The 41637-nt window shown below is 48.0% G+C and carries 31 protein-coding genes (1 of these 31 cut by a window edge); 9 read left to right on the plus strand and 22 right to left on the minus strand.

Annotated elements, in window-relative coordinates; genetic code table 11:
- On the minus strand, window positions 1-1427 hold the 5' portion of the coding sequence (asp1, locus tag FC47_RS04400) for an accessory Sec system glycosyltransferase Asp1 (protein WP_056968119.1). It extends 70 nt beyond the left edge of the window; only the first 1427 of its 1497 coding nucleotides appear in the window; the start codon lies at window positions 1425-1427; the stop codon falls past the left edge of the window.
- Window positions 1427-2968: an accessory Sec system glycosyltransferase Asp1 gene (gene asp1 / locus FC47_RS04405; RefSeq protein ID WP_056968121.1), complete on the minus strand. Its 1542-nt coding sequence runs from the start codon at window positions 2966-2968 to the stop codon at window positions 1427-1429. Before asp1 (FC47_RS04405) ends, asp1 (FC47_RS04400) begins: the two co-directional genes overlap by 1 nt.
- A 148-nt stretch (window positions 2969-3116) precedes the next feature.
- Here asp1 (FC47_RS04405) and FC47_RS04410 point away from each other — a divergent pair, with 148 nt between their 5' ends.
- Window positions 3117-3527 (plus strand): hypothetical protein, encoded by a 411-nt coding sequence (locus FC47_RS04410; RefSeq protein ID WP_056968123.1) that lies wholly within the window; start codon window positions 3117-3119, stop codon window positions 3525-3527.
- Between the two features lie 35 nt (window positions 3528-3562).
- On the opposite strand, the gene pyrE is transcribed toward FC47_RS04410, so the two are convergent.
- The 5 genes from pyrE to FC47_RS04435 all read right to left on the minus strand — a co-directional run bounded on the left by pyrE (window position 3563) and on the right by FC47_RS04435 (window position 8047).
- Window positions 3563-4201, minus strand: a complete 639-nt coding sequence (pyrE, locus tag FC47_RS04415) for an orotate phosphoribosyltransferase (RefSeq protein WP_006500915.1) — start codon at window positions 4199-4201, stop codon at window positions 3563-3565.
- Window positions 4202-4203: 2 nt separating this feature from the next.
- Complete coding sequence (pyrF, locus tag FC47_RS04420) at window positions 4204-4935, minus strand: orotidine-5'-phosphate decarboxylase (protein WP_056968125.1); 732 nt, start codon at window positions 4933-4935, stop codon at window positions 4204-4206.
- The gene (locus FC47_RS04425; protein ID WP_033934577.1) at window positions 4935-5849 is read right to left on the minus strand and encodes a dihydroorotate dehydrogenase; all 915 of its coding nucleotides are present in this window, start codon (window positions 5847-5849) and stop codon (window positions 4935-4937) included. The genes pyrF and FC47_RS04425 overlap by 1 nt, the downstream gene beginning before the upstream one ends.
- Before the next feature lie 132 nt (window positions 5850-5981).
- The gene (gene pyrR, locus FC47_RS04430; protein WP_006500912.1) at window positions 5982-6512 is read right to left on the minus strand and encodes a bifunctional pyr operon transcriptional regulator/uracil phosphoribosyltransferase PyrR; all 531 of its coding nucleotides are present in this window, start codon (window positions 6510-6512) and stop codon (window positions 5982-5984) included.
- A 245-nt stretch (window positions 6513-6757) separates the two neighbouring features.
- Window positions 6758-8047 carry an adenylosuccinate synthase gene (locus FC47_RS04435; RefSeq protein WP_056968127.1) on the minus strand — a complete coding sequence of 430 codons (1290 nt, stop codon included), beginning with the start codon at window positions 8045-8047 and terminating at the stop codon, window positions 6758-6760.
- A gap of 209 nt (window positions 8048-8256) precedes the next feature.
- On the opposite strand from FC47_RS04435, the gene FC47_RS04440 reads away from it, so the two are divergent.
- Complete coding sequence (locus FC47_RS04440; protein WP_006500910.1) at window positions 8257-9231, plus strand: GMP reductase; 975 nt, start codon at window positions 8257-8259, stop codon at window positions 9229-9231.
- A 151-nt stretch (window positions 9232-9382) separates the two neighbouring features.
- Here the strand turns inward: FC47_RS04440 and arcC are convergent, their stop codons facing one another.
- The gene (arcC, locus tag FC47_RS04445) at window positions 9383-10315 is read right to left on the minus strand and encodes a carbamate kinase (protein ID WP_006500909.1); all 933 of its coding nucleotides are present in this window, start codon (window positions 10313-10315) and stop codon (window positions 9383-9385) included.
- 49 nt (window positions 10316-10364) lie between these two features.
- Window positions 10365-11366 carry an ornithine carbamoyltransferase gene (argF, locus tag FC47_RS04450; RefSeq protein WP_006500908.1) on the minus strand — a complete coding sequence of 334 codons (1002 nt, stop codon included), beginning with the start codon at window positions 11364-11366 and terminating at the stop codon, window positions 10365-10367.
- 290 nt (window positions 11367-11656) lie between these two features.
- Here argF and FC47_RS04455 point away from each other — a divergent pair, with 290 nt between their 5' ends.
- Window positions 11657-12499 carry a DNA-binding domain-containing protein gene (locus tag FC47_RS04455; RefSeq protein ID WP_033934574.1) on the plus strand — a complete coding sequence of 281 codons (843 nt, stop codon included), beginning with the start codon at window positions 11657-11659 and terminating at the stop codon, window positions 12497-12499.
- A gap of 36 nt (window positions 12500-12535) precedes the next feature.
- On the opposite strand, the gene addA is transcribed toward FC47_RS04455, so the two are convergent.
- From addA to cls, 3 genes are all read right to left on the minus strand, one after another.
- Window positions 12536-16369, minus strand: a complete 3834-nt coding sequence (gene addA, locus FC47_RS04460) for a helicase-exonuclease AddAB subunit AddA (protein ID WP_056968129.1) — start codon at window positions 16367-16369, stop codon at window positions 12536-12538.
- Window positions 16362-20075: a PD-(D/E)XK nuclease family protein gene (locus FC47_RS04465; protein ID WP_056968131.1), complete on the minus strand. Its 3714-nt coding sequence runs from the start codon at window positions 20073-20075 to the stop codon at window positions 16362-16364. The genes addA and FC47_RS04465 overlap by 8 nt, the downstream gene beginning before the upstream one ends.
- 462 nt (window positions 20076-20537) lie before the next feature.
- The gene (gene cls, locus FC47_RS04470; protein WP_056968133.1) at window positions 20538-22007 is read right to left on the minus strand and encodes a cardiolipin synthase; all 1470 of its coding nucleotides are present in this window, start codon (window positions 22005-22007) and stop codon (window positions 20538-20540) included.
- A 141-nt stretch (window positions 22008-22148) separates the two neighbouring features.
- Here cls and FC47_RS11020 point away from each other — a divergent pair, with 141 nt between their 5' ends.
- Window positions 22149-22283, plus strand: coding sequence for a hypothetical protein (locus FC47_RS11020; RefSeq protein ID WP_006500903.1), 135 nt, complete (start codon window positions 22149-22151; stop codon window positions 22281-22283).
- 39 nt (window positions 22284-22322) lie between these two features.
- Here the strand turns inward: FC47_RS11020 and FC47_RS04475 are convergent, their stop codons facing one another.
- Together FC47_RS04475 and FC47_RS04480 are read right to left on the minus strand one after the other, a co-directional pair.
- Entirely contained in the window at window positions 22323-24446 is a 2124-nt protein-coding gene (locus FC47_RS04475) for an ATP-dependent Clp protease ATP-binding subunit (protein WP_056968135.1), read from the minus strand.
- A 105-nt stretch (window positions 24447-24551) separates the two neighbouring features.
- Window positions 24552-24776 carry a hypothetical protein gene (locus tag FC47_RS04480; protein ID WP_033934622.1) on the minus strand — a complete coding sequence of 75 codons (225 nt, stop codon included), beginning with the start codon at window positions 24774-24776 and terminating at the stop codon, window positions 24552-24554.
- A gap of 438 nt (window positions 24777-25214) precedes the next feature.
- Between FC47_RS04480 and FC47_RS04485 the strand changes: the two genes are divergently transcribed.
- From FC47_RS04485 to FC47_RS04505, 5 genes are all read left to right on the plus strand, one after another.
- A complete protein-coding gene (locus FC47_RS04485; RefSeq protein WP_006500899.1) occupies window positions 25215-26468 on the plus strand; it encodes an argininosuccinate synthase in 1254 nt (417 codons plus the stop codon).
- Window positions 26458-27840, plus strand: a complete 1383-nt coding sequence (gene argH / locus FC47_RS04490) for an argininosuccinate lyase (protein WP_006500898.1) — start codon at window positions 26458-26460, stop codon at window positions 27838-27840. The genes FC47_RS04485 and argH overlap by 11 nt, the downstream gene beginning before the upstream one ends.
- Before the next feature lie 404 nt (window positions 27841-28244).
- Complete coding sequence (locus FC47_RS04495) at window positions 28245-28913, plus strand: IS607 family transposase (protein ID WP_006500897.1); 669 nt, start codon at window positions 28245-28247, stop codon at window positions 28911-28913.
- The gene (locus tag FC47_RS04500; protein ID WP_080890504.1) at window positions 28855-30006 is read left to right on the plus strand and encodes an RNA-guided endonuclease InsQ/TnpB family protein; all 1152 of its coding nucleotides are present in this window, start codon (window positions 28855-28857) and stop codon (window positions 30004-30006) included. Before FC47_RS04495 ends, FC47_RS04500 begins: the two co-directional genes overlap by 59 nt.
- 193 nt (window positions 30007-30199) lie before the next feature.
- Window positions 30200-33115: an LTA synthase family protein gene (locus FC47_RS04505; protein WP_056968137.1), complete on the plus strand. Its 2916-nt coding sequence runs from the start codon at window positions 30200-30202 to the stop codon at window positions 33113-33115.
- Between the two features lie 112 nt (window positions 33116-33227).
- Here FC47_RS04505 and FC47_RS04510 read toward each other — a convergent pair whose 3' ends face one another.
- From FC47_RS04510 to yycF, 8 genes are all read right to left on the minus strand, one after another.
- The gene (locus FC47_RS04510) at window positions 33228-33650 is read right to left on the minus strand and encodes an Rrf2 family transcriptional regulator (protein WP_056968139.1); all 423 of its coding nucleotides are present in this window, start codon (window positions 33648-33650) and stop codon (window positions 33228-33230) included.
- Window positions 33651-33664: 14 nt separating this feature from the next.
- Window positions 33665-34144 carry a 23S rRNA (pseudouridine(1915)-N(3))-methyltransferase RlmH gene (rlmH, locus tag FC47_RS04515; RefSeq protein ID WP_056968141.1) on the minus strand — a complete coding sequence of 160 codons (480 nt, stop codon included), beginning with the start codon at window positions 34142-34144 and terminating at the stop codon, window positions 33665-33667.
- A 394-nt stretch (window positions 34145-34538) separates the two neighbouring features.
- Window positions 34539-35786 carry a S1C family serine protease gene (locus FC47_RS04520; protein WP_056968143.1) on the minus strand — a complete coding sequence of 416 codons (1248 nt, stop codon included), beginning with the start codon at window positions 35784-35786 and terminating at the stop codon, window positions 34539-34541.
- 63 nt (window positions 35787-35849) lie between these two features.
- Window positions 35850-36659: an MBL fold metallo-hydrolase gene (locus tag FC47_RS04525; protein ID WP_056968145.1), complete on the minus strand. Its 810-nt coding sequence runs from the start codon at window positions 36657-36659 to the stop codon at window positions 35850-35852.
- Between the two features lie 20 nt (window positions 36660-36679).
- Entirely contained in the window at window positions 36680-37507 is an 828-nt protein-coding gene (locus FC47_RS04530; RefSeq protein ID WP_006500890.1) for a two-component system regulatory protein YycI, read from the minus strand.
- A gap of 11 nt (window positions 37508-37518) precedes the next feature.
- Window positions 37519-38826, minus strand: coding sequence for a YycH family regulatory protein (locus tag FC47_RS04535; protein WP_006500889.1), 1308 nt, complete (start codon window positions 38824-38826; stop codon window positions 37519-37521).
- On the minus strand, window positions 38826-40679 hold the full coding sequence (gene walK / locus FC47_RS04540) for a cell wall metabolism sensor histidine kinase WalK (RefSeq protein WP_006500888.1): 1854 nt from the start codon (window positions 40677-40679) through the stop codon (window positions 38826-38828). Before walK ends, FC47_RS04535 begins: the two co-directional genes overlap by 1 nt.
- Window positions 40680-40694: 15 nt before the next feature.
- The gene (yycF, locus tag FC47_RS04545) at window positions 40695-41402 is read right to left on the minus strand and encodes a response regulator YycF (RefSeq protein ID WP_006500887.1); all 708 of its coding nucleotides are present in this window, start codon (window positions 41400-41402) and stop codon (window positions 40695-40697) included.
- Between the last annotated feature and the right edge of the window lie 235 nt (window positions 41403-41637).

Consider the following 41637-nt stretch of genomic DNA (forward strand, 5'->3'; position numbering starts at 1 on the left):
TCGCTCAGTTGCTGGAGCTTAGCCGGACTGCTTAAAAGCTCAACAACAGCCTTAACCATGCTGGCAGGATGATTCAGCGCGATCAATCGACCATTTTCATAATTTGCAATCATCTCGTCTGGACCATACGAAAAGTCGTAGCTGACGACTGGAACGCCATGCCCCAGCGCCTCCCCCATTGACAAAGGCTGCGCATCGATGCGACTGGTATTGAGCAGCAGCTGGGCTTGATCAAAAACAGCATCCAGCGGATATTGATAATCGGCAAACTCAACTGCATCATCAATCTGAAGGTCTTTGGCCAGCTGCTTGAAGTTAGCCGTATCATTAGGTGCACCATAGCCATAAAGCGTTAATTTCGCGTCAGGCACAGCAGCTTTGATTTTGGCAAACACTTGCAGCAATTGATCAGTCTGCTTGTCATAGCCCAAGCGGCCGACACTGATCAGCTGGTTAGGCGTTCGCGTAGCCATCTTAACGCGCTTGGCTGCCTTTTTAACCGGTGTGCCGTTAATCGTCAAAACACGTGCCGATTTGCCCAAGCGCTGACTCAAGACGCGTGCCTGGGCCTGCGTCATCACGATAATGCCATCCCAGCGTTGCAGATTTTCCGTCAGAGCGTTTTGCAAAAGGCTGTTCAAAGGCGCCTTCAATGGATCCTGGCCATCATTGACGTGACTCATCGGCAGCCACAGATAGCGATGGACCTTGGAATGCATGTGCAGAATCGGATCAATGGCAACAGCCGGCCGATCCGCGATAAAGACGTTGTTCTCGCCATGAGTACGATTCAATTCATCCAAAAAGAAGGCAAACATTTCATTTTCACTGGCAAACCAATGATCCTGACCATGCCAGTTTTTTAAAATATTCAGCGAATTGATTGGCGTGTTCTGGACCGATTTGACAAAGTAGCGTTCCAGATACAGCTGACCATCGGGGCGATAGTAGCGGGCATTGAACTCATGACCATCTTGACCAAAGAACTCATCAACAGCCTTAAAGCCACGAATGTCATAAGTATTGCGCAAAGTCAGGCTGCCAGTCTGATCGTACCAGTCGATGTGATGAATCTGACCAATCGTCCCACCGGCAAAATAGATCGTTGCTGCCAAGCGACCGCCATCTCTAACCTCGCGAAAGTTGTTGCCCGTGCCGATCTGATAGTCGACGGCCAGTTTCAGATCCTCGGTATGCATTGGCTGGCCCTGGTAGTCAGTGGTCTGGGCAAAAAAATCATAAAGGTTGGTCAGTTGGTCATTAGCAACGCCAAAACGCTGCATCGTGCGGTGAAGCACTGGATCAAAATCGCGCGTAACCAGCTGAGCCGGCGTCTGATGATCCTTAAACAGCTGCAGACGCTTTAATTCGGCATGTTCGACACTAGAGTTTTTCCCCAGCAGATACTGATTAACAAAGAAATCCATCAGTCAGCGACCTCCTTTGGCATATCATCAAGCAGCTCGTTCCATAGTTTCATGACATTGGCCGCCGAGTAACGAGCACTGTCCTGATAGGCGTGGGCACTAAACTCAGCCAGTCTGGTCTGGTTGGTCAGTAAGCTGATAATTGCCTGTGCCAAACCGTCAATATCGCCATTTTCCGTTAACAGGCCATCCCGTTGATCAATCACGACATCGGCCGGACCGTACTTGATATCATTGGCCACAATCGGCAGCCCATGCGACTGCGCCTCCACCAAAGACAGCGGCAGGCCTTCCGCACGGCTGGGCAAAATCAATAGCTGTGCCCGTTCATAGACTGCATTGACATCAGTCGTATAGCCGCAAAAGGTCACTGAATTTTCGATCTGTTCAGCACTGACCTGGGCTTTGAGCTTCTGGTCGAAATTATCATTGGCATATCCCCAAAGCTCCAGCTGGGCATCCGGAACCTGCTGCAGAATCTTAGGCCACGCCTGCAATAGATGATCCTGCTGTTTTTCTGGCGAGAGCCGCGCTACCATCACGACCAGATCGCGCTGCCGCTTGGCAAAATCAACATGCGGCGCTGCTAAAACCTCATCAGCCACGATTGGCCCTGGAATCCGATAGATCTTGACGCCCTGCTTGCCAAACCGTGCCTGGACGTCAGCCTGCTGCTGCGGCGTTAGAGCAATAATGCCATCCCAGTCTTTCAGATGATCCAATCCCCATTGATAGTTGTAGTTTAGCGTTGAGTGCAGCATGTCGTTGGGGTTATTGACATGATCATTATGCAGCTGCATGACGCGGAAAACGCGATGGTGCATATTTAAGACTGCCCAGCCCAACTCATAGACTCGATCCACGACCAAGCCCAGCGGACCGTCACTATTCAAGGCCGGGTCCACGGCCAACTGATCATAGAAAAAGCGCGTCAATTCGTCAAAATTGGCAAACTGCCAGTCCTGACCACGCCAGTTAAACAAATGATAGCTGGTTGCTTTTTGCTGGCGCCGATCCTTAAAGTTCACCTTCTGCAGCGCCAACTGGCCATCGGGACGCAGATAGTTTTCCACGGCAATCTGACCATTCCAGTCATACAGCTGTTCAACCGAAGCAAATCCCCGATTGTCATACCAGACTACTTTCAACAGCTTGCCGAAATGGTCAAAATACTGCAGATTGATGATGCTGCGATCGCGATCATTGCGACGGCGAACGTACATGACCCGTGTCTTCCCATCATAATAGTTATAGCTGATGCCGTCTGCCTTGCGTTTCCACTTTGGATTCAGATGCAGATCCTGAAGCTTGACGATCCGATGCGGCACCAGGCAGGCATTTTGAAAATAGTCGAATAGATTGATAAAATCCTGATCCTTAATCCCAGCTGCTTCCACGACCAGATGCAGCTCGTTGGAATACTGCCGCGTCACGATCTTGGCTGGCTGATTGAATTTTTTAAACAGATTGAGTCGCTTGATTTGGGCGTGCTCAATTCCTGATTGATTGCGCTGAAGGTTATCATTTAAAAATAACAGCATTTTTTCACCCTTTTCTTTGCTCGCACTTACTGCTTAAGTTTAACATTTGAATATGAAGAAAGCATGATTGAACTGTTGACATTATTAGGTCCGCATTCTCAGTTATGTTATGATTAATGGATAAACGTACAAAGGGAGGCCTGGACGGATGCAGAATCCATTTGGCAATAACAATCAAAATAATCAGGATTTTTTTAATAATCTGCCAATACCGCCAAACTATGCCAAGATCAAAAATGATGAGGGCGAAATGCGCATTGCCAAGGTAGGCTTTTCTTGGACCGTCTTTTTGTTTGGCCCGTTTCCAGCTTTGTTTCGCAATGACTGGTACAACTTCTTTTTAATGATCGTCTTGGATCTGGACTATGTTTTGGTCGGCCTGTTTTTCAAATGGAACTGGATGCTTGATTTCCCATGGCCAACACTGTTCTTCTGCTTCTTTTACAACATGATGTACTTTAGACATCTGTTCACCAAAGGATTCTATCCAGCCGATGAGCGTTCAAAAGAGCTTTTGACCCAATCCGGCTATTGGAAAGAAAAATATCGGCAAAAATAAAAAACGATAGCGAATCTGGCTATCGTTTTTTATTTTTAATGACGAGCTGACCAAGCGGCGGGATCCTTGCGCCATTCATGCAGATCCTTCATTTGATTGCGGTCGATTAAATCAGTCTTTTCAGCAGTCTCAATCAAAGTCGTGTAGTTGGTTACCGAGTAGTATGGAATGCCAAACTGCTGGAAGTTGTCATCGGCGGCCGGCAGTTCATAGGTGAAGACGGAAACCACGCCTACCACATCGGCGCCTTCTTTTTCAACGGCTTTAACGGCCTTTAAGACGCTGCCGCCAGTCGAGATCAGATCATCAATCACAACCACGCGCTGCCCCTCATAAAGAACGCCTTCCGTCTGCTTGCCCTGACCATGATCCTTAGGCTTGGAACGCACGTAGATCATCGGCAGACCCATTTCTTCGGCAACCCAGGCCGCGTGTGGAATCCCGGCCGTGGCGGTCCCAGCAATTACGTCGACGTCTTCGAAATGTTCGTTGATCAGCTGGACCATGCCTTCATAGATATTGCGGCGAACAGCTGGATAAGAGATCGTCAGGCGATTGTCAGTATAGATTGGCGAGTGCAGTCCGCTGGCCCAGGTGAATGGCTTGTCGGGGCTTAAGGTGATTGCTTGAATGTCTAAAAGATCTTTAGCAACGATTTCGGCTTGTGTTGACATGTTTAGTTTTCCCCTTCCATAAATGCTTGACGAATCATTTGGTAGGCACTGACTGGATCTTCTGCCAGCGTAATCGGCCGGCCAACCACGATCCCATTGCTGCCCAGCTCGCGAGCCTGCTGTGGCGTAACGACCCGTTTTTGATCATCATGAACCTGCAGATTTGGCCGAATCCCTGGGGTAACGCACAGAAAATCGGGACCGGTAACTTCGCGAATCGCCTTGACTTCTTGAGCTGAGCAGACGACCCCGTCCAGACCGTTTTTTTCCGAAAGCTGCGCGTAGTTCTGTACGGCTTCGATCAAGCTGAAGTCAACGTGCTGTTCCTCATGCAGAATCCGATCGTCAATCGAAGTCAGTTCCGTAATAGCCAGCAATTTAGGCATTGGACAGCCGGCCGCTTTGGCACCTTCTGCCAGCCCCGTCTTAGCTGCCTGCAGCATCTCACTGCCGCCAGCCGCGTGCGTCGTCACAAAGGAAACGCCCATCTTGCCGATTGCCGTCATTGCCCGCTTAACGGTGTTGGGAATGTCGTAGAGCTTTAAATCCAAGAAGATCTTAAAGCCGCGCTGCTTGGCTTCTCTAACAATGCCGGGACCAAACGCGTAGTACAGCTCCATCCCGATTTTGACGATCGGCGTGTGATCCGTGTCGTTGGCGAGTTCATCAAAAAGCTTCAATGCGGCCTGTTTCGTATCAACGTCAATGGCCACCATTGGTTCAAATCGTTCCATTAAAATCGTACCTCATTCAGATCTGTCAGTTTTTCAATACCATAATAATCCATCACCGTCGGCAGCTGGTCAATAATCTTAGGACAGGCCAGCGGATCATGGAAGCTGGCCGCGCCAACCTCAACCGCATTGGCACCAGCCATCATAAATTCCAAAACGTCTTCTGGAGTCTCGATCCCACCAACGCCAATAATCGGAATGTTGGAGAATTGGCGAACCTGGTGAATCATGCGCAGTGCAATTGGCTTTAAGGCCGCCCCAGAAAGCCCGCCCGTGACGTTGGCCAGTTTTGGCTTGCGCGTCTTCAGATCGATTGCCATGCCGGTTAAAGTGTTGATCATCGTCAAACCGGCCGCGCCACCATTGATTGCGGCTTTGGCCAGCGGAACGATGTCGGTAATGTTTGGCGTCAGCTTAACGTAGACCGGCACGTTAGAAACCGCTACGCACCGCCGCGTCAAGCGTTCCAACAATTCCGGATCGGTCCCCATTGCCAGACCGCCATGCTTGACGTTGGGGCATGAGACATTAAGTTCCATGGCACTGACGTAAGGCGAGGTTCCCAGTTTGGCCGCCACTGCTTCATATTCTTCCTCGCTAAAACCGGCCGCACTGGCGATCACTGGCAGTTCAGGATAGTTTTGCGCCAGCCATGGCAGCTTTTCTTGGACCACGTTGTCAACCCCGGCATTGTTCAGACCATAGGCATTCAGCCAGCCGGCAGATGTTTCACAGGCCCGTGGCGCAGGATTGCCTTTGCGTGGCTGACTGGTGGTTGACTTGATGACCAAGGAGCCTAATTTGTTTAAATCATAGTTGCGGGCAATCTCTTGACCATACCAGCAGGTTCCGCTGGCAGGAATTACCGGATTCTTCAAATGCAGGCCTGGAAGTGAAACTGATAAACGACTCATAATTTTCCCCTTTCGAAAAAAGCATCAGTTGCTCACTTCAGGAGAGCACTGATGCTTTTTAAGGTCGGTTAAAAACCTCACCGCACCGTTTGACCCTCTCTGGAGTTCATTAAATGGCAACGCTAAGTTAGACTATTCAATTGAGATATCTTCATGACCATCGTATTCTTCGACCGCCACGTGTACCGTTTCATTAGTTGACGTTGGAATGTTCTTGCCGACAAAATCAGGCCGAATCGGCAGCTCGCGGTGACCACGATCAACCAAGACCGCCAACGAGATGCGCTTAGGCCGGCCCATATCCATCAAGGCGTCTAAAGCAGCCCGCACCGTTCGTCCCGTGAATAAAACGTCGTCGACTAAGATAACGTGCTTATCGTTGATGTCGACGCCGAGGTCAGTAGTCTTGACTTCTGGCTCAACCTTATGATCTGGACGATGACGGTCATCACGATACAGCGTAATATCAAGCGTTCCTACTGGTACCTTGACCCCTTCCAACTGTTCCATGCGCTTGGCAAGACGTTGGGCCAGGTAGACACCGCGCGTTTTGATTCCAACAAAGACCAGGTTTTCGACACCCTTGTTTTGTTCGATAATTTCGTAGGTAATGCGGGTCAGTGCCCGTTGCATGCTTGAACCGTCAACGATTTCATGAGCCATGAAGTTCACTCCTTTATTTTATTTGCTGAAAGAAAAAACGTCTCTTCGCACCAAAACGAGGAGACGCAACATTTATCCGTTCCTTTTCAGCCTCACGGGACCAAGTTAAAGGTGCTCATACTTTATCTGTTAGTGTAACTGCCTCGATTAGCAGTGTCAACCGCCAGAACCAATTCTAATCAAACCATAATAAAAAGATCCAACCATCAAAGACGGCTGGATCTGATTGATTGATTTGCCAAGGTCTAACCCAGCCAAGGGTCATGCAGAATAATCGTCTGTTCACGGTCAGGGCCGACTGAAATCGTAGCCAGTGGCGTTTGTGACAGTTCACAGATCCGCTTCAAGTAGTTCTTGGCGTTTTCTGGCAACTCATCATAGCTCTTGATCTGCGTGATGTCGCCTTCCCAGCCCGGCAGCTCTTCATAAACCGGTTCGCAGCGATCCAGTTCAGCCAAGCTGGCAGGGTAGTAGTCGATTTCTTGACCATCTAAACGGTAGGCCTTGCAGATCTTGACCGTCTTTAAGCCAGACAAGACGTCAAGCAGGTTCAGACTCAGGTAGGTCATGCCATCAACACGACGGGCATGACGCATGGCAACCGAGTCAAACCAGCCAACCCGCCGTGGACGACCGGTTACGACCCCGTATTCATGACCAACTTCGCGAATGTGGGCGCCAATCTCATCGTGCAGCTCGGTTGGGAAAGGACCAGCCCCAACCCGCGTGCAGTAGGCTTTGCAGATGCCAACGACCGTATCGATCTGGTTAGGTCCAACGCCCGCCCCAGTTGGCGCACCGGCAGCTCCAGAATTAGAAGAGGTAACGTATGGGTAGGTACCATCGTCGATATCCAGCATCGTACCTTGCGCACCTTCAAATAGTACTTTTTTGCCGGCATCCAATTCATCGTTAACCAACAGCGAAGTGTCGGTAACGTATTTCTTCAGTTCTTGACCGTACTCGTAATATTCATTAAAGATGTCATCGAATTCGAGCGGTTCAACATGATAGATCTTCGTAAACAGCTCGTTTTTAGCAGCCAGGTTAGCCCGCAGCTTTTCAGCAAAGACATCGCGTTCCAGCAGATCGCACATCCGAATCCCAGTCCGCGCAACCTTGTCCATGTAGGTTGGGCCAATCCCCTTTTGGGTCGTGCCAACCTTCTTGTCACCCTTGGCTTCTTCTTGGCACTTGTCAAGCAGCAGGTGGTAAGGCAGGGTAACGTGGGCGCGGTTAGAGATTCTAAGACCATCCGTGCTGATGCCATTATCGTTTAAGTAATGGATTTCTTCGAGCAGCGCCTTAGGATTTACCACAACCCCATTACCGATCACGGAAAGCTTCTTAGCGCCGAAAATCCCTGATGGAATCAAGCGCAGAGCAAATTTCTTGCCGTCAAAGCTAATGGAATGGCCGGCATTGTTGCCCCCCTGCGAACGAACGACGACATCGGCTTCCTGACTGAGATAGTCGGTCATTTTGCCCTTGCCTTCGTCGCCCCATTGACTGCCGACGATTACTACTGATGCCATTAATTAGTCACCTCATCCAAAATTTCTTTATGAGCACGTACTTACTTAATGATATTATACGATTTACCAAAAATTTGCAAGATATTAACCGAACGTTTTCAAAAAGACCGATTAAAAATGTGCGTTTTATACTTGACGCCATGAATTTGTTTGTGCATAATAGCTAAGGTTTAACGTATTACATTTTTACCAAAAAGGAGCCTTGACTCATGGAAACTTTTGATTACGATGACATTCAACTGGTGCCTAACAAGTGCATCATCAAGAGTCGCAGCGAAGCCGATACCAGCGTTAAGTTTGGTCCCAAGACTTTCAAGATTCCCGTTGTTCCTGCCAACATGGAAAGCGTAATTGACGAGGATCTGGCAATCTGGCTGGCCCAAAACGACTACTACTATGTAATGCATCGTTTCCAGCCCGAAGACCGTGCCGACTTTGTTAAGCGCATGCATGATCGCGGCTTGTTTGCCTCCATTTCGGTTGGAATCAAAGATAGTGAATACGATTTTATCGATCGATTAAAATCCGAACATTTAGTCCCAGAATACATTACGATTGATGTTGCTCACGGACACTCAGATTATGTAATTAAAATGATTCGCTATATTAAGCAACAATTACCTGAATCATTCTTAACTGCCGGCAACGTTGCCACTCCGGAAGCCGTTCGTGAACTGGAAAACGCCGGTGCCGATGCTACCAAAGTCGGCGTCGGCCCTGGTAAAGCCTGCATCACTAAGCTCAAAACCGGCTTTGGCACTGGTGGCTGGCAGCTGGCCGCACTGCGTCTGTGCAGTAAGGCCGCCAGCAAGCCGCTGATTGCCGATGGTGGGATTCGTCACAACGGCGACATTGCCAAATCAGTCCGTTTCGGTGCCTCAATGGTTATGATTGGCTCACTCTTGGCCGGCCATCAAGAATCACCTGGTCATCTGATCACCATCGACGGCAAGCGCTACAAGCAGTACTGGGGATCTGCTTCCGAAGTGCAAAAAGGCGCCTACCGCAATGTTGAAGGCAAGCAGATGCTGGTGCCATTCCGTGGTTCGATTAAAGACACGCTGCTGGAAATGCAAGAAGATCTGCAGTCGTCCATCTCATATGCCGGGGGCCGCGACCTTAAGTCAATTACCAAGGTTGACTATGTGGTCGTTAAAAACTCCATCTTAAACGGCGACTATTAATCAAAAGGATCAGTCCAGACAAGGCTGATCCTTTTTTATTTATATTGGCAGCACTAAAAAAGTCGCCCCGCGTTTTGCGAGACGACTCTTTTTGCTATTGGTATTAATGCTTGGGAGACTTACGTCAGTGGATTTAAGGAGTTATTTTGAACTAGCCATCAACGATAACCGTGCCCAGCTTGCCAGCCAAGGCATCCTTCAAACCGCTCAGTGAAGTGATGATAGCTTCACGGTCTGGGTGATCCTTAACAAATGACATGCAGGCTTCGATCTTAGGCAGCATACTGCCGGCAGCGAATTCCTTTTCGTCGATGTACTTCTTGGCTTCGGAAATCGTTAATTTCTTCAGCGTCTTTTGATCTGGTTGGTTGTAGTGAACATAGACATAGTCAACCGCCGTCAGAATGATCAGCTTGTCGGCATCGATGTTGTCGGCCAGCAGTGCACTCGTCCGATCCTTGTCGATAACGGCTGGCACGCCTTGCAGACCATCATCAGTAAAGATAACGGGAACCCCGCCCCCGCCACCTGCGATTACCAGGTCGCCGGCTTCGATCAGCTTGTTGATACTGTCGATTTCCAAGATCCGCTTTGGCAGTGGTGATGGAACAACTTGACGATAGCCACGGCCAGCATCTTCAACAAACGTGTAGCCTTTTTCCTTTTCGATTGCTTCGGCTTGTTCCTTAGTGTAGAAATCACCAACTGGCTTCGTTGGATTCTCAAAAGCCTGGTCCTTTGGGTCAACAGCAACTTGCGTAACCATCGTAACCACGTTCTTGTTCATCCAGCGACGGTGCAGTTCGTTTTGCAGACTCTGCTGCAGGTGGTAGCCGATGTAGCCTTGGCTCATCGCACCACATTCTGGGAATGGGAAGGCAGGTGCCTTGCCATTTTCAGCGGCGTAGTTCATACCCAGATTGATCGCCCCAACCTGTGGACCATTCCCATGACTGATAACTACTTGATTGCCTGAAGATACCAGGCTGATCAAAGACCAAGCCGTGTTCTTAACCAATTCAAGCTGTTCTTCAGGTGTCTTGCCTAAAGCATTGCCCCCTAATGCAACTACTACTTTAGCCATATGCAGTTCCCCCTTGGTAATAGAATCAATTAATGATGTGGATGTTTAATTATTCACCAAGAGTGGCAACCATAACGGCTTTGATGGTGTGCATCCGGTTTTCAGCTTCGCGGAAGACAACGGAGTGCTTGCTTTCAAAGACTTCGTCAGTAACTTCCATTTCCTTAAGGCCAAACTTCTTTTCGATTTCACGACCAACTTCAGTGTCCAGGTTGTGGAATGCAGGCAGACAGTGTTCGAAGATAACGTTAGGGTTTTCAGTAGCCTTCATAACGTCCATCGTTACTTGGTAAGGCTTCAGCAGCTTGATCCGCTTTTCCCACATGTCGTCGGATTCACCCATGGATACCCAAACGTCAGCGTAGATAACGTCCATGCCCTTGACACCTTCCTTGATGTCGTTGGTTACGACGATCTTGGCACCAGTTTCCTTGGCAATTTCGTTAGCCTTGTCCAGCGTTTCCTTAGTTGGTTCAAGTTCCTTAGGCGTTACAACGTGGTATTCCATACCCATAACAGCGGCACCCAGCATCAGAGCGTTGGATACGTTGTCTTGACCGTCACCAACAAAGGCAAACTTGATGTCTTGGTAGTTCTTCTTCAGAACTTCCTTAGCAGTCAGGAAGTCGGCCAGAACTTGGGTTGGGTGGTCTTCATCAGTCAGACCGTTCCAAACTGGCACACCAGAGTACTTAGCCAGAATTTCAACGTTGCGTTGGGAGAAGCCACGGTATTCAATACCATCGAACATCCCACCCAATACGCGAGCCGTGTCCTTAACGGATTCCTTGTGGCCAATGTGAGAGCCGGATGGGCCAAGGTAGGTTACGTGAGCACCTTCGTCTTTGGCACCAACTTCAAATGAACAACGGGTACGAGTAGAACTCTTTTCAAAAATCAGAGCAATGTTCTTGCCTTCCAGACGCTTGCCTTCATTGCCCGTGTACTTAGCCTTCTTCAAATCTTCGGCCAGGTTCAGCATGTATTCCATTTCACGGGTGTTAAAGTCAGCCAGGGTTAAGAAACTGCGGTTACGTAAGTTAAATGACATTTTTAAGTTCCTCCTTCTTAATTACAGTCTCTATCATAGAAACCGTTTTCAGTAATCTTCACATTGATTCAAAATACTTCAAAAGAAAAATTTATTTTTTAGGTTATCTTAATCTTGATATATCAAGGAATGTAAACGCTATCTTAGAAATATGCATTAAATCGGTGCATAAAACATCACCGCTCAAAAAGGGATGTTGCTGGTTAAATAAAAATGTTAAAATTCAAGAAGCATCAAAAAGTTTCCAAAAACTTCAATTTGAGAATGTTTATGCTTTAGGAGGTATTTTTATGAATTTTTACATTGCTGACGATGATCCTGATACCATTGATCTGCTTAGCGATTTGATTGAGAACGACTTTAACAATTCAATCGTTGGGGTCGCCGATAATCCTCAGCAGGCCTATGATGACCTTTTAAGGCTGCGCGTCGACATCATGCTGGTCGACTATGGCATGCCAGTAATGTCAGGAATTCAGCTGATTGAAAAGCTTAAAGCCGCCAACAGTCAGCCGCATTTTATCATGATGTCTTCAGTAAGTGATGCTAGGACGCGGACGGCTGCCTACCAGGCTGGCATTGACTTCTTCTTAGAAAAGCCAATCAACCTGGCCGAAACCAAGCATATTATTCGACTCATTGCCGGCTATACGCTGATGACCGACAAGCTCAACCGCATCTTTGAGCTGGTTGGCAGCAGTGCCCCCTATCATCTGCCACAGTCTCAGCAGCGGCAGCAGGTTGACCGCATCAAATCGATTCTGCGCTTTTTGGGCATCACGGCAGAAACCGGCTGCCAAGACATCATTCGCATTATTTCATTAATGGTGGATCAAAAACTGGGCTTCAGCGACATTGATTTTGCCAGCGTGCTGCATTTTGACGCACACACCAAAAAAATCGTCTTTCAAAGAATTCGCCGGGCTTTAAAAGTCGGCCTCAACAATCTTGCCAATATGTTTTTGGACTATCCGGAAAACGAGATCTTAATGGAATATGCCAACAACCTTTTCGGCTACAAAAACGTACATAATGAAGTACTCAAGCTTAAAGGCGTTCAAAACAATGGCGGTCAGATCTCGCTGCAGCACTTTTTTGACGGTCTGCTGCAGGAAAGCATCATTGAAAAATAGCCAAAATGGGACTCGACAGCTGCCGAGCCCCATTTTTTAGATCTCTTTTAATTCACGCGTAGCCACCAAATACAGCCACCGGTGCGCAACCTTTTGCCGTTCGACATTCTGCAGTGCGCCGGCGTACAAGTTCAGCTGCCCGCTGTAACGATCAACGATACGCTGCTCAGAACGTTCCTTAAGCGCGGCCGTTGATTGATCAACATGATCGGTCTTATAGTCAAATAGTTCCAAGCCATCATCACCGACAAAATAGCCATCAACAATCCCGTGAATCAATACGGGAGCATCCTCTTTTTCATCTGCCAGATTCTTAAAGAGCTGGGCGGCATTGATCAGCATGGAAAAAGGAGCCTCACGCCGCAGACTGGCCGCGTGCGCCAAAATCCGCCGACCAAGCTCAGTTTGATAAAAGGCCACGATGCCGTCAATATCAATGGCATCAGCCAGTTTATCCGTGCTTAGCAGCTGATCCATTCTTAGTTGAGCGATCGTTTGGCTGACCAGTTTGGCATCTACCTGACCACTGCTCAGATCAAGTTTTTGAAAGACCAGGTGCGTTGCCGTTCCGATTTCAGATGCCGAGGGCTGATGTTTTTGAGTCGTCATAAACTTAGGCTGGGCAAAATCATCGCTGCGATACCAACCGCTTGTCTTGACCTGCTGCTGATCAAACGTCAGTCGGCCCATTTCACGATCATCAGGGTCCTGGACGGCAAACAGCTGCTTGATGTCGCTGACCGCTTGATAGGCCGTCGTCAACACTGCTTCAGGATGCGGATATTCCATTTCCACGACCTGCTTAAAGGCCTGCTGCTGGTTAGGCGTCAGCTGGGTTGCCGGCGCGGTCGTCTCCTTAGCCTGTTCGCCACGCTGCGCCGCCAGATCATCAAGCTGTTTTTGAACCTGCGTCTGGTTATAGCGCTGGGCAAAAAAATCACCTGCGCTGGTCTGCCAGGCGGCTTCATCATCGTTGGCTTCCATCCCCAGATCAGCCAGGTCAAAATCAGCTGTCCGCACCATTCCCATGCCGATCCAATCCAAAAACGAATGGGCATTGAGCCGAGCCTGGGAACCAATGACGGCAGTACTGCTCTGCAGGGCTTTTTGCCAAGTCTTGGCGGTCTGCTTCAATCCTGAGCGGCCAGGGCCTTCTTTGTTTTCATTGACTGAGCCTGTAATGATCAAACGCTGCTGAGCTCGCGTCAAGGCAACGTACAAGACCCGCAGATCCTCTGCTCGGCTGCTGGCTCTTTGGGCTTCAATAATCAGGTTGCGCTGCGGCAGGTCATAGAGAATCTGTGGCAATGCATCAGGTGCCTGATCCGCGGCCCGGCCAAGATACTTGATTCCCAAACCCGCGTTGGCATCAATAATCGCCTTGCCGTTTTCATCCTTAAAGCCATGCGCCGTGTCGATCAAAAAGACCACGGGAAATTCCAGCCCCTTGGCACCATGGATCGTCATGACGTTCACGGTATCGCTGGCAAGCTGTGCCGGAGCCTCGCCAAGATCCTGATTGCGTTTTTGCATGCGTTCGACAAACCGAATGAATTGATAAAGTCCTTTAAAGCTGCTTTCTTCATAGCCATGCGCTCGTTCATACAAGGCATGCAGATTGGCCTGCCGCTGCTGTCCCCCTGGCATGCCGGCCACATAGTCCAGATAGCCAGTTTCTTGATAGATCGTCCAAATCAATTCAACCAATGAACGTCGCTGGGCAATGTTATGAAACTCATGCAGCTGGTCCAAAAAGCGGGCCGTCTTTTGATGCAGCACGGCCAGATCAATACCATATGGATGATCATCAGGCAGCTTTAAGTCATGGTAGGTCGTCACGAAACGCTCCAATGCCTGGAAATACTGATCATGCCGGTCATTGATGCGCAGATAGGCCATTTCCGGTTCTGTCAGCCCAACGATTGGCGAGCGCAGAACGGCAACCAGTGGAATGTCTTGGTATGGATTGTCGATAATCTTCAACAATGAAACGATCGTCCGTACCTCGGTCGACTTAAAGTAGTTTTCCACGCCATGAACGGTCAATGGAATATTCAACGAGGCAAACTCGTTGACCAGCGTGTTGTTGATTGACTTGGCCCGTTCCAAAAGCACGATATCGCCTGGCTTGATGTCACGATGACCATCGGGAGCGTCGGGATCAAAAATCTGTTCATGATTGTCCAGCATTTGGCGAATCCGCATGCCGACCATCCGCAGCTCGCCTGACTGACGATCAGCCTCATGACTGGCATTGGCGTCGTTGTCCTCAGCATTGGCATCATAGAGCATCACCTCAACTGGCTTGACCTGCTCTTTAGGATACCATTGCGCGGCAAATTTCAAATGAGCAGCCTCATCATAGTCCATCTCACCAACTTGATGATCCATCAGCTGACTGAACAGCAGGTTGGTAAAATCGGTCACGTTAGGCATGGAGCGGAAGTTTTCAGCCAGATTGATCAGCTCGCCTGGTGAATCCGGCTGCAGCTGATCTTCGCTGACAAACGTTTCATATTTATGTAGAAACATCGTCGGGTCAGCCTGCCGGAACCGATAGATCGACTGCTTGACGTCGCCAACCATAAACAGCTGGTTGACGCTTGGATCATGGAGCTGCTGGAGGATCTTTTCCTGCAGCGGATTGGTGTCTTGATACTCATCAATCATAATTTCGCGATAGTGCCGCTGCAGATTCTTTAAAGTCTGCTTACCGGCATTCGTATCAACCGTCAGAATCTGGTAGGCATAGTGCTCCAAGTCGGAAAAATCAAGCAGGTGCCGCTGCAGCTTGATCTGCTGATAGTTTTGGCGATACTGCCAGGCTACCTGAACCAACTCATCAACGACTTTCTTGGCCCCTGCCGACAGCTTGATCAGCAACTTGGCATCCATAAAGTAGTGATCATGCAGGCTTTGAATCTGTTCGCGCAGCTCGTTGCGTGAATCCTTGATTGCATCGTATGCCGCCAATGCAGCCGTTTCATCTTTTTTGGGCCGGCCTTTGATCGTTGGAAACATTTTTTTGGTCAGTTGGGCGCTGATTGCGTCCCAAGTACCGGTTTCGGTCAGTTTCAGCAGCTGCTCTACCCGTTCGGCATCGTCAGCCAGCATCTGCGAAGTCGTCGTCAAGTCAGCTGCCTGGGCCTGATGAGTCAGCGTGACAAAATCAGCATGGATCTGCTTTAGTTCACGCTGCAGGACCGGCAGCAGCTGTTTTTGGTAAAAGTTCGACTTGGTCAGCTCATCATCATTCAGCTCATATAATCTAGGCAATTGCCAAAGCCAGGCATGCGGGTCGGCCTGTGCGTTGGCAACTCGATCCAGTTCCATCACGATATCGCTCAATGCGTCATCACTGCGGTCGTTGACAAAATTCATCACCAGCCGCTCAAATGGTCGCTGGCTGGGATCTTCAATCAGCGCGTCTCTGGCATACAGTTCTTCTCTAAGATCATCCCAGACTTGATCTTGCAGCAGCGTCGTCTCGGTTTCATCAGTCAGCAGGCGAAACTGTGGGTCCAGATCAATCAAGTAGTAGTAGCGCTTGATCAGCTGTTGGCAAAAGGCATGAATCGTACTGATGTGGGCAATCGCCAGCCGGTTGATCTGATCGCGCAGATGACGGTTGTTGGCCTCTTTTTCCAAACGGCGCCGAATCCGCTCGCGCATGTTATCGGCGGCTTCGTTGGTAAAAGTAACCATCAGCAGCTGATCGATATTGAGATTCGGATCTTCTTTCAGCATTTTGATAACGCGGTCAACCAATACCGTTGTCTTCCCCGCGCCAGCTGATGCCGACACCAAAATATCATGGGTTCTGGCATCAATGGCTCGCTGCTGCTGTGGCGTAAACCTGGTATCACTCATGTTTTTCCCCCTGTGATTCTTGTTTCAGCTTTTTCTGCACATCGCGCTCGGTTAGCAAAACATCGCGATAGTTCTTTTGATCCAGCATTGGGTCGAAGCGGTAGATGTCTTGATAGTCGCTGTATTGCAGGCCGTCGCGCTTATCAAGCCGATATGGCCGCAAAGACGTGTCCCCTGCAAAAATCTGCGTCGCCGCGTTGACGATGCGTTCCTGATTACGCTGCAAAAGAGCAGCCAGCTGTGACTCATCAACCAGTGCCATGCCGCTGTTGGCCTTGATGTTGCCGTTCTTAAAGGCACGCAGGTTCAGAATCTGCGGTTTGAAATTGTCAAAGCCCTGATCCAGATCATTCAGCAATTGCCGATCGTTCAGCAGAACCCCTCGATAGCGATGACTCTTTAATTCTTCAGATGCCAGACTGCCGCTGAGATCCTCCCATTTAAAGACGGGGTTCTGCAGATGCAGGTACAAAGCCCCGGCGATCTTGGCCGACTGCTGATTCAGCTTGAGCTGGTGGCTGAGACTGTTTAGATATGACAGCATCTGCAGTGCCAAGCCGTCATAGGCCTCGACCATATTAAACTGCTGATTGCCGGATTTGTAATCAACCACCATCAAATAAGGCTCCTGATTCAGCTCAACGGAATCAACCCGGTCGATCCGGCCACGCAGATAGACCTTATGACCATGATCAAGCGGGTAGATCAATGGCGCAAAGCTCTGCTGCCCTTGATCGCTCAAGTCCATCACGCCGAATTTCTGTTCCGTTACCACGTTTTTGGCGCGCGTCAGCTTGGACTGATCACGCAAAACCTTCGTCATCGTTTCGACCAGACGTTCCAGCTGCCGCTTGCGAAAGGCCAGTCGCTGATAGTTCTGCGTTAATTGAATCAACTGTGGCTGCTGATCAAAGGCCCAGGCCATTGCCTGATGGGTGAGACGCTGCAGCTGATCATCGGTCAGTTGGCGGAGTGCTAAGCCTTGCTCACTAAGCAGCCGCATGAAGCGATCCAGACTGTCATGGAAAAACGTCCCGGATTTATCGGCCGAGATTTCCAGCTCTTCTCGTTTTTGAATACGCAGGCCATATTTAAGAAAGTATTCATATGGGTTGCGATAATAGTCCTGCAATTGAGAAATTGAAGCATACAGCGTGTCATGCTGCAGCGCGGGTGCTATTTCTCCTGGCCGTTCACCATTCTGCAGTGCCTGCGTTCGTGCATCCAGTGCTTCTGGATCCCATTGACCATACAGCCGTTCTGCCAGATCAGCCGGCAGCGGCGTCGTTTCATTGGTATAGTCAAGACTTTGCGCCGTCCAGTCGTAGCGCTTGACCTTTTGCGCCATCAGTTCGCTTAAAAAGTTCCAGGCCGCGCCCAATGGCTGATGATCATCCAATGCCTGCCGCTTAACCTGCATCAGCGTACCCAATACTGCAAATGGCGTACTGACAAACGGCCAGGCTACGGTCGCGGTATCCTGTGGCTGAGCCATAAACGGCAGATCATCCTTGAGACGTTTCTTGTCGGCATCCCAGCGATCAAACGCCATCGCCAGATCAATCATATAAGGCGACATACTAAGCGGTTTTTCATCATTGCCGATCTGCGGTGCCGAAATGATCAAACGCTGGCGGCCGCTCATAAAGCCCAGGTAGTTTAAAAACGGCTCGTTGCTCATTTTTTCAACACCGCTGGCTGGCAGAAACTGTTCGTCATCCAGACAGGCATTCAACAGCTCACGGTCCGGATCGCTAAGCAGTCCCGTAGCTGACTTGGCTTCCGGCATGACGTCGCTGGTTGCGCCCATCATAAAGACGACCTTGCGCGTAGTGGTTTGCACGATCCCGGTTTCCGAAATCACGACCTGATCCAAGGTTGATGGAATCTGCGAGTATTGCGCGGCCTCAAAACCAGCCATCAATAAATCGGCAAACTCATCAATTAAAAATGGCTGCTGCTGACCTAAGATCTGCACGTACTCATCCAGCAGATTACAAAAGACTTGCCAGACCTGCTGAGGTTCCTGCGCCCTTGCCAGATCAGACCGGCTGTCGGCAATCGACCATTCCTCCAGCCGCTTGACAACGCCGGCATTGACCAAAAAGCCGTACAGTGCTTTGGCTGCCGCCGCGCCGTTTTCTGCCTGATCAAGCTGGCTGAAAAATTTTTGCAGTCCGCTGACGTAATCCTTGACGACGTTTAATGGTGCCGAGGCATACTGATCGCGTTTCTGCATATCCGGATGGTGCCGCAGCTCTTCAGCATCTACGTTGGGATCAAAATGCCACCGCTGACTGCTCAGCCAATCATCACCCGTGCGGCCATATTGGAGACACCAGTTTTCCGTTTGGTAGACGGCCTTTTGGAAATATTTTCGGGTAACAAGCCGGCCCAGATCATCATGCATTTGTTGCGGAATCAGCAATCCTGTCTTCAAAAGGTGCATCACGTCACTGGTTGCAAAATGACGCTGATAGACCTTAAACAGCGCCTCAATCAGATTTACCAAGGGATGATTGTTCATCAAGCGCTCAAGGTCATTAAAAATCGGCACCTCATGCGCTTTAAAAACCGATTCAAGCATCGTGGCATAACCGTCCAGATGGCGCGTCAAAATCAAGAAGTCCCGATAGCGGTATTTACCCGTGCTGACCAGCTGACGAATCTTGGCTGCGATCAGATTCAGCTCCGCCACGCGATTGGGGGCCGTAAAGAACTGAATGCTTTGGGAATCTTGAAGCGGCGCGCTCGGCAGCTCATTCAGCATCTGAGCCTGAGCCGCCAAGACCCGATCCAGCACCTGCAGATCCGCAGTAACGCGCGGCTGGTCGGCCATCACGTCTGCCAGCTGCTTGACGCCCGGCGTTTGCTTGGCGAATTTTGCCAAGCGATAGTACTGACGCCCTGATTCATAAAACAGATTATGCTCATCTGGCAGCTGATTTTGGTATGGGCGATCCAAAACCAGCGCGATCGTGGTCGCCTGGGCATTTTTGATCAGCGCTTGTACGATCTGCAGCTCACGAGCCGTAAACTGCGAAAACCGGTCCAGATAAAAATAGGCGTGTGACAGATCCTTTTGCTGCAGATACTTCACCAAAAGCGCGTCAATCTGACTGATATCTTGATAGTCGCCCAGAGCCTTCACGAATTCGCCATACACCAGAAAAATGACTTTAAGCTTAGCTTGCCAGACATCATCTAAGATCTGACGATTGTCTTTGGCCCAGGTCTGTGCACGTTCCATAATGGCCGCATAGTCAGTCGGTGCGATCCGAGCCGTCTGCAGTTCGGTCAGCTGCTGTGTCAGTTCCTTGATAAAACCTGGCCGCTTGATTTCGCCGGCAAACATCTGCATTTCATTTTGATGCTGGTTGACGATCTGAGCCGTCAGCATCGTCAGCCCCGTTGGCGAAAGCCGTGGTGCCTGAAAAGCCGGCGTGTCGCGCAGCAGATACCATGCCAACCGACTGAACGACAGTACCTGCACCTTCATCTGAGCATATGGCTGATCCGGATCCTGCTCAGCGGTATTTTTCAGCCGATTCAGTACTTCGATTTCGGTTGCAAACTTAATATGGTTGGGAACCAGGTAGAAGAACTCGCCTTTAGGATCAGCGGCCAGCTGCTGTTTCATTTCAGCCAGCAGCCCAGCCTGATGATCATCCGCGGCTGTCCCCAAAATAAACTTTAAGCTGCTCATTAAATCGCTCCTCCGTTTTGATTGATTGACTTAATTTTATCATGCACCCCCGCCGTTAAAGACCGCGACTGTCAATTCTGTTTTTAATTATAATCAACAAAGATTGTGATTTTATGATCAATAATACCTCGTGTTAATAATCCCTTTGATATCAACATTTCAAGCCGTTTTAAAATAAAAATCGCAAATTTTGATTTCTTGGTTGTCTTTGTCAGATAAAAGTGGTTTAATGTAATTGTTACTTAGTGAGCAATAACTAAGTCAAGGTTAGGACTTCCATCCCAATAAAGTCATCTTTTATCTCAAATTCAAATCTCTCTACTCCATACTTGGTGGTTTTTAATCGCCTCAATGATAACTTTTTCGATGTGTCAGTCCAGCTGACGTCCTAACCCGTTGAAATAAAAAACACGATGGCCAATCCCTGGTCATCGTGTTTTTTATTGTACCGCCCATCCAGCATTACAGAATCGGTGAAAACAGGCGCGAGAACGTTTGCTTAAAGCGCAGCCATACTGGTTGAGCCGCGAACATTTCCGGCGTCATTACCTTACAGTTACGAATATCATTAACAAAGATCTGTTCTAGTTGATCCGTGATGTGATGGTCATACATAAAGGCATTGATTTCAAAGTTAAGCTTGAAGCTGCGAAAATCGAGGTTGGCCGATCCAACTGAAGCCATCTTGCCATCTACGACCATGGTTTTGGCATGCAGGAAGCCATTTTGATAAAAATAGATCGTTGCCCCTTCGTTAGCCAGCTGACGAGCATAGTACTGCGTTGCTCGGTAGACAAAAGGATGGTCCGGCTTGCATGGAATCATGATGCGAACGTCGACACCAGAATGAATGGCAATCCGCAAAGCATCCAAGACACTGTCGTCAGGAATTAGATAAGGCGTTTGAATCCAGATATGATCCTGCGCCGCGTTGATCAGCCGCAGATAGCCAAGCTTGATTTTTTCCAATGGTGATTCAGGACCATTGGAAACGATCTGCAAAGCGGTGTTGCCCTGTTTAACCGTAATCGGTGGGAAATATGGCCGATAGTGGATGATCTTGTCCTGGACGTGGCGTTGGGAGGCATTCCAGTCACGAATAAATCGCTGCTGCAATGAGTAGACGCCGCCACCGATCACGCGCAGATGCGTATCACGCCAATAGCCAAACTTAGGCAGTCTTCCCAAGTACTGGTCACCTACGTTAAAGCCGCCCACGTAGCCGATTTTGCCGTCAATAGTGACGATTTTTCGGTGATCACGATAGTTCAGCCGAAAATCAAACAAGTTGCTGTGCGTCATCAAGAAAGGTTCCGCCAAACCGCCATTTTGTCTTAAAGCATCATAAAAACTGCGCTTAACGCCCATCGATCCCCACGAGTCATATAAAACTCGGACCTCAACGCCTTCTGCTGCCTTCTGTTCCAACAGCGTACGCAGCTGATTGCCGATCCGGTCGTTATAGATCGTGTAAAACTCAATATGGATGCTTTTTTGTGCATTGGATAAATCATCAAACATCTTTTGAAACAGCCTTTGCCCATCCGTATAGATATCAACCTGATTATGCCGGGTCAAAAATGCGTTGTCGATGCTTTGAAACAGCATGATCGTCCGTCGATACATACGCATGGTCTGTTTTTTAGGCCGCGGCATATCCAAAAACTGCTTTTTCTGTTCTTCTAAGGCCGCGCTCAGTTCCAGTTCCGTCTGCGATTGGATCCGCTCCATCTTGTCCTGCGGCAGCTTGCGTCCCAAAAATGCATATAGGATAAAGCCCAGCACCGGGATTAGGGTTAAGACCAGCAGCCATGCCCAGGTCGCGGCAATATCGCGCTTTTCACGAAACACCGTATAAAGCGCGGCAATTTCGTTGATTAAGATGATTCCCCAAATAATCAACTTGATAATCTGCCACGTCGTTAAAAGCATTGTTCTACCTTCCTTTCGCTTGCTTTTTTTATTCTAACGCACCTTTTGATTCGAACCAACAACTTAATTGCGCTATAATTTTTCGAAATATAGTTAAATCTGGCAGTTATTGCTGAAAGGTTTAAAAAGGAATGAACAACCATGTTTGACTCAATGCCATTGGGAATCGGCCAGTATCATCTGTTTCATGAACTGTTCAAGGCTAATCCGCGACTGGCGATTATCGTCTTGGCGCTGATCGTCGTTTTGGCCATCTACTTAAATCAACGCCGATAAAAAAAGAGCTGGCTTTTTGGCCAGCTCTTTTTGATTTGCTTATTCTGCTTTTGGTGTCTGATAGTCTTTGTTTTCACTGATAACCAGCTTGCCATCCTGCATGTCGGCGCGCAGGTGCTTAACGTCCAGATGATCCAGATAGTAGTCGGTAACCTGGTCGCGAATCTGCTGTTCAACGACCCGCCGTAATGGACGAGCCCCCATTGCCTCATCATAGCCTTGGTCGATCAAGAAGTTCTTGGCTTCCTCGCTGACTGCAACGTCCATGCCCTTCTTAGCCAGGGTCTTGTTGACGTCTTTAAGCATCAGGTCAACGATTTGCTTAAGATCTTCTTTAGTCAGATGGTGGAATTCGACAATGGCGTTGAACCGGTTGAGAAATTCAGGACGGAAGTATGGCTCCAGCCGCTTGGTCAGGCTTTCTTCCTTATTGTCGGCTGCCTTGATCATAGCATCGCTGGAGTAGCCGGCATTGGAGGTGGCAATAATGATCGTGTTCTTAAAGTCGACCGTATTGCCTTGTCCATCCGTCAGCCGACCATCATCCAGCACCTGCAAAAGCAGCGTAATGACTTGTGGATCAGCCTTTTCAATTTCGTCAAGCAGTACGATTGAGTAAGGATGACGACGAACCTTTTCCGTCAGCGTGTTGCTGTTGTCATCGTAGCCAACGTAGCCAGCCGTAGTCCCAATCAGCTTGGAGACGGCTGTCCGGTCAGCATATTCAGACATGTCCAACCGAATAATATCGTCTTTATTGCCAAACATATCCAAAGCCAGCTGCTTAGCCAGTTCAGTCTTACCGACCCCCGTTGGCCCAACGAACAGGAAGCTGCCGATCGGACGATTGCCTTCATCAAAGCCGGCCCGGTTCCGCCGAATTGCGCGGGCAACGGCATCAACGGCTTCATCTTGGCCGATGACCTTGCTCTTGAGGCGCCCAGCCAGGCCTTTAAGTCGTTCAATATCACTGGCGCCCATCTTAGAAACCGGAATGCCAGTCAGCCGTTCTACCGAGTCAGCGACATCGCTAGGCGTTGCCGTAACTTTCTCGGAAGCCGAGTGATCAGCCAGTTCTTTTTTCAGTTCGGCAATCTTATCCTTGCATTCTTGAGCCTTTTGATAGTCTTCTTTTTCGGCGGCTGCGGTCTGTTCTTGTTCAATCCGCTTGATCTCAGCTTCAATCTCCTTGGCATCCTTGACTGGGTGCTTGGCTGCCAGGTGCGCGGCCGTCATGTCGACCAGGTCAATAGCCTTGTCCGGCAGACTGCGCTGTGGAATATATTGAACCGAGTAGTCGATAGCAGCTTTTAAGACGTTGTCAGGCAAGGTTACGTTATGGTGCTTTTCATACAGGCCCCGAATTCCCTGTAGGATCTTAAACGTGTCTTCCTTGCTTGGCGCGTTGACAACCACTGGATTGAACCGCCGCGACAAGGCTGCATCCTTCATGATCGTGTTGCGGTATTCATCCTGCGTCGTAGCCCCGATAATCGTAATCTCGCCTCTGGACAGGGCGGGTTTCAAAATGTCGGACATCCCTTTTGAGCCATTGCCATCGCCAGAGCTGCCGGCACCAATGATCTGATGAATCTCATCAAAGAACAGGATCACGTTGCCGGCTTTTTTGACTTCATCAACCAGCTTTTGCATGTTTTCCTCAAAGCTGCCCCGGTATTGCGTCCCGGCTTCCAGACTGGAAATGTCGATGCTGATGATCTGCTTGTTTTTAATTGCAGCTGGCACGTCGCCGTTGACGATGGCCTGGGCCAATCCTTCAACGACCGCCGTCTTACCAACCCCGGCATCACCGACCAAGACTGGATTGTTCTTGATCCGGCGGCTGAGGATTTCTGCAGTTTCTTGAATTTCTTTGTTACGGCCAATCACTGGATCCAATTTGCCAGCCTTGGCTTCTTCGGTTAGATTGCGCCCCAGCTTGGCCAGCATGCCGCCTTTTTTAGGTGCCTTCGCAGTTGGCTGCTTGACATCTGCTTGCGGCAGCTTGCCGGTTCTTCGATACTGAGCGTACTCTTCTGGGGTCACTTCACGTCCATTGATCAGATAGCGGCGATTTTCGGTATTAAAACCGTTCAAGCCGCCCATCATCTGGTTAAAAATGTCATTCATGTCATCGAATGGATCTACTGGAATTTGTGCCATAAGCTATTCCCCCTATTGTTGATATTCAATTGTAGTTCGCTAAATCAGTGGTCAATAAAAGGCCCAATGCTGTTACACTCGACCTCCTACTGCTACACTATGCGATTATCGCTCTAAGTAATGCTCTTCCAGCTCTTTTAGCACTTCCCACATTTTGCGGTGCTGTGCCCGCGCCAAAGCATCCAAGTCGCGCAGATTCAGCGGCGTGGCACTGGTCTGCTCCTTGTTGAACGATTTGTGCAAGGTCGTGTAGCCGTAGCCGGATCGTTTGGACACTTGATAGATCGTCAAGTGATTCACGTCCAAATAATGCTTGATGTCGATTCGCACCATGCTCACTTCCTTTACGTTTTTTATTATATCACATCCGTGTTATAACACAAGTGTAAAATACCACATTTGTGAAATATTTTTTATCAAGTCAAAAAGGTTCTCTTCCTTTTATATGCTTCGTTTTGAGATCGCTTTCAAAAACATTGAATCAATAGCCAAGCAAGCTGACTGATGACGGCCTGCTTGGTGCATAGAAAAATGGATAAAAATTTTTAACCATTTTCTCACTTTAGTTCCCAAGGACGTGAAATACCATGCTGCAAACGTTTGACGCAATTATGCAGCCTTTGATTACTCGTGTTTATCTTTTGCATAAAACTAAAAAATATAAAGGATTGTTGACTTTTTATTCGTTTTTCTGTATATTTAATGACAATTTATAAATCAATTATAAATTAAGAGCAATCAGAAACAGAAATATCGGAGGAAGAACTTATGAAACAAGAAAAGGAAAAAATCGTTTTAGCTTATTCTGGCGGCCTGGATACCTCAGTCGCTATTGCCTGGCTTAAGAACAAAGGCTACGACGTAATTGCATGCTGTATTGACGTTGGTGAAGGCAAGGACCTGGAAGCCATCAAGGCCAAAGGAAGTCAAGTCGGCGCCTATGCATCCGTCGTTATCGATGCCAAAGAAGACTTTGCGGAAAACTTTGTCCTGCCCGCTCTGCAAAGTAATGCCATGTACGAACAAGAATATCCCCTGGTTTCTGCTCTTTCCCGACCTCTGATTGTTCAAAAGCTCGTTGCCGTTGCCAAGGAATACGGTGCTACCGCCATCGCCCATGGCTGCACTGGGAAAGGCAATGATCAGGTTCGCTTTGAAGCCGGCATCCATGCACTGGCTCCCGACATGAAGATTGAAGACCCAATTCGTGACTGGCACTGGTCACGGGAAGAAGAAATCGACTACGCCAAGAAGAATGGCATTCCCGTTCCAATCACCATGGAAAGCCCCTACTCGATTGACGAAAACCTGTGGGGCCGTGCCAATGAATGTGGGATTCTTGAAGATCCATGGGCCAGCGCTCCAGAAGACGCCTATGACCGGACCAACCCAATTGAAAAAACGCCGGACACGCCAGAAATCATGGAGATTCAATTCGCACACGGCAAGCCGGTTGCCCTTAACGGTGAAGCCATGCCACTGGCCGAACTGATCATGAAGCTCGACAAGATTGCCGGCAAGCACGGAATTGGCCGGATCGATCACGTTGAAAATCGGCTGGTCGGTATCAAGTCGCGTGAAATCTACGAATGTCCTGCAGCTACGGTTCTTTTGAAGGCGCACAAAGATCTGGAAGACCTGACTCTGGAACGTGAAGCAGCTCACTTCAAGCCGGTCGTTGAACTGAAGATGGCCAACCTGATTTACAATGGTCTGTGGTACTCGCCATTAATGAAAGCCATTCAAGCATTCATTAAAGAAACGCAAAAAGACGTCAACGGCACGGTTCGGGTCAAGTTGTTTAAAGGCAACGTTGTCTGTGAAGGTCGGAAGTCACCTAATTCCTTATACGACAAGAATCTGGCTACCTACACCTCTGCCGATGAATTTGATCAGGAAGCTGCTGGTGGCTTCATCAAGCTTTGGGAACTGCCTGACAAGGTCTATGCTCAAGTGCAGGCCAATGCTGCCAAGAACCAATCTGAACCTAGCGTAAAGGGGGAAACCATCAGTGCCGATTAAGCGGATGTGGGGTGGACGGTTTGAAGAGTCTGGCTCCGATTTGGTAAATAAATTCGGGGCTTCAATCACCTTTGACCAAGAGATGGCCCAAGAAGACATTCAAGGATCATTGGCCCATGTCAAGATGCTTAAGGCAACCAAGATCCTTGACGCTGCCGACGCCGATGCCATCATCAAAGGACTGGAGACGCTTGCTGAAAAGCTGAAGCAAGGCAAACTGTCTTTCAATATTGAAAATGAAGACATTCATATGAACATTGAGGCACTCTTGACGGCAGAAATCGGTCCGGTAGCCGGCAAGCTGCACACTGGGCGGAGTCGAAACGACCAGGTTGCCACCGATCTGCATCTGTACGTCAAAGAGCGGCTGCCTCAAGTAATTACGGCCATCAAGCAGCTGCAGCAGGTCCTGGTTGACAAGGCCAGCGACAATGTTGAAACCATCATGCCGGGCTATACTCACATGCAGCATGCCCAGCCGATCTCATATGGTCATTATCTGATGGCATATTTCCAGATGCTGCAGCGTGACGCTGAACGATTCCAATTCAACATGCAGCATACCGACGTCTCTCCGTTGGGCGCGGCGGCTTTGGCGGGAACGACCTTTCCAATCGACCGTCAATTGAGTGCGAAGTACCTTGGTTTCTCAGATATTTATCACAACTCGCTGGACGCGGTATCTGATCGTGACTTTGTCTTGGAATTTCTCAGCAGCGCCAGCATTTTGATGATGCACCTGTCGCGGATGTGCGAGGAATTGATCTACTGGTGCAGCTATGAATTCGGCTATATTGAGCTTTCCGATGCCTATTCCACGGGCAGCTCGATCATGCCGCAAAAGAAAAATCCTGATACGGCAGAACTGATTCGGGGCAAGACTGGCCGGGTCTATGGCGACTTAATGGGACTTTTGACTACCATGAAGGGCCTGCCACTCGCATACAATAAAGACATGCAAGAGGATAAGGAAGGCGTTTTTGATGCCGTCAAAACCATCATCCCCAGTCTCAAGATCATGGCTGGCATGGTTGAAACGTTGAAGGTCAATCAAGATAAGATGGAACATGCCGTCCACAATGATTTTTCAAATGCTACTGAGCTGGCGGACTATCTGGCCAGCAAAGGCATTCCATTTAGACAGGCGCACGAAATCGTTGGCGAGCTGGTCTTAAAGGGATTGAAGACCGGTAAGAACCTTAGCGATATCAGCCTGGCGGAATATCAAAAGATCAGTCCTTTGATCACTGAAGACGTTTATCACGTGCTGCAGCCAAAAGTAGCCGTTGAACGACGGAATTCAGCAGGCGGAACCGGCTTTGCTCAAGTCGAAGCCCAGATTAAAGCTGCCAAAGAACTATTAAAAGATTAAGCAAAGTCCTGCAAGACTCATGAAGTTTTGCAGGACTTTTTATGTTTTGGCGATCATTGGCAAAAAAACAAGGCATCGTAGGTAATTTTAGTCCTCGTCCCCGTAGCCATTCATGATCTGATTTCCTTCAAAAAGCCATCCCCAGCAGGCTCCTTAATCCGTATTCACTAATACCTAACCGTCATTTCATTTGCTCTATTGGGACATTAAACGTTTTAAATACTTTAACGCGACACTCATCCGATCTTTGTCGATTGATTTTTGCTGCCTAATCCGTTTCGATATTATATGAAGATATTTGAAAACGTTAGGGAGCTGATTAACTGTTAAATAAAACGCAGAATAAAATAGAATTATACGTTATAATATAACCATAGAAAGAAAAAATGTAGGTGGTTATTGTTATGACGATGATGAAACCAAAAGAAATGGCTGAACGATTAGGTGTTACGGTTAGAACCTTACAGATATGGGATAAAAAAGGAATTCTAAAAGCTTATCGAACACCCACTAATCGAAGATACTATACAGAAGAACAGTACCTGGAATATACTGGTCAATCATTGCAAAGTAAACGTCTGAACGTGGCTTACGCTAGAGTGTCAAATAATAGCCAAAAAGATGATTTAAAAAATCAAATTAGCTTTATTAGACAATACGTTAATGCTAAGGGTGTTATCTTAGACGATACGATCACTGAGATTGGCAGCGGGCTTGACTATAACCGTAAAAAGTGGAACGAACTGCTAGAAAAAGTAATGCAGAACGAAATTGATACAATCTACATTACCTATAAAGACAGATTTGTTCGCTTTGGTTATGAATGGTTTGAACGATTATGTAAAATGTACGACACAAAAATCGTGGTGCTGAATAACGTGGAAACTAGCCCCAGCCAAGAAATGATTGATGATATGGTCAGTATCATACATGTTTTTTCTGGTCGTTTATCTGGTCTGCGAAAGTATCAGACTAAAATTCAAAACGACAAATCTTTGAAAGGTGGTGAAAAAGATGATCCGAACGCAAAAGGTCAGGCTGTATCCGAACAAAACGATGCAAAAGGCGATTGATCAGCTTTGCGATTATCGGCGCTACTGCTGGAATCAAGGCTTGGCGCTTTGGAATGATATGTACGATGCTTCGTTGATTTTAGAAGACAAAAAGTTGCGTCCAAATGAGCGCAAGGTTCGTGATGAACTGGTCGCCAATAAAGCTGACTGGCAGTATCAGCTATCCGCTCGGTGCCTACAGCTTGCAATTGCCGATCTTAGCAAGGCTTGGAAGAACTTCTTTAACAAGGCTCAACCAGATTGGGGCAAGCCCAAGTTCAAATCAAAGAAAGCTCCAAGACAAGGATTTAAAACTGACCGGGCTAAGATTGTTGATGGCAGGTTGCGCTTAGATAAGCCGCATGGTGTTGAGAAATGGTACGACATTCGGTTTAATGGTGCCAAATCGTTGAACGGTGAATTAAAAGTCGTTTCAATTTACCGGGAAAACGGTAAATACTGGGCTAGCTTACCCTTTGAAAGAAAGACAGAAGCAAAAGCTGATACCGCTAAAAAGACGGCAGTTGATGTCAATGTAGGGCATTTTAATTATACTAACGGGCGGATTAACACTTTACCGCATAATCTAAATAATTTATACAAGCGCATCAAGCATTACCAACGTCTATTGGCTAGGAAACGAGCAGTAAATGGACAGAAAGCAACGCAGACAAACAATTACGTTAAGACGAGAGCCAAGTTGCAGCGTGATTATCGGCGGGTTGCCAATATCCAGCATGACATTGTCCAAAAATTCACCACTAAGCTGGTTAATGATTATGATCAGATCGTTATTGAAGATTTAGACGTAAAGCAAATGCAGATGAGCCATGTTGCCTCTAAAGGATTACAGCGGTCGTTATTTGGCTATTTCAGACAGGTGCTAACTTATAAATGCGAATGGTATAACAAGCATTTATTATTAGCCGATAAGTTTTATCCAAGCACTCAACGGTGTTCTCAATGTGGGTTTGTTAAGACAGGTAAAGATAAAATCGGTCTTAATGGCAACATCAAACATCACACTAAGCATAACGAATATATTTGTTATGCATGCGGTGCTGTTATGGATAGAGATAGAAATGCAGTGATGAACTTGCTTGCATTATTATAAAGAATTAATGGGTGGGCTACACCCGCAAGCTATAAGAGTTAGTCAATGTCATTACCCTCTAGTTAGGATATGGGAATACTAATGTTGACGATAGTAAATAAAATTAAGAAAGGAAAACTATATTCTTTCTAATAACATAGAAAACTGTATTACGGTTTCTACGTTATTCTACATTTTATATAGCAGATTTAAATTGAAGTTAAAGAAATTAACCATCAACTGGTTCAGCATGCTTTGGCTAACTGTCCTTTTGATCACGACAGTCGCGGTCAGCACTACCGCTCGCCAAATGCTTTCTCATGCTGCTGGCCAGTCTTTTTTATTTTTATGGCTGATTAAAAACGCAGCTGCTTTGAGCGTTTTGATTCTGCCAATGATGCTGGGAGCTTTTGACATCAAGATCCCGCATCGGCAAACCGCCGTGATTCTATCAGCGGGAACCGGCCTGATCTTGTTTGGCTTGGCCAATCATCTTACGCAGCCGGCCGTTTTGGAAAGTGTCCCTTCTGATGAGCGCTATGTCGTCCAAAACATCTTTGTGACCTGGCTGGCCTATTTGGTGCTGCTGCTTTTCTCCCCCTGGCTGAAAAAGCGGCTGCATCAATTCACGATTAAACAGCGCCGGCGTACTTTGCTTATCTTGACGCTGGCGATTTGGCTGCTCAATCTCAACCATGCCGTGGGGGTCTTAGGTCTGGCAGGCGGCAGCAGCTTTTTATGGTTTAGCTACCTTTTTGCCATGGGTGATTGGCTGGGCAGCGATCAGGCACTGCTGCAGTCATTAAAGACCAGCTGGCTGATAATTGGCGATCTGCTGGTCTTTTTGGCAATGTGTCTGGCTGCCTGGTTCAATATCAATCAGCTGAGCTATAATCCGCATGATGGTCTGCTTTTGACCACTCACTATCAGGTCGCCATCAACGCCTTTCAAAACACCTACCTGGCAATGGCAATCCTGGTCATCATCACGCTGGTCAAGCTGCTGTCATCACGATCATTAAGCAGCTTTTATGCCATTTTGGGCGGTTTGATGCTTAATTTGCTGGCCATCCCCAAACTATTCGTACCGTTCTTAAAGTATCAGCCACGCTGGCACCTATCGATTGCTATTGCAGCAGGCTGGGCCGTCAGCTGGAGCCTTGCCGTTTTGCTCAGTCAGTGGACGACCCGCTTTGACTGGCAGCTTAAGTTTGATTTAGGTGCTGGCTGGGACGTTTTAAAGAAAACCTTTGCCAAATGCTGGCCGTTTCTATTGACCGCCGCCGTTATCTGGGGAATGACGATCTGGTCGTTTGGCTACCTTTGGAACTGGCAGCTCAACATGCTGCAGTGGATCATCACAGATCATAATGCCATCGTCTGGGCCAATGTAATGATCATGATGGCCCTGGCCGGAATTTTAATGGCCTTGACCAATCGCTGGTGGCTCAGCAGTGCTTTAACGATCATTATCTATGGCGGCTGGCTGACTGCCTCGCTGCTTAAGATTCAAGCACGGGCTGAGCCGATTCTGCCAACTGACCTGGCTACGCTAACCGCACCTAAAGAAATGCTGGGCATGGTCGAGCCAACGATTCTGCTGGCCGCAGGGGGTGTCGTCATCGTTCTGCTTGGCTTTGCCGTAGCAATCGAGATTCGCCATGGTCGAAAATACCGCCTTAAGATTCAGTGGCGCTATCTGATCGGTGCGGCTGCCATCCTTTATCTAAGCGGTTTTGCCTTTATCAATCACACCAACTCACCAACCTATCGCTGGGCTGAGAAAGTCGACGACACGCCTTATTTTTACGCGCAGCTGCGTGGTGCCAAGGTTAACGGTACGCTCCTGCAGTTTGCCAATAACGTTGACGTTCGCGTAATGGACAAACCCAAGGGATATTCAAAAGCTCGCATGGAAAAAATCGGTCAAAAATATCGTCAGCAGGCTAAAATCATCAACCGGCAGCGAACTCACGCCAGCGTTGGCAATCAGCGACTCGTCTTTATCTTAAGCGAGAGTTTTGCTGATCCGCGTCGCGTGCCGGATCTAAAAGTCAGCGGCAATCCACTGCCTTATCTGGACCAGCTCAAGCATCGTACGACCAGCGGCTTGATGATCAGCACTGGTTATGGCGGCGGGACGGCCAATATGGAATATCAAGCCTTGACCGGACTTTCTATCGTCAACTTTTCGCCAACCATGCCAACGCCATATTCCCAGCTGGTTCCCTACCAAAAACGAGCCGTATCCATTAATCAGCTGTTTTCTTACAGTGATGGAATTCATCCGTTTACCGCCAATCTATACAGCCGTGTAAAAGTCTATCGCAAATTTGGTTTCAACCGTTTCTATCATCTTGATGGCGGCAGCCGACTTTCCTATACGCATAAGATCGACAACAGTCCCCGCATTGATGACTGGTCTGCCTATCAGCAGGTATTGTTAAATCTTAGGAATCATCATGGCAACCAGTTCATCCAATTGGCCACCATGCAAAACCATATGCCATACGACAATTTTTATCATCACAACAACTACAAGGTCAGCGGAACGGCCTACCGAACTCCTCAGGCTCAGCAGCAGATCGAGACCTACACACAGGGCATCCACTATACTGACGAGGCACTGAAAAAATTCATCAGCCGGTTAGACCAAAGCAGCCAGCCGACCACCGTTGTCTGGTATGGCGACCATCTGCCCGGTATCTACAATGGCGTTTCGATGGCTGAGCATGGGCTGGTGATGCACGAAACCGACTACTTTATCTATAGCAATCCAGCTGCTCAAAAAATCAATCACAGCCGCGTTGACAAAGCCAAGATCGTCAGTCCAAACGAGTTTATCCCAATGGCAATGGCGCAGATGGATCTCAAGGTTTCACCATATTACGCGCTCTTGACACAGGTTCATGAAAAACTGCCGGCCATTACGCTGGATCCCAACGTTCACAGTCACAGCAACCGTCCACACAGCACGGCCGTTGAATACGTTGATCAAGACGGCCTGCAGACGACGCTTTCTCTAAAGCAGATGCGGCTGTTTGACGACTATCGCATGGTTCAGTATGATCTGACGGCCGGGCATCATTATCTGCTGCATGACTGGTTCATGCTTAAGGTGCCGCATTAATCAGACTGCTTAATCATCACCAAATCATATAAATCATATCAAGACAGATCATCGCCTAGAAAACGCGTTTCCACTCTTGATAAAAAAGACGCTCAACAATTGAGCGTCTTTTTTATTTGATTCGATCAGCCACCTCGTCAACGACATCCTGCAGTGTAATCTGCTTCATCATGGCTTCTGCAGCTGCCTGGATCTGATCATAGGCCTTGCCTAGTACCGGCTGAATGTTTTTACCGACTGGACACTGCTGATTAGTCTGTTCATCGATATGCAGCAGATGGTGATTTTCTTCAACTGCATAATACACATCCAGCAGCGTGATCTCAGCTGCCGGGCGACTCAGCTGTGGTGCCGGCGCGTCTGACTTTGGCTTGAGAATGCCGGCCCTGACCATTTTGGCAATTAGACTGCGAATCAGGCTGGGATTGGCATCCACGCTGGCGGCCAGATCCTGACTGCTGATTTTTTGCCCATGATAGATCTCCAGATAGGTCAGAATATGCACGGCATCACTTAAACGATGAGAATATTTCATAATTCAGCGCACCTTTATTTATGATAGGGAAGACCATTGATAATCGTAAAGGCCCGGTAGATCTGTTCAGTCAAAACCAGCCGCATCAATTGGTGAGGCAGCGTAAAGCGTCCAAACGAGATCTGCTCATTGGCCCGTTTTAAGACAGCCGGACTCAGCCCCAAAGATCCGCCAATCACAAACGTAATGTCGCTGTGACCATAAGTTGCCAACTGATTAAGCGTCTGGGCAAATTCTTCCGAGCTGCGTTCCTTGCCATTGATTGCCAGGGCAAAAACGTACTCGCGATCCTTAATCTTGCTTAGGATGCGTTCGCCTTCTTTGGCCATAACCTCATCCATCTCGGCTTGGCTCAGCGATTCGGGTGCTTTTTCATCCGGGACCTCCACGATCTCAAACTTGCAGTATCTCCCCAAACGCTTGGCATATTCAGCAATTCCGGCCTTAAAGTATTTTTCCTTTAATTTGCCAACCCCAATTATCTTAATGTTCATTTAAAACTCCTTCTAATCAATTGTTCGGTAATTATACCAATTCTTCTCCCAACTGACCACGACTAGTTATCCACAGTTCAAAACCAAAACAGCCGTTTGCATTCAACGGTCAAACCCATTGATATAACTGTGTTTATCAATCATCAATAAATATGATAAAGGGTTTTCCACAATTCTGCAATCTTTACTTGTGGATAACTAAAAGTACTGATATTAAGGAATTTGATTCTTATTTTTTAAATCGCAGTCTTTTACACGAAACGTGGCGGCAAAGCCAGCTAATTTAAAGTTATCCACCGTTTTTGGAACATTTATCCACAGAAATTGTGGATAATTCGTCAAATAAAAAACGTGATCTTAACAATCAATTAATCATTAAGAACACGTTTTTAAGCTACTGGTTGTTTGATGAGCTGCTGCTGTCGGCGCTGGCAGACTGAGTCAGCTTAACCGATACCGTCTGCTGTTTGCCTTGCCGATACAGCGTCAGCTTAATCGTGTCGCCAACCTTGTACTTGTAGAGCTGAGTCTTCAGATCACCGCCATCATTAACTTTTTTATTGTTGATCTTGGTAATTACGTCATACTTTTGAATTCCCGCCTGATCAGCTGCCGAGCCGCTCTGAGCCTTCATAACTACGACCCCTTTGGTAATGCTCTTTGGCAGCTTCAGGATGTCTTGCTGGTCTTGACCATCCACATTGCTCAGATCGATCATCTCAATGCCAAGCGATGGCCGCGTAATCTTGCCATTGGCTACCAATTGATTGATGACCCGCACGACCTCATTGCTTGGAATCGAGAAGCCCATCCCTTCAACGCTGGTTCCTTGACTGTCGCTGGCCAGCTTCATTGAGTTGATACCGATGACCTGCCCAGCCATGTTGACCAGCGGACCACCTGAATTACCGGCATTGATCGCCGCGTCAGTTTGAATGACCGTGGTATTGGTGCCTGAGTTGCTTGAGCTGGCACTGATCGTTCGTTTTGGCGCCGAAATGATCCCTTTCGTAACCGTGTTGGCATATTCGCTGCCCATTGGCGAACCAATTGCCAAGACATCTTGACCAGCCTTGATCGAGTTGGAATTGCCGAACTTAGCAACCGTCGTTACGTTAGCGGCACTGATCTTTAAAACGGCCAGGTCAGTCGTTGAGTCCGTACCAACCAGTTCAGCCTGGACCTTCTTGCCGTTGCTCATGATTACCTGCAGCGCGCTGGCCCCAGAAACCACGTGATTGTTGGTAACGATATAGGCAGCATTGCCTGACTTCTTATAGATTACTCCTGAACCTTCACTGGCCGTCTGCAGCGAACCGGAACTAGAGCTGGATGAATCTGAATCCGCACCAAACATTGACAAAATATCATTGTCGTCAGAAGAGCTGGCCTGCTTGTTGATGACGCTGACCACGGCCCCCTTGACCGCATTATAGGCTTCAGTTGACTGATTGCTCTTGGTATCTTCATTTTTATTGATCTTAGTGCCCCCAGACTTGTTTGATCCAGATGGCACTTTGGTAGCTGCGTTTTGCTGATGAGTGACGATCGCATTACCCACGCCATACGAAACACCGCCACCAATCAAGCCCGCTAAAAGTCCTACCCCTGCAACTTTGACGATTAACTGCTTGCCTGCCATAATCTAATACTTCCTTTGTTTTTTTTCAGTATAACAAAAAAGTATGAATATTAGTTGAAATATTTACAAAGCCAGCAGCTTGCTTGGCTGATCGGGCTCGGCATCCTTTAAGTCAAAATCCTGATCCACGCCCAGATCATGCTGCTCTAAAATCGTGGCAACCGTTAGATGAGCCAGCGAGCGAATATTGTTGTGCTGACTGCGATGCCCCAAAAAGACCTGTTTCGTGTTGGTGCCGATTACGTCCAAAAGCGCCTGGGCACTCTCCTCATTGGAAAGATGCCCCTCATCGCTTAGAATCCGCTGCTTGAGCGGCCAGGAGTATGGTCCCATTCTAAGCATTTCAGTGTCATGGTTGCACTCCATCAAATAGGCATCCGCATTTTCAATCGTTTTAGCCACGCGCTGCGAAACATAGCCCGTATCCGTTAAAATACAGAAGGTCTGATTATCGTGGTGCATCTGGTAAAACTGAGGACAGGCAGCATCATGTGAAACGGCAAAGCTTTCGACTTCCAGATCACCAAAGTCCTTTACCTTGCCAGGCTCAATTATGTTTTTTTGAGCCAGCGGGATCTGGCCCACTTTTTTAGCCATTGCCTGCCAGGTTTTAGCATTGGCATAAACGTCCATGCCATAGCGCCGGGCCAAAACGCCGACGCCTTGAACGTGATCGCTGTGCTCATGGGTTACGAACAGCGCCTCAACATCATTAAGCGAGCGGCCAATTGCCTGCATGCGCTCTTCCAAACGCTTACCGCTAAGTCCCGCGTCAATCAGAATTCGATGATGCGCGGTTTCTAAATAGGTGGCATTGCCTGAGCTGCCGCTGGCTAAAATACTGTAGTAAAGCTTGTCATCCGAATTTGTCACTGCTGTTTTCCTTCTTTTGGTTATTGATTCAGCTGCGTCGTATCAATTTCTTGTGGCGTGTCGCGCATCAGCGTGCTATTGAATGCATTGACCCTGAGGCGCTGGACGTCATCAGAATTCTTGGTCTTGATCTCAACGTACCAGGTTGGCACATACACTGCTTGATCCTTAGTCAGCAAGGTTTTGGTATAGCCAAGTTTTGCGCAGTGAATCTTTGAGTTGTTGGGAATATAGTTATGCTTATACAGCCAGGTCACGGCTTCCTGCTGACTGATCGTGACTGAGCGTGGCCTTAAGACTTGAATGTTGTTCAGATAAGTCTGCGTATAGGCATAGACTTTATGATTCCTGCCGATCTTAAAGCGCAGCTGGCCTTCACTCCCCAGCACCGGGCGCCCTTCCATCATCTGGGTATAGACGATCGTGCTGGAACTGGACAAGGCCTTGTTGTAGACATAGTGCGATCCGTATAAGACGTGACGCGAATTTTTAATGTAGTCGTTCAGCTGCCGTTCTGGATTCAGCACGCTGACTTTAAATGGCACGTCCAATTCACTGATTAAGGTTCCATTGCTCAAGCGCACCGTCTGATCGTCAAGCTTGGCAGCAGCATTGGTCAGCTGACTGTTGGCTCGGTTGGCGGAAATATAATATCCCATTGGCTGCTTGGTGGAAAGTTCAGCAAAACTGATCTCGTCATTATGCATTTCCTTTAAGATCAGCTGCTGTTGACTCTGTTGCTTGACCATCGCCGTAAAGTGAGTGCCGATTAAAAAATAGCTGGCTAAGACGATATCAAAGATCGCAAAGGCAATCACGAAGATCCATTGAATTCGTTTAAAATTCATGCCGCGTCCTCCTATTTATCGTCGATCAGCGTCTGGTAGGCAACCCACTTGCCATGATAGTAGATATAGTAGGTTGGCTCCAGTTTAACGACTTTACTGTCCGCATTCTGATCATCCCAGCGATAGCCGATTCTCAAGCCAGTAATATCCTTATCCTTGCCAGCCTGCCGCAGCTCATTATAGACGACTGAAGAAGGCGGCAGTTTGACTCGCGACTCCTTGATCGGCAACGGTATGCCAAGTCCAAACAATGACAACTGACCGCGTTCGACGCCATCCGCATTGGCCTGCAGCTTAACCGCGCCATAGCCATGCTCATTAAAGATCGGGAAGCCTTCAACATAGCTGCGGAAAACGATGGTCTGCTTTTTTTCATTAACTGAGTCAAAACGCATCCAATCAAGATTCGTCCCCGTAGCCGTCAAGCGTTTATACAGATGACGATACAGGCTGGCTCCCTGATAGGTGCTGTCCTTGCCCAGATAATTGTTGAAACTGACCGTATGCGTATCGCGATGATAGTCAAGCCGTTTGCTGGCCCCATCCATATAGGTCGTATCATTGCCCTTTTTCTTGACGGTGAACGCTGAGGAATTGGTCGACCGCAGCAGATTCTGCGTCAGATTGTCAATATCCTGCGTTGACAACTGGTAGGCAAAGACCGGCAGCTTAATGGCATGTGGGTAGGTCACGGTTGGCTGATTATCAACGATTTTATGATCAACGTCGATCCGCTGACCCGAATTTTGGATCAGCTTTTTGAGCTTAGACCGATTGGCGTTTTGAGTAATATTCAATCGATAGACCGTAAAATCATCATCATCAAGCAGATAGACCACATCGCGACCCTTAAGCGGAATCACGATATGGTTGATGTGCGGCATTTTTTGAGTATCGATTGATTTTGAAAACGTCTGATTAAAGATCCCCGTTGCCATGGCATCTGGATAAGACAGCATGATTGAATCATCATTGCGCAGATAGTTCAGATAAGCTGAAGAATCATTGCGAGCAACGCGGCGGAAACCAGCCAGCTGCCATTTTTGCATCTCCTTGCGCAGCGTCAGCACCAGATTCTTTTTTTGTCCATACAAAAGCTTTTGCGACTCATCAGAATTGGTTAGGATCACCTGCGTTGGCAGATAGATATCGCCGACTGACTGCAGGGCCGTCTGCTGTGAGGCGCCTTTTTCCGAGTCATTATTGGCAATCCATTCATAGCCAAGCGAGTTCGTCCACAGCAAAGCCGAAAAGATCATACTGAGAATGACGACCACGGCTAATAAAATGCTCAGCCAGTTTTCTTTGATTTTGGCCATTAATCCCAGTCATCTCCTTCATCATCATAAGGTACGTAAGGCAGTGAGATATAAAACGTTGAGCCCTTGCCTTCCACACTGTCGACCCAGATCTGACCACCCAGCATGTTGACGACTTCCTTTGAGATTGCCAGGCCAAGTCCGCTCCCGCCCTGTTTGCGGCTGCGGGCCTTGTCAACCCGGAAGAAGCGATCGAAAATATGGCTCAGATCCTTTCTTGGAATCCCCAGACCTTGATCACTGATGCTTAAAATCACATGATTATGCGTTTCCAGCAGGCGCGCGGTAATCACGCCACCATCCGGCGAATATTTAACGGCATTGTTCATAATGTTGTCCACGACCTGCGTAAACTTATCCGGATCGATCTCAACCCAAAGATCCTTGTGCGTAAAGTGCCGCTCAATGGTATAACGCTTCTTTTTGGGATCCTCTTCTTTTTTGATGATCATATCAAAGCGATCCAGAATATAGTTGAACAGCTCGTTGATGTTTACATATTCCAAATTCAGCTTGGCCGTTCCCGAATCCATGCGCGACAGGCTTAATAGGTCATTGATCATCCGAATCATGCGCTCAGTCTCATCCTGCACGACCTTCAAAAACTGGGGCGCAATCTCGGGATCTTTCCAGGCGCCATCGCTTAACGCCTCAACGTAGCTCTTAACGCTGGTCAGTGGCGTCCGCAGCTCGTGTGAGACGTTGGAAACAAACTCCTTGCGCTCACGTTCTTCTTTTTGCTGGCTGGTAACGTCATGCAAGACGCATACCAAACCAGAGACAAAGCCTGATTCGCGTTGAATTGGCGAAAAATAGGCACTCAAGATCATGTCATTGCCATCAACGTTTAAATCAAACAACGTCTGCTGCTGCGAATTGTCGATCAGCTGACGTACCGTATAGTCGCGCCGCACGTCTAAGACATCCAGAATCGACTTGCCCAAGACATCATCTTCTGAATCAATGTCCAGCATCTGCAGGGCCATGTTGTTGATGATCGTTACGTTGCCGCGCCGATTGGTTGCCAGCACCCCATCACTCATATGCGACAAGACGCTGTCCAAGCGCCGCCGCTCAGAATCGGTTGACTCTTGAGCCTCTTCTACGCGGACGGACAGATTGTTGACCGCTCCCGCCAACTGACCAAGCTCATCGTTTCCCATGACCTTGACCTGACCAGAATAGTCGCCTCGCGCGATTCTTAATGCCTGTTTGCGCATCTCTTCAATTGGCCGCGTAATCTCGCGCGAAATCAAGACCGCCAGCCCAAGCCCAAGCACCACAGTAACCAGAGCGGCAGAAAGATAGATCAATGAAATACCATTGACGCTGTCATAAACGCTCTCCAGATTGGCCCGCAGATAAACGGCGCCCACGACGTTATTGGTCGCTGCGCCAACTAAAGGAATGACGTTGACATAGTAGCGGTTGTGACTGGAGTTGTCGTATATGTTTTCAGTATGGGAACGATTGTTGAGCAGCGTATTCTTGACGGCTTCATCGGTCGTTCGCTGTCCAACAACGTCTTGATTGCTGGCATTGCTGGTACCGCGCACGATTCCCTTAGCATCAACTACGCGAATCTCAGAAATGTTGTTGTTCTTGACTTCAGAGAGAATCTGCTTGATTTGCCGGTTAGCAGCCTTTTCATTGGTGCGGCTCAGCTGTTTGGCCAATGAACTGTCAACATAGGTCGGCAGCTCGATCTGCTGCTTGAAGGTATTGAGGTTTTCCTGCTCTAACTGACGCACAAAAACCGCCCCGACGACTTCCAAGGTCAGCATCAGCATTAAAGCAAACACCAGGGCGATTTTAAAATGAATGGTTTGATAAAATTTGATTTTGCTGTTCAAAACTAACGAACCTTTTTAGTTTTGGCTTGGGTTGGCCAAATAGTAGCCGACCCCACGACGAGTAATCAGCCATTGCGGATGACTTGGATTATCCTCGATTTTTTCGCGTAGCCGCCGAACCGTCACGTCAACCGTCCGTACGTCGCCAAAATAATCATAGCCCCAAACCGTCTGCAACAAATGCTCACGATTGATAACCTGACCGATATGCTGTGCCAAATAATACAGCAGCTCAAACTCACGGTGCGTCAGATTGATATTTTCGCCGCGCTTGGTAACCGTGTAGGCATCAGGATGAATCGTCAAATCGCCAACCTGAATATCGGCATTCTGGGCTTCGGCTGCTGGCGCTGCGGCAGCTTCTTGACGGCGCAGGTTGGCCTTGACTCGTGCTACCAGCTCCCGGTTGGAAAATGGCTTGGTAACATAGTCATCGGCCCCCAGTTCCAATCCTAAGACCTTATCCAGTTCGGAATCCTTAGCCGTTACCATGATAATCGGCGTCGTATGCTTAGCCCGGACCCGCTTGGCAACTTCCAAGCCATCGATCTTAGGCAGCATCAAGTCTAAGACGATCAGATCCGGCTGCTCGCTTTCAACTTTTTCCAGGGCTTCTTCGCCATCATAGGCAACCACGACTTCATAGCCTTCTTTTTCCAAATTAAATTTAATGATATCCGAAATCGGTTTTTCGTCATCAACTACCAATATCTTTTTAGCCATTAATTATTCCCCCATGGAGTTGTTAATAAGATTGAAATTCATTTGAATCGAGTCGCAGAGGTTATTTTTTACCATGAATTGCGGTTCTATTATAGCATAGTCGCATCAGGGCTTTTAAATCTGATTATTTTTTTTGCTAAAACCGTTGACAAATTACCTCAATGCATTTAATATATATAATTGTTGTTGGTGTTCAACAGCAATTAAAAATTTGGGCAGTTAGCTCAGCTGGCAG

Origin of the sequence: Limosilactobacillus mucosae DSM 13345, from assembly GCF_001436025.1 — a bacterium.
GTDB classification, from domain to species: Bacteria; Bacillota; Bacilli; order Lactobacillales; family Lactobacillaceae; genus Limosilactobacillus; species Limosilactobacillus mucosae.

Coding starts and splice junctions, on each gene's coding strand:
- FC47_RS04495 (WP_006500897.1), top strand. CDS start 28,245: ATGACGATGATGAAACCAAAAGAAATGGCTGAACGATTAGGTGTTACG.
- FC47_RS04535 (WP_006500889.1), bottom strand. CDS start 38,826: ATGGCCAAAATCAAAGAAAACTGGCTGAGCATTTTATTAGCCGTGGTC.
- yycF (WP_006500887.1), bottom strand. CDS start 41,402: ATGGCTAAAAAGATATTGGTAGTTGATGACGAAAAACCGATTTCGGAT.
- FC47_RS04455 (WP_033934574.1), top strand. CDS start 11,657: ATGAATTTTTACATTGCTGACGATGATCCTGATACCATTGATCTGCTT.
- FC47_RS11020 (WP_006500903.1), top strand. CDS start 22,149: ATGTTTGACTCAATGCCATTGGGAATCGGCCAGTATCATCTGTTTCAT.
- FC47_RS04500 (WP_080890504.1), top strand. CDS start 28,855: ATGATCCGAACGCAAAAGGTCAGGCTGTATCCGAACAAAACGATGCAA.
- rlmH (WP_056968141.1), bottom strand. CDS start 34,144: ATGAACATTAAGATAATTGGGGTTGGCAAATTAAAGGAAAAATACTTT.
- pyrR (WP_006500912.1), bottom strand. CDS start 6,512: ATGGCTCATGAAATCGTTGACGGTTCAAGCATGCAACGGGCACTGACC.
- pyrF (WP_056968125.1), bottom strand. CDS start 4,935: ATGGAACGATTTGAACCAATGGTGGCCATTGACGTTGATACGAAACAG.
- pyrE (WP_006500915.1), bottom strand. CDS start 4,201: ATGTCAACACAAGCCGAAATCGTTGCTAAAGATCTTTTAGACATTCAA.
- asp1 (WP_056968121.1), bottom strand. CDS start 2,968: ATGCTGTTATTTTTAAATGATAACCTTCAGCGCAATCAATCAGGAATT.
- cls (WP_056968133.1), bottom strand. CDS start 22,007: ATGCTTTTAACGACGTGGCAGATTATCAAGTTGATTATTTGGGGAATC.
- FC47_RS04440 (WP_006500910.1), top strand. CDS start 8,257: ATGGAAACTTTTGATTACGATGACATTCAACTGGTGCCTAACAAGTGC.
- argF (WP_006500908.1), bottom strand. CDS start 11,366: ATGTCATTTAACTTACGTAACCGCAGTTTCTTAACCCTGGCTGACTTT.
- FC47_RS04465 (WP_056968131.1), bottom strand. CDS start 20,075: ATGAGCAGCTTAAAGTTTATTTTGGGGACAGCCGCGGATGATCATCAG.
- FC47_RS04485 (WP_006500899.1), top strand. CDS start 25,215: ATGAAACAAGAAAAGGAAAAAATCGTTTTAGCTTATTCTGGCGGCCTG.
- FC47_RS04530 (WP_006500890.1), bottom strand. CDS start 37,507: ATGAATTTTAAACGAATTCAATGGATCTTCGTGATTGCCTTTGCGATC.
- addA (WP_056968129.1), bottom strand. CDS start 16,369: ATGAGTGATACCAGGTTTACGCCACAGCAGCAGCGAGCCATTGATGCC.
- FC47_RS04510 (WP_056968139.1), bottom strand. CDS start 33,650: ATGAAATATTCTCATCGTTTAAGTGATGCCGTGCATATTCTGACCTAT.
- FC47_RS04435 (WP_056968127.1), bottom strand. CDS start 8,047: ATGGCATCAGTAGTAATCGTCGGCAGTCAATGGGGCGACGAAGGCAAG.
- FC47_RS04520 (WP_056968143.1), bottom strand. CDS start 35,786: ATGGCAGGCAAGCAGTTAATCGTCAAAGTTGCAGGGGTAGGACTTTTA.
- FC47_RS04410 (WP_056968123.1), top strand. CDS start 3,117: ATGCAGAATCCATTTGGCAATAACAATCAAAATAATCAGGATTTTTTT.
- FC47_RS04475 (WP_056968135.1), bottom strand. CDS start 24,446: ATGGCACAAATTCCAGTAGATCCATTCGATGACATGAATGACATTTTT.
- FC47_RS04425 (WP_033934577.1), bottom strand. CDS start 5,849: ATGAGTCGTTTATCAGTTTCACTTCCAGGCCTGCATTTGAAGAATCCG.
- arcC (WP_006500909.1), bottom strand. CDS start 10,315: ATGGCTAAAGTAGTAGTTGCATTAGGGGGCAATGCTTTAGGCAAGACA.